Annotated in this window: 51 protein-coding genes (1 of these 51 running past the window's edge); 27 read left to right on the forward strand and 24 right to left on the reverse strand. The window is 47.2% G+C overall.

The features are described from left to right. Positions 1 to 181: 181 nt before the first annotated feature. The 9 genes from grpE (at position 182) to QT992_RS13525 (ending at position 9,284) form a co-directional block, all read left to right on the forward strand. A complete protein-coding gene (grpE, locus tag QT992_RS13485; RefSeq protein ID WP_333315511.1) occupies positions 182 to 976 on the forward strand; it encodes a nucleotide exchange factor GrpE in 795 nt (264 codons plus the stop codon). A 293-nt stretch (positions 977 to 1,269) separates the two neighbouring features. Next, positions 1,270 to 3,483 carry a molecular chaperone DnaK gene (dnaK, locus tag QT992_RS13490; protein ID WP_333341621.1) on the forward strand — a complete coding sequence of 738 codons (2,214 nt, stop codon included), beginning with the start codon at positions 1,270 to 1,272 and terminating at the stop codon, positions 3,481 to 3,483. 131 nt (positions 3,484 to 3,614) lie between these two features. Beyond that, entirely contained in the window at positions 3,615 to 4,742 is a 1,128-nt protein-coding gene (gene dnaJ / locus QT992_RS13495; RefSeq protein WP_333315507.1) for a molecular chaperone DnaJ, read from the forward strand. Positions 4,743 to 4,893: 151 nt separating this feature from the next. Next, entirely contained in the window at positions 4,894 to 5,184 is a 291-nt protein-coding gene (locus QT992_RS13500) for a sulfurtransferase TusA family protein (RefSeq protein WP_333315506.1), read from the forward strand. Next, on the forward strand, positions 5,181 to 6,431 hold the full coding sequence (gene rsgA / locus QT992_RS13505; RefSeq protein WP_333341623.1) for a ribosome small subunit-dependent GTPase A: 1,251 nt from the start codon (positions 5,181 to 5,183) through the stop codon (positions 6,429 to 6,431). Before QT992_RS13500 ends, rsgA begins: the two co-directional genes overlap by 4 nt. Positions 6,432 to 6,672: 241 nt before the next feature. Continuing rightward, on the forward strand, positions 6,673 to 7,458 hold the full coding sequence (locus tag QT992_RS13510) for a MotA/TolQ/ExbB proton channel family protein (RefSeq protein ID WP_333315503.1): 786 nt from the start codon (positions 6,673 to 6,675) through the stop codon (positions 7,456 to 7,458). A 15-nt stretch (positions 7,459 to 7,473) separates the two neighbouring features. Continuing rightward, positions 7,474 to 8,199: a biopolymer transporter ExbD gene (locus QT992_RS13515; protein WP_333315501.1), complete on the forward strand. Its 726-nt coding sequence runs from the start codon at positions 7,474 to 7,476 to the stop codon at positions 8,197 to 8,199. A gap of 646 nt (positions 8,200 to 8,845) precedes the next feature. Beyond that, on the forward strand, positions 8,846 to 9,043 hold the full coding sequence (locus QT992_RS13520; RefSeq protein ID WP_006635253.1) for an NblA/ycf18 family protein: 198 nt from the start codon (positions 8,846 to 8,848) through the stop codon (positions 9,041 to 9,043). Then, positions 9,036 to 9,284 (forward strand): hypothetical protein, encoded by a 249-nt coding sequence (locus QT992_RS13525; RefSeq protein ID WP_333341626.1) that lies wholly within the window; start codon positions 9,036 to 9,038, stop codon positions 9,282 to 9,284. The genes QT992_RS13520 and QT992_RS13525 overlap by 8 nt, the downstream gene beginning before the upstream one ends. Positions 9,285 to 9,475: 191 nt before the next feature. On the opposite strand, the gene QT992_RS13530 is transcribed toward QT992_RS13525, so the two are convergent. The 6 genes from QT992_RS13530 to QT992_RS13555 form a co-directional block, all read right to left on the reverse strand. Next, a complete protein-coding gene (locus QT992_RS13530; RefSeq protein ID WP_242722026.1) occupies positions 9,476 to 9,925 on the reverse strand; it encodes a hypothetical protein in 450 nt (149 codons plus the stop codon). An 80-nt stretch (positions 9,926 to 10,005) separates the two neighbouring features. Continuing rightward, entirely contained in the window at positions 10,006 to 11,208 is a 1,203-nt protein-coding gene (locus QT992_RS13535) for an anhydro-N-acetylmuramic acid kinase (protein WP_333315497.1), read from the reverse strand. 91 nt (positions 11,209 to 11,299) lie between these two features. Next, positions 11,300 to 12,031, reverse strand: a complete 732-nt coding sequence (locus QT992_RS13540; RefSeq protein WP_333056054.1) for a PP2C family serine/threonine-protein phosphatase — start codon at positions 12,029 to 12,031, stop codon at positions 11,300 to 11,302. Between the two features lie 415 nt (positions 12,032 to 12,446). Continuing rightward, a complete protein-coding gene (locus tag QT992_RS13545) occupies positions 12,447 to 14,213 on the reverse strand; it encodes an AarF/ABC1/UbiB kinase family protein (protein ID WP_333248853.1) in 1,767 nt (588 codons plus the stop codon). Positions 14,214 to 14,324: 111 nt separating this feature from the next. Then, on the reverse strand, positions 14,325 to 14,657 hold the full coding sequence (locus QT992_RS13550) for a DUF6825 family protein (protein ID WP_190660406.1): 333 nt from the start codon (positions 14,655 to 14,657) through the stop codon (positions 14,325 to 14,327). 886 nt (positions 14,658 to 15,543) lie between these two features. Further along, a complete protein-coding gene (locus QT992_RS13555) occupies positions 15,544 to 17,112 on the reverse strand; it encodes a protein kinase domain-containing protein (RefSeq protein WP_333341628.1) in 1,569 nt (522 codons plus the stop codon). 787 nt (positions 17,113 to 17,899) lie between these two features. Between QT992_RS13555 and QT992_RS13560 the strand changes: the two genes are divergently transcribed. The 3 genes from QT992_RS13560 to QT992_RS13570 all read left to right on the forward strand — a co-directional run bounded on the left by QT992_RS13560 (position 17,900) and on the right by QT992_RS13570 (position 22,040). After that, positions 17,900 to 18,514: a hypothetical protein gene (locus QT992_RS13560; RefSeq protein WP_015176201.1), complete on the forward strand. Its 615-nt coding sequence runs from the start codon at positions 17,900 to 17,902 to the stop codon at positions 18,512 to 18,514. A 491-nt stretch (positions 18,515 to 19,005) separates the two neighbouring features. Next, a complete protein-coding gene (locus QT992_RS13565) occupies positions 19,006 to 20,664 on the forward strand; it encodes an ABC transporter substrate-binding protein (protein ID WP_333341630.1) in 1,659 nt (552 codons plus the stop codon). Between the two features lie 365 nt (positions 20,665 to 21,029). Continuing rightward, complete coding sequence (locus QT992_RS13570) at positions 21,030 to 22,040, forward strand: ABC transporter permease (protein ID WP_333315491.1); 1,011 nt, start codon at positions 21,030 to 21,032, stop codon at positions 22,038 to 22,040. Between the two features lie 11 nt (positions 22,041 to 22,051). Here the strand turns inward: QT992_RS13570 and QT992_RS13575 are convergent, their stop codons facing one another. Continuing rightward, positions 22,052 to 22,462 carry a hypothetical protein gene (locus tag QT992_RS13575; protein WP_333315490.1) on the reverse strand — a complete coding sequence of 137 codons (411 nt, stop codon included), beginning with the start codon at positions 22,460 to 22,462 and terminating at the stop codon, positions 22,052 to 22,054. Positions 22,463 to 22,978: 516 nt separating this feature from the next. On the opposite strand from QT992_RS13575, the gene QT992_RS13580 reads away from it, so the two are divergent. From QT992_RS13580 to QT992_RS13600, 5 genes are all read left to right on the forward strand, one after another. Further along, positions 22,979 to 24,865: an efflux RND transporter periplasmic adaptor subunit gene (locus tag QT992_RS13580; RefSeq protein WP_333377097.1), complete on the forward strand. Its 1,887-nt coding sequence runs from the start codon at positions 22,979 to 22,981 to the stop codon at positions 24,863 to 24,865. A 195-nt stretch (positions 24,866 to 25,060) separates the two neighbouring features. Then, positions 25,061 to 26,278 (forward strand): ABC transporter permease, encoded by a 1,218-nt coding sequence (locus tag QT992_RS13585; RefSeq protein ID WP_333377099.1) that lies wholly within the window; start codon positions 25,061 to 25,063, stop codon positions 26,276 to 26,278. Between the two features lie 103 nt (positions 26,279 to 26,381). Beyond that, a complete protein-coding gene (locus tag QT992_RS13590; RefSeq protein ID WP_333377101.1) occupies positions 26,382 to 27,602 on the forward strand; it encodes an ABC transporter permease in 1,221 nt (406 codons plus the stop codon). 328 nt (positions 27,603 to 27,930) lie between these two features. Beyond that, complete coding sequence (locus tag QT992_RS13595) at positions 27,931 to 29,664, forward strand: chemotaxis protein CheB (protein WP_333377103.1); 1,734 nt, start codon at positions 27,931 to 27,933, stop codon at positions 29,662 to 29,664. Positions 29,665 to 29,980: 316 nt separating this feature from the next. Beyond that, positions 29,981 to 31,180 carry a transposase gene (locus tag QT992_RS13600; protein ID WP_333342811.1) on the forward strand — a complete coding sequence of 400 codons (1,200 nt, stop codon included), beginning with the start codon at positions 29,981 to 29,983 and terminating at the stop codon, positions 31,178 to 31,180. Positions 31,181 to 31,324: 144 nt separating this feature from the next. Here QT992_RS13600 and QT992_RS13605 read toward each other — a convergent pair whose 3' ends face one another. Further along, entirely contained in the window at positions 31,325 to 34,318 is a 2,994-nt protein-coding gene (locus QT992_RS13605) for a glycerol-3-phosphate acyltransferase (RefSeq protein WP_333377104.1), read from the reverse strand. 211 nt (positions 34,319 to 34,529) lie between these two features. Here QT992_RS13605 and psb35 point away from each other — a divergent pair, with 211 nt between their 5' ends. Then, positions 34,530 to 34,742, forward strand: a complete 213-nt coding sequence (psb35, locus tag QT992_RS13610; RefSeq protein ID WP_333315515.1) for a photosystem II assembly protein Psb35 — start codon at positions 34,530 to 34,532, stop codon at positions 34,740 to 34,742. A 460-nt stretch (positions 34,743 to 35,202) separates the two neighbouring features. On the opposite strand, the gene QT992_RS13615 is transcribed toward psb35, so the two are convergent. Together QT992_RS13615 and QT992_RS13620 are read right to left on the reverse strand one after the other, a co-directional pair. Next, complete coding sequence (locus QT992_RS13615; protein WP_333315483.1) at positions 35,203 to 35,787, reverse strand: DUF6658 family protein; 585 nt, start codon at positions 35,785 to 35,787, stop codon at positions 35,203 to 35,205. Positions 35,788 to 36,287: 500 nt separating this feature from the next. Continuing rightward, the gene (locus tag QT992_RS13620) at positions 36,288 to 37,025 is read right to left on the reverse strand and encodes a DUF2993 domain-containing protein (RefSeq protein ID WP_333315481.1); all 738 of its coding nucleotides are present in this window, start codon (positions 37,023 to 37,025) and stop codon (positions 36,288 to 36,290) included. Positions 37,026 to 37,791: 766 nt separating this feature from the next. Between QT992_RS13620 and QT992_RS13625 the strand changes: the two genes are divergently transcribed. The 3 genes from QT992_RS13625 to QT992_RS13635 all read left to right on the forward strand — a co-directional run bounded on the left by QT992_RS13625 (position 37,792) and on the right by QT992_RS13635 (position 40,933). Continuing rightward, the gene (locus tag QT992_RS13625) at positions 37,792 to 39,201 is read left to right on the forward strand and encodes an HD domain-containing phosphohydrolase (RefSeq protein ID WP_333338525.1); all 1,410 of its coding nucleotides are present in this window, start codon (positions 37,792 to 37,794) and stop codon (positions 39,199 to 39,201) included. 255 nt (positions 39,202 to 39,456) lie between these two features. After that, a complete protein-coding gene (locus QT992_RS13630; protein ID WP_333315478.1) occupies positions 39,457 to 40,050 on the forward strand; it encodes a pentapeptide repeat-containing protein in 594 nt (197 codons plus the stop codon). Between the two features lie 127 nt (positions 40,051 to 40,177). Next, positions 40,178 to 40,933, forward strand: coding sequence for a DUF2993 domain-containing protein (locus tag QT992_RS13635; RefSeq protein WP_333035730.1), 756 nt, complete (start codon positions 40,178 to 40,180; stop codon positions 40,931 to 40,933). Between the two features lie 183 nt (positions 40,934 to 41,116). On the opposite strand, the gene QT992_RS13640 is transcribed toward QT992_RS13635, so the two are convergent. Then, a complete protein-coding gene (locus QT992_RS13640) occupies positions 41,117 to 41,338 on the reverse strand; it encodes a hypothetical protein (RefSeq protein WP_333338530.1) in 222 nt (73 codons plus the stop codon). Positions 41,339 to 41,599: 261 nt separating this feature from the next. Between QT992_RS13640 and QT992_RS13645 the strand changes: the two genes are divergently transcribed. Continuing rightward, a complete protein-coding gene (locus QT992_RS13645) occupies positions 41,600 to 41,890 on the forward strand; it encodes a DUF1816 domain-containing protein (RefSeq protein WP_333109629.1) in 291 nt (96 codons plus the stop codon). On the opposite strand, the gene QT992_RS13650 is transcribed toward QT992_RS13645, so the two are convergent. After that, positions 41,887 to 42,054, reverse strand: a complete 168-nt coding sequence (locus tag QT992_RS13650; protein WP_333315476.1) for a hypothetical protein — start codon at positions 42,052 to 42,054, stop codon at positions 41,887 to 41,889. The genes QT992_RS13645 and QT992_RS13650 overlap by 4 nt on opposite strands. A gap of 205 nt (positions 42,055 to 42,259) precedes the next feature. Between QT992_RS13650 and QT992_RS13655 the strand changes: the two genes are divergently transcribed. Further along, the gene (locus QT992_RS13655; RefSeq protein ID WP_333315474.1) at positions 42,260 to 42,535 is read left to right on the forward strand and encodes a DUF1816 domain-containing protein; all 276 of its coding nucleotides are present in this window, start codon (positions 42,260 to 42,262) and stop codon (positions 42,533 to 42,535) included. A gap of 163 nt (positions 42,536 to 42,698) precedes the next feature. On the opposite strand, the gene QT992_RS13660 is transcribed toward QT992_RS13655, so the two are convergent. Continuing rightward, positions 42,699 to 43,709: a J domain-containing protein gene (locus QT992_RS13660; RefSeq protein WP_333315473.1), complete on the reverse strand. Its 1,011-nt coding sequence runs from the start codon at positions 43,707 to 43,709 to the stop codon at positions 42,699 to 42,701. 891 nt (positions 43,710 to 44,600) lie between these two features. Between QT992_RS13660 and QT992_RS13665 the strand changes: the two genes are divergently transcribed. Then, the gene (locus QT992_RS13665) at positions 44,601 to 44,807 is read left to right on the forward strand and encodes a hypothetical protein (protein WP_333338533.1); all 207 of its coding nucleotides are present in this window, start codon (positions 44,601 to 44,603) and stop codon (positions 44,805 to 44,807) included. Between the two features lie 224 nt (positions 44,808 to 45,031). On the opposite strand, the gene QT992_RS13670 is transcribed toward QT992_RS13665, so the two are convergent. Further along, positions 45,032 to 46,321, reverse strand: a complete 1,290-nt coding sequence (locus QT992_RS13670; protein ID WP_333315471.1) for a glucose-1-phosphate adenylyltransferase — start codon at positions 46,319 to 46,321, stop codon at positions 45,032 to 45,034. A gap of 762 nt (positions 46,322 to 47,083) precedes the next feature. Here QT992_RS13670 and QT992_RS13675 point away from each other — a divergent pair. Beyond that, a complete protein-coding gene (locus tag QT992_RS13675) occupies positions 47,084 to 48,550 on the forward strand; it encodes a glycoside hydrolase family 13 protein (protein ID WP_333315469.1) in 1,467 nt (488 codons plus the stop codon). A 189-nt stretch (positions 48,551 to 48,739) separates the two neighbouring features. On the opposite strand, the gene QT992_RS13680 is transcribed toward QT992_RS13675, so the two are convergent. After that, the gene (locus tag QT992_RS13680) at positions 48,740 to 49,153 is read right to left on the reverse strand and encodes a fasciclin domain-containing protein (RefSeq protein WP_333315467.1); all 414 of its coding nucleotides are present in this window, start codon (positions 49,151 to 49,153) and stop codon (positions 48,740 to 48,742) included. 165 nt (positions 49,154 to 49,318) lie between these two features. After that, entirely contained in the window at positions 49,319 to 49,744 is a 426-nt protein-coding gene (locus QT992_RS13685; protein WP_333377129.1) for a DUF2358 domain-containing protein, read from the reverse strand. Between the two features lie 58 nt (positions 49,745 to 49,802). Here QT992_RS13685 and QT992_RS13690 point away from each other — a divergent pair, with 58 nt between their 5' ends. Next, positions 49,803 to 50,381, forward strand: coding sequence for a hypothetical protein (locus QT992_RS13690; protein WP_333377106.1), 579 nt, complete (start codon positions 49,803 to 49,805; stop codon positions 50,379 to 50,381). A 34-nt stretch (positions 50,382 to 50,415) separates the two neighbouring features. Here QT992_RS13690 and QT992_RS13695 read toward each other — a convergent pair whose 3' ends face one another. Then, positions 50,416 to 50,811 (reverse strand): VOC family protein, encoded by a 396-nt coding sequence (locus QT992_RS13695; protein ID WP_333377108.1) that lies wholly within the window; start codon positions 50,809 to 50,811, stop codon positions 50,416 to 50,418. A 53-nt stretch (positions 50,812 to 50,864) separates the two neighbouring features. Then, positions 50,865 to 52,097, reverse strand: coding sequence for a histidinol-phosphate transaminase (locus tag QT992_RS13700; protein WP_333377111.1), 1,233 nt, complete (start codon positions 52,095 to 52,097; stop codon positions 50,865 to 50,867). Positions 52,098 to 52,279: 182 nt separating this feature from the next. Between QT992_RS13700 and QT992_RS13705 the strand changes: the two genes are divergently transcribed. After that, complete coding sequence (locus QT992_RS13705) at positions 52,280 to 52,585, forward strand: WGxxGxxG family protein (protein WP_333338546.1); 306 nt, start codon at positions 52,280 to 52,282, stop codon at positions 52,583 to 52,585. 154 nt (positions 52,586 to 52,739) lie between these two features. Here the strand turns inward: QT992_RS13705 and QT992_RS13710 are convergent, their stop codons facing one another. The 6 genes from QT992_RS13710 to QT992_RS13735 form a co-directional block, all read right to left on the reverse strand. Continuing rightward, positions 52,740 to 53,447 (reverse strand): ROK family protein, encoded by a 708-nt coding sequence (locus tag QT992_RS13710; RefSeq protein ID WP_333377113.1) that lies wholly within the window; start codon positions 53,445 to 53,447, stop codon positions 52,740 to 52,742. Positions 53,448 to 53,479: 32 nt separating this feature from the next. Continuing rightward, positions 53,480 to 54,169 carry a YqiA/YcfP family alpha/beta fold hydrolase gene (locus tag QT992_RS13715; protein ID WP_333377115.1) on the reverse strand — a complete coding sequence of 230 codons (690 nt, stop codon included), beginning with the start codon at positions 54,167 to 54,169 and terminating at the stop codon, positions 53,480 to 53,482. Positions 54,170 to 54,463: 294 nt separating this feature from the next. After that, positions 54,464 to 54,949 (reverse strand): Spy/CpxP family protein refolding chaperone, encoded by a 486-nt coding sequence (locus QT992_RS13720; RefSeq protein ID WP_333315456.1) that lies wholly within the window; start codon positions 54,947 to 54,949, stop codon positions 54,464 to 54,466. Between the two features lie 19 nt (positions 54,950 to 54,968). After that, a complete protein-coding gene (locus QT992_RS13725; RefSeq protein WP_333315454.1) occupies positions 54,969 to 55,415 on the reverse strand; it encodes a hypothetical protein in 447 nt (148 codons plus the stop codon). Further along, the gene (locus tag QT992_RS13730; protein WP_333315452.1) at positions 55,412 to 56,125 is read right to left on the reverse strand and encodes a sigma-70 family RNA polymerase sigma factor; all 714 of its coding nucleotides are present in this window, start codon (positions 56,123 to 56,125) and stop codon (positions 55,412 to 55,414) included. Before QT992_RS13730 ends, QT992_RS13725 begins: the two co-directional genes overlap by 4 nt. A gap of 550 nt (positions 56,126 to 56,675) precedes the next feature. After that, positions 56,676 to 57,671: the 3' end of a transglutaminase domain-containing protein gene (locus QT992_RS13735; RefSeq protein ID WP_333377118.1), read on the reverse strand. Its footprint extends 1,050 nt past the window's final position; the window shows 996 of its 2,046 coding nt (coding positions 1,051–2,046); the start codon falls outside the window, past its right edge; the stop codon is at positions 56,676 to 56,678.

Here is a 57,671-nt window from a genome sequence, read left to right on the forward strand (position 1 = left end):
TTTGAGCGTATAGAGGTGCTTTGATAACGCCTCCCGTGAGTTTTCGGATTCATTCAAGAATCCCCGTGGCTTCAGCCCTGGGGAGTATCAAATTGTGCCATACACAGTCAATTCGAGTCGTATAGATTTACCGGGTTAACTGTATCTGCTAGAATTGATAGGGTTCTGTCGCGCAGCTTTTATGATTGACGAGGAAAAACAGCAAGATCAAGATCCTAACTCAACTGGGGAAACCACCCCAGAGGGTTCGCCAATGGCAAGCGAAAATCCGGCGGCATCAGGAAACTCGAACGAATCGGCGGATTGGGAACTCGAACTTGCTCGAGCTTATCAAAGTGCTCAGGGCGATCGCACCCCAGCAAACGCATCGGGGCCTACCGTCACCGGCAGTTCAACCAACAGTCCGACTGCAGACGCGGCGGAGCCTTGGAAGAAGGAACTGGCCCAGGCCAACGATGAAAAAGAGGCTTTAAAAACTCAGTTGCAAGCCGCATCCGCTCAACTAGAAGAACTGAAAAATCAAAATCTCCGCCTAGCAGCAGATTTTGAAAACTTCCGCAGGCGTACCCAAAAGGAAAAAGAAGAGCTAGATTTACAGGCAAGGTGTCTCACGATTAAACCCCTGTTGCCGGTAATTGACAATTTCGAGCGCGCTCGATCGCACATCAAGCCGCAAACCGATGGCGAAATGAACATTCACAAAAGCTACCAAAGCGTTTACAAGCAAATGGTAGATAGCCTCAAGCAAATCGGGGTTTCTCCGATGCGCCCCGAAGGCGAACAGTTTGACCCCAACTTCCACGAAGCTCTGCTGAGCGAGCCAACTGACGAACACGAGGAAGGAACAATTATCCAAGAACTAGAACGCGGCTACATTCTGGGCGATCGCGTCTTGCGGCACGCCAAAGTGAAAGTTGCAGCGGCTGGGCTATCTGTGGTAGCCTCAGATGAAAATCCCGATAGTTCGGAAGGTTAATCGGGATACAAGCTACTGCATTCCTCAAAGTCACTGACCCCCGAATAGAATTCGGGGGTTCCGAGGTGGCCGACTCACCAACTTGTGAATTAAAGATGACTAAAAGCAGGTCAGCGCTTGATCCAAAAATTCTGAAAAATGTTTTTATCAGTCTTTGATATTGCTTGAGGACATCAAGTTTATTTCCTACAAATCTAGTCTGGGAATGCTTGTTTAAACAAGCTGAGTCGTTTTTCCTCTCCCAACCTGTAGTTGGAGATTTCCAAACATCCCACAAAGTTTTATGAGGCGCTATGGGAAAAATTATTGGAATTGACTTAGGCACAACTAACAGTTGCGTAGCTGTGTTAGAGGGCGGTAAACCCGTCGTGATCGCCAATTCCGAGGGCGGCCGCACAACTCCTAGTATAGTAGGATTCGGCAAGGCGGGCGATCGCTTAGTAGGTCAACTAGCCAAGCGGCAAGCTGTAACTAATGCTGTAAATACTGTCTACAGTATCAAACGATTTATCGGACGGCGGTGGGACGACACGGAAGAAGAACGAGCGCGGACTCCCTATACCTGCATAAAAGGCAAAGACGATACCGTTAACGTCCAAATTCGGAACAAGGTTCACACTCCCCAAGAAATCTCGGCAATGGTACTCCAAAAGCTCAAGCAAGATGCTGAAGCTTATTTGGGACAAACTGTTACCCAAGCCGTGATTACAGTACCCGCCTACTTCACAGACGCCCAACGGCAAGCTACTAAAGACGCCGGTACGATCGCGGGTCTAGAAGTCCTGCGGATCGTCAACGAACCGACGGCGGCCGCCCTTTCCTACGGGCTGGACAAGCAAAATATAGAACAGAAAATCTTGGTCTTTGACCTGGGCGGCGGTACTTTCGACGTTTCGATCCTGCAACTGGGAGACGGAATTTTTGAAGTCAACGCTACCTCCGGTAACAACCATCTCGGAGGAGATGACTTTGACGACTGCATTGTCCAGTGGCTGGTAGAAGCTTTCCGCACTCAAGAAGGCAGTGACCTCTCACAAGACAAAATGGCCTTGCAGCGCCTCCGAGAAGCTGCGGAAAAAGCGAAAATCGAACTCTCCAACCGGGAATCCACCTCAATCAATTTGCCCTTCATCTCTTCTGACGAGAAAGGGCCGAAGCATTTGGAAATGGAACTCTCCAAAGCTCAGTTTGAAAAACTGGTGGCTCATTTGGTGCAAGCGACGATCGATCCGGTGACTCAAGCCCTCAAAGACGCAAGTTTGACCCCCAAAGACATAGACAGAATTATTTTAGTGGGAGGCTCAACCCGGATTCCGGCAGTTCAAAAGGCAATTAGCAAGTATTTTGGGGGCGTTTCTCCCGATAAATCCGTCAATCCCGACGAAGCTGTAGCGGTAGGCGCGGCAATTCAAGCCGGGGTGTTGGGTGGTGAAGTCAAAGACTTGCTGCTGCTCGATGTCACGCCGCTCTCCCTGGGGCTCGAAACCTTGGGCGGGGTGTTCACCAAAGTAATCGAGCGCAATACAACTATTCCCACCAGCCGATCGCAAATGTACAGCACGGCGGCAGACGGGCAAACTTCGGTAGAAATTCACGTACTCCAAGGCGAGCGAGCATTGGTTAAAGACAATAAAAGTCTCGGCAAATTCCTGCTCAAAGGCATTCCCCCAGCTCCCCGCGGCGTACCTCAAATCGAAGTTACCTTTGAAATCGATGCCAACGGGATTCTCAAAGTGGCTGCTGAAGACAAAGGAACCGGAAAAGAACAAAGCATCCAAATTTCCAATACAGGGGGATTGAGCGAAACCGAAGTCGAGCGGATGCGACAAGAAGCCGAACTTTACGCCGACGAGGACATCAAGCGCGCTCTACTCGTCGAACTCAAAAATCAAGCTGACTCCCTCGTCTATAATTGTGGTGTAACTTTAAAAACCAACGCGCAACTGCTGAGCGACGAGCTCAAGGCCGAAGCGGAAACAGCCGCAGCAGCCTTGCGGGCAGCGATGAGTAACCCCGACATTACAATCGAGGAACTCACGCCCGCAATCGAATCTTTCAAGCAACTGCTATACTCGCTGGGGACAGCAGTCTACGACCAAGCCCGCAGCGGGGTAGCCCCGTCAGGATCTGTTGTTGAAAGCGAGATGATGTCAGAAGTAGAATCATCAGAACCAGAAGAGGTTCAAGCGGACGACGACAGCATTTTGCTGAAAGAAGAGCTGCAGGTGGCGCCCCAAGCTCCGCCGGCACCAAAGCCGGAACCAAAGCCGGCACCAAAGCCGGCACCAAAGCCGGAACCAAAGCTGGAATCCAAGCCGGAATCCAAGCCGGAGCGACAGTCAAAACGACAGTCAAATCCACAGTCAAATCCACAGTCAAATCCACAGTCAAATCCACAGTCAAATCCACAGTCAAGTCCACAGTCAAGTCCACAGTCAAGTCCACAGTCAAAACAAAAACAGAAGGTTCCCGAACCAGAAGTTGATGATATGAATCCTTTCCTTTAAAACAGAAAAGCTAAAAATTAAAAGTTAAAAATTAACAATGAGAATTTTTGATTTTTAATCTGTAATTTCAGGAAAGGTAGACCGTTTTTTTTCGTACACTTTTTGTTATTTACCTCCAGGCAAGCAGCTCTATGGCCGGTGATTACTATGAAATATTAGGCGTTTCTCGCAGCGCAGACAAAGAAGAAATTAAGCGTGCTTACCGCCGCCTAGCTCGCAAGTACCATCCAGATGTCAACAAAGAATCCGGTGCCGAGGAGCGGTTTAAAGAAATTAACCGCGCCTACGAGGTACTCTCAGAACCAGAAACCCGCGCCCGTTTCGATCGTTTCGGCGAAGCAGGGGTCAGCGGTGCAGGCGCGCCGGGGTTCCAAGACTTTGGTGACAGCTTTGCCGATATTTTTGAAAGCTTCTTTCAGGGTTTTCAGGGAGGTGTCGGTCAACAACAGCAAGGTCGCAGGCGCAGCGGGCCGGTGCGCGGAGACGATTTGCGACTCGATTTGCGGCTGGATTTTCGGGAAGCAGTGTTTGGTGGGGAAAAAGAACTCCGCATCAAGCATCTAGAAACCTGCGAAACTTGCACGGGGACTGGCGCGAAACCGGGAACCCGACCCCAAACCTGCTCGACTTGTACCGGTAGCGGTCAAGTCCGACGCGCTACCCGCACTCCTTTCGGCAGCTTTACTCAAGTTTCAGTTTGCCCCACTTGCAACGGCACCGGGCAAGTGATTGAGGATAAGTGCGAAACTTGCGGCGGCCGGGGCCAGAAAGAAGTGATGAAAAAGCTGAAAATCACAATTCCGGCTGGGGTTGACAACGGTACTCGCTTGCGGGTTTCCAATGAAGGGGATGCCGGCAAACTGGGCGGGCCGCCCGGAGATCTTTACGTGTTCTTGGCGGTGAATGAAGACCCGCTATTTAAGCGCGACGGCACTAACGTTAGCTCGGAAGTTAAGATTAGTTATTTGCAAGCAATTTTAGGGTGCCGGTTGGAAGTGGAAACCGTAGACGGGCCTACGGAATTGTTGATTCCTAGCGGAACTCAGGCAAATACGGTTTTGACTTTGGAGAAAAAAGGGGTGCCTCGGTTGGGAAATCCAGTCAGTCGCGGCGATCATTTGATTACGGTGTCTATTGACATTCCGACTAAGGTGACGGCTGAGGAACGGGATTTGCTGATGCAGCTTGCTAAGCTGAAGGGCGATCGTACTGGTAAAGGCGGCTTGGAAGGGTTTCTGGGTAATTTGTTTCAGAAATAAGGAAAAAGTGAGCGCAATTGCGCTCATTTTTTCCATAAATAATAATCTGTGTCCAATTGGACACAAAATTTCCATAAATAATAATCTGTGTCCAATTGGAGGGAATTTGATTGCTTCTTCCTTCTAGCTTCTTCCTTCTTGCTTCAGCTATATGAATTCAACATCGAAAATTGAAAATCCCAAATCCCCAGATGCCAAAATCGATCTGCGGGGTACTCCGTGTCCTCTCAATTTTGTCCGCACTAAACTGCGCTTGGAGCAAATGGCACCGGGCTCAGTTTTGGAAGTGTGGCTGGATGCTGGGGAGCCGATCGAACAAGTGCCCGATAGTCTCAAAATGGAAGGCTACCAGATTCTCGAAACGCAATTTGTCGCGGATGAGCCGGAGTCGGGCTTTTTTTCAATGAAAGTGCAGCGCCCCGAACACCAGGAAGCAGGATGAGCCTGAATTCGCCCTCGATCGTGGGTACTGTAATTGCTGTTCAGGCTAACTTCTACCAAGTGAGGTTAGATCCCGAAGTCTCCATTGACGGGGAAAATGCCCCCCTTGCTGATTCTCCGATTCTCCTGTGTACTCGCCGCACTCGACTGAAAAAAATTGGCCAACAGGTGATGGTGGGCGATCGGGTGGTGGTAGACGAACCGGACTGGACTGACCGCCGGGGAGCAATTTCTGAAGTCTTCCCGCGCCAAACAGAACTCAACCGCCCACCTGTAGCTAATGCCGATCGCATTCTCCTTGTTTTTGCCCTTGCTGAACCAGACTTAGATCCCGCGTCATTAACTCGGTTTTTAGTCAAGGCCGAATCTACAGGTTTAGAAGTTAGTTTGTGCCTGAATAAATGCGATTTGGTCACGCCCCAGGAGTTGGAACAGTGGCGCGATCGGCTTTCAGGCTGGGGCTACGAACCAATGTTTATTAGCGTCCGCAGCGGGGCAGTAGTCCAGGAAGCTACGAAAGAAACTCAAAAAGAAGTTTTTGCCCAAGAAATAGCTTCCCATGACTTAAATGAGAAAATAGAGGGATGTAGCGTGACTTTTGAGGAGAATCCCCTGGTTGCAAAATCGGTCGATCCGTTACATCCGTTAAATCCCGTACATAGCCCGTTGCCGAACTTCCTTCTGCAGCACTTGCAAGGGAAAATAACGGTAATTTGTGGCCCTTCTGGGGTTGGCAAGTCCAGCTTGATCAACCAACTGATTCCAGCCCTGAATCTGCGAGTGAACGCTGTTTCCGGCAAACTCGGCCGCGGCCGCCATACGACTCGCCACGTAGAACTATTTGAACTTCCCGGCGGCGGACTTTTGGCCGATACTCCGGGCTTTAATCAGCCGGCTCTCGAATGCGATCCGTCCGAGTTAGCTGAATATTTCCCAGAAGCGCGCCAGAGGCTGGCTGTGGGTAGCTGCCAGTTTAGCGACTGTTCGCACCGAGACGAGCCTAACTGTGTGGTGCGGGGCGGTTGGGAGCGCTATGAGTATTACTTGCAGTTTCTCGAAGAGGCGATCGTCCGCCAGCAACAAGAGCAAAACTCTAGTAGCGCCGAATCGAGTTTGAAGCAGCAAACCAAGTCGGATGGTACGCAGCATTACGAACCGAAGCTGCAAACTAAAAAATATCGCCGCTCTTCCCGCCGCCTTCAACACCAATCGCTGCAAGATATGTGTCAAGATTTAGACGAGTTGTGAGGAAGTCGCCGCCCATCGCCCGTAGGTACTAGACAACAGTACCAAGACTTACCCAGAAACCGGGTTTGCTCGACGAAAATACTTCGTTGTACCCCGATGCCCATTTCCCAAAATCGGCTTTCTTTAGTGGCGAGTGCGTAAGTCCTGAGTACATTAATAGCTAAAATTAAATGGCCTTAGATTTGTTAAAAAAAGTAGAACAGAAGCAAAAGTTAGCGGGTACTGCAGGAGCAAAAATATTGTGAATATTCAAGAACTGTTTCAAAAAGGCGGCCCCGCCATGTGGCCCCTGTTGCTGTTATCGATTCTATCTTTGAGTACCATTATCGAGCGCTTGTGGTTTTGGGCGAGCCTCCTGAGCAAAGAAAAGCAGATAGTGAACCGCATTCTGGAAGCGGCTCGCAGCGATTGGGGGGCGGCTAACGAGATTGCCAGACAAGCTAACCGACAGCCGATCGGGCGATTTCTTTCTGCACCCCTGCGGCTCTACAATCCCGAACCAGATTTATTTCGACTCGCACTCGAAGCTGCAGCCGATGAAGAGTTGGCTTCGATGCGTCGCGGTGACAAAATCTTAGAAGCTACGATCGCTCTAGCCCCGTTGCTGGGCTTGCTGGGAACAGTTTTGGGCTTGATTAACTCGCTCAGTTCCATCCGTCTGGGCGACATCGGCACGGCGGCAACAACTGGCGTAACTTTGGGGATTAGCGAGGCGCTGATCACGACTGCTACTGGGATGGTAGTAGCAATTTTTACCTTGGTGTTTTATCGGATATTTCAAGCTTTTTTGTTCAACCAGGCAAAAATATTTCGCAAAGCTGGAAATGAACTGGAATTGCTTTACAGACAATACTGGCCTGCTGCTAATGCTAAGGGTCGAGTGTCCGGTGCAGAATACAGCAATTCTTCTTTTGGTGCAGATGGTTTGAACAGGCGTTCTCTCAATTCTCAAGAATCGGGAGAACGGAATCGGGAGCCGAAATTGAAAGGTTCCGATCCGGCTGAAGATTCACCTTCTAATAATTAAAACTCCTGAGAACTGATGAAGATTAATCTAGATACTCCTGCTGAAGAGGCTCGGATTGAACTGGTGCCTTTAATTGACGTGATCTTTTGCATTCTGACGTTTTTTCTCCTGGCGGCTTTGCAATTGACTCGGCAGCAAGCCATTAATGTCGATTTGCCTAAAGCGAAGACTGGACAAACGCAGATGCGAGAGATGCTGATTGTCAGCATTGACGATTTCGGGCAAACTTATATCGACCAATTGCCTGTTAATTTCCAACAGCTCGATCGAGTTTTAAAGAGTTTCCAAAGCCAAAATCCTACGGGGTTGATGGTGCTGTACGCTCCTCAAAATGCGAGATATGCCAAAGTTGTGGAGGTTTTAGACAAATTGAGAGAGGTAGGGGGCGATAGAGTTGCCCTGGCAACTCTTCCTAGTTCGGCTCCCTCCCCATTGCCCAATACCTCGCTTCCCAATTCTGGCATTCCTGCGGCACCTGCGATCGGCAATTCCGGTCAACCCCTGCCGTCTCCTGTGCCTCCACAGCAGCAACAGTTCAATCCCAATCAGTTTCAATCCCCTCTCCCGGCTCCACAGCAGCAGTTCAATCCCAATCAGTTTCAATCCCCTCTCCCCGCTCCACAGCAGCCTAGTAACTTTGGGGCAAATCAGGGCATTCCTCCTGTTTCGCCTGCACCCGCTGCTCCCAATTTCCGACCCGGAATCGCCAATCCACCGCAGGATGGCGGGCCCTCGAATTAGTTAGGAAGAAGGAAGAAGGTTCGGCAACGGATTGTCTAACGGATGTAACGGATGTAACGGATGTCAGTCCGATGGAAGTCGGAAGAAGGGAGAAGGAAGAAGGGGGAACTGAGAAATAGAAATTTTCCCAATCTCCTCATCTCCCGCTCTCCCGCTCTTGGGCTCTCCTCATCTCCCCCTCTCCTCATCTCCTCATCTTTCAATCTCCCCCTTTCCCCATCTCCCCCTCTCCCCATCTCCCCCTCTCCCGCTATCCCCCTCTCCTCATCTCCCCCTCTCCTCATCTCCCGCTCTTCTCCTCTCCCCTTCTCCCCCTCGCCGAGAGAAGCTCCACCCGATTTGGTATAAACGGCTTCAATTCTTTTGGTTCGTACTGAGCCTTTTTTCTCTTGACAAGTAGATACACTTGTATGTGCCTGCAGAAGGAACTTTTGCAGACATCTCGCCATCTCTATCGCTAAGTAAGTTATTTCCTAAGAGAGATGGTAATTTTGTCAAATTATTGTTACCTTTTGTAATATAGACTAAAGCCAGATGGGCCATCGGGCATCCCGAAACCAACTGTCGATCGCTGAAACAACTTACAAATCTGGTTAATCCAGGTGTTCAGTTTTAAGTCACCTTTACTTACAGAGGAGTCAAAGTCATGAGCCAACCAGCAGAATTGTCTTTGGAACAGCAATTTAGCCTGTGTTCCTTCAAAACACAGGTAAGTGACATGAGCCGCGAACAAGCTCAGGAGTTTTTGGTCAAGCTTTACGAGCAAATGATGCTACGAGAAACCATGTACCGCCATTTTCTGAAACACCACTGGGGTTTAGAACCTAACCCAGGCGTTGAGTAACCAAGAGTCGCAGTCGGCGACCTCCGTCTCTTACTCTGTTCCCTCAGGCGGAAAGGAGTTGGGGGTGATGGGGCGTCACTCGAAGGCAGAAGGTAGAAGGCATCTGTACAGACGTGAGGAAAATTTGACAATTCCTTTGTGGATTTCACTGAATGTGGAAGTCGAGGTCAGCAGTTTGTCGATCGACACCACCGGAGATCGCAAAGATAATTTATCGCGCCGCGCCTCGAAAATTGGATAACTCTTAATAATAAGTGTTAATTTTTTAACCCATTAAAATTTTTAACTATTTAATATATTTGTCCTTAGTTGCAGCGGATGAGGTTTGACAGCAATGGCGCTAGTCGGACATCTGAGCGCGACCTCCGACTAGCACAACCTTCAGTTTTCACATCAAACCCTAGAACTCGCAAATGTGGACTCTAGAAACAGTTATTCGCCCTGACGTTCGAGAGTTGCTTCCATTGTACTCGTCAAGTAATGACCAGACATGATGCCGCTAGATTGGTAGTAGCGGTTGTCATCAACCCGGTGAAGGGTATCAAAACCCGTCCGCCGCTGGCGTTCGTCTCCCAATACCCAATAACGCTGGACGATCGACTGGGGAGCAATCCAACCTTCGCCCTCGACGCGGGCGAGTTCGCTGTGTTGGAGTACAAAAGTATACTGCCGTTCATCGCTGTTGAGGTGTCCTCGGTACTGCAAAATAATCTCTTCGCGATCGCCTCCAGGAAATACGAGCTTGGTGACCATACTGAACCAATCTGTTCGGTTCCAGCTCACTAAAGTTTTGCCTTTAACCGTAATTGGCACGCCATTGCGCTCAATCCAGCTTCCTTCGAGCGTCCATTGGCCAGATTCCATTAAAAACGTGTGAGCCACAGTGCTGTTCCTATGCTTTTCCTGCTGGCTACAATGCTGGTGCAACAACGCACAGCCGTTGTCCCTCAGACTCTATGCTATCACGCCCAACTGTGCCAACAAGAGTTAATTTCTCCTAAAAGTACCGATGTCCGGGCACCAGTCACTTGAGGCAGATTGCCGGGAATGCCCCGAACCCGCCATGCGGCTAAAACCGCGAAAGCGATCGCCTCTTTAAAATCTACATTCAAGCCTGCCTCCGAAGTAGTCAACACTTGCACTGGATGCAATTGAGATTGCAATCGGCGTTTTAAGTAGAGATTGTGGCTGCCGCCCCCGCATAGTAAAACTCGATCGGGCATAGCCGGTAAAAAAGTTTGGTAACTGTGAACGATCGAGGCAACAGTCAGTTCTGTCAGAGTAGCCAGCACGTCAGCAGGACTGAGGTTGTAACCTTCGGCCTCGACCAAACACCTGTCAAAATAGTCTACACCAAATAGCTCTCGCCCCGTTGATTTCGGCGGTGCTTGGCGGAAGAACTCTGAGGCGAGCCAATCCTCGACTAAAGCTTGACAGGGAGTGCCCGATGCCGCCCAAGCTCCACCTTCGTCGATCGTCTTAGTGCCGCCTGAGAAGTGCTGTACTGCCAAATCTAACAGGGAATTCGCCGGGCCTGTATCCCACCCCGATATGCCCTCCCCAAGACTGAAAATCTCAGACTCGTCATTTTTCCCCCTTTTTCCCCTTGCCGGAAGATAGGTAACATTGCCAATTCCGCCGAGATTTTGGATGCAGAGGCTGAGGTTGGGTTCCGCCAGCAGGCAGGCATCAACTATTGACACTAAGGGTGCTCCTTGACCCCCTGCAGCAATGTCTGCCGATCGAAAGTTACTCACAGTAGTAATTCCCGTCAATTCCGCAATTAGCGGGCCCCGTCCGAGTTGCAAGCTGTAGCCCATTAACGCACCGGCGCTGTCTTTCTGGGCTTTCCCAGCAGGTCGGTGGTAGACGGTTTGACCGTGAGAGCCGATTAATTCGGCTTTATCATATTTTGCTTGAATTGTCAAGGCCGCCGTGGCAAATTCTTGGGCGATGGCATCATCTAATTGGGCTAGTTCAGCCATTGACAAAGCTGAACCACTGCAAACCGAGAGAATTTGCGATCGCAAATTAGCAGGATAAGAAAAAGTCTTGCCGGCCACCAATTGCACTTTCAAGTCTGTTTGGGAACCGACCACATCCACCAAAGCAGCATCAATGCCATCCACCGACGTGCCGCTGATCAAACCGATAACGCGGGTCATTCAATTTTAGATTTTAGATTTTAGATTTTAGATTGTTCACTTTTTCGATTTTTCGATTTTAGATGGTCGGGTGCGATCGGGCGATCGAATATTATTTGAGGTCGATCGTCACGATCACCACAGTAATATTATCGCGTCCACCTTTATCCTTAGCTGCTTGAATTAAAGCATTTGCAGCGCCCTCGCAGGCGCGAATCGACTTCAGAGGCGAAGCTATCAAAGGATCGGAAAGTTCTTCAGTCAAGCCATCGCTGCAGAGCAGCAAGCGATCCCCAGGCTGCACGTCCACCGGCAAAATATCTATCTCCCGCAAATCATCGCGGCCCAAACACTGGGACAAAACGTGACGCCAAGGATGACTGCGAGCTTGGTCAGGAGTTAGGGCCTTTCTTTTCACAGCCTGAGCCACCCAAGTCTGGTCTTCAGTAATCTGTTCCAAGCGAGATCCGTGCAGTCGGTACAAGCGAGAGTCCCCGATATTAGCGCACCAGGGTCGGCCCTCATCCCTAAACATGAGAACCACAGCCGTAGTCCCCATATCAGCACGCTCAGGGTGGTCGAGCTGATCCGTCAAAATTGCTTGATTGGCAATTAAAAAAGCCTTTTCCAACAACAGCGGAGAATCCTCTGGCCCTTCCCAATGTTCGAGCAAATAAGATTGAATCGCCTGAGTCGCAATCCGGCTGGCTTCTTGACCTCCGGCGTGTCCTCCCATTCCGTCGGCCACTATGAAAAATCGCCCGTCAGAGTCTATGTAGTACGAATCCTGATTTACGGAACGAACTAGCCCTGTGTCTGTCTTACCTGCGAAAGAGCGTTTCATAGATTGGGTGATTGGACTCATCGAACTTGAAAGCTTGATTTAATGGGGTGCAATTTTTTATGCCAAAACTTAAATCCCGAACAAACTTGAAATTCTGCCGCCCGCGATCGCGAGTTTTGGAAAAATTGCAGTTCCTTGACCTCATATTGTAGATCGATATGATGGTAATCCCGTCTTAAAATTTCGGTAAACCCAGTAAATTAAGCAGCCCCTGCAAAAAAAACAGGATTTCTACCCAAAATCAGAGGTTTAGCTGGCGAAAAACTTAGGCAGCAACCGGGTTTTTCGCCTCAAAGCGCGTAAGTGTTGTAAATTTGAGCAATCTGTGGTCTGCCAGCCAAAACTTAACATTCGATGTCAAATTTGGGCTGGCGAGAAATCTCAAACCTGAAATTTCAAATCCTAAATTGCCCCATTATGACATCCTGTCTAAACGATCGATCCGCTTGAACAAACGCATAAGAGCAAACCCTGCACCCGCAGCCAGCACGGCAACAGCGACAGCCGGCCAGACCTGATTGCTGACAAACAAGATTGTCGCCGACAAAGTAAAAGCACTCATCAGCAAAGCATAATTCGTGCCCATTTGAGCGCTGCTCATCCGGCGGAGCAAGCGTTCAGTTTCGGCCGAACGGACGCGAATCCGCAAATCTCCCTGTTCGAGTTTATCAATAGTCTCCTCAATCCGGCGGGGCAAACCCAAAGCACTCGAACTCACCTGAGCCGCCTGACGGCCGATTTCGTTAAAAATGCTGCTACTTGTATCATGGCCATTTCCATTAGTCATAAGCTGCATGGCAAAAGGTTGTGCCACCTCCATAAAGTTGAACTCGGGATCTAAACCTCTGCCCACCCCTTCGATGGTGGAAAAAGCTCGCATTACAAAAGTAAAAGTAGCTGGGAAGCGAAAAGGTTGATTGTAGGCAATATCGTAAAGGTCGTCGGTAATCGCGCTCACAGACTGATTTTCAAAAGGCTTGTCCATGAAGTTATCCAGCATATACTGGATGCTGCGGCGCACCGGACTCATATCACCCGTAGGCACCAAAGCTCCCAAATTGATCAGAGAATCCATAATCCGCTGTCCATCCTTGGAAGCAATGCCGTAGAGCGTCTCCATCAGTCCTTCGCGGACGTTGGACTGGATTTGCCCCATCATGCCAAAATCGTAGAAAATCAGACAACCGTCAGCACTAACAGCGATGTTGCCGGGGTGTGGGTCAGCGTGGAAAAAGCCGTCGTTGAGCAACTGGCGCAAATAAGCTTTTGCGCCCAACTGAGCGATTAATTTACGATCGATACCGGCCGCTTCCAAAGCTTCGTAGTGGCTGATTTTAATCCCTGGCAGGTATTCCAAAGTCAGCACTCGCGGAGCCGCGTACCGCCAATAAACCCTCGGCACCCGCACCCAGTCACAGTTGCTAAAATTGCGGCGAAAAGTATCAGCATTGCGGCCTTCATGGAGATAGTCTATTTCCAGCCAGAGAATGCGACAGCATTCCTCATAAATCCCCATCCAATCGCGGCCGCGGCCCCACTTAGGATGGTTTTGAAAGTAGCGGGCAATTCCCTTAAGAATTTGCAAATCGATCTCGAACAGTTTCCGCAGTCCAGGTCGCTGCACCTTGACCACCACTTCCGGGCCCGAATGCAGTTGAGCTTTGTGTACCTGACCCAGACTGGCAGCGGCCAGGGGCACTGGATCAAAGCTGCGGTAGAGTTCTTGAACTGTCTTGCCCAAGTCTTGCTCAACAATTACCTCTAACTGCTCGTAGCTGAAAGCAGGCACTTTATCTTGCAGCTTAGAAAGTTCCTCGACAAACTCTGCGGGAAACAAATCGGCGCGGGTAGAAAATAATTGGCCGACTTTAATGAAAGTGGGGCCCAAATCCAAGAGTGTTTCTCGAACCCAGATAGCTTGAAAGCGGCGTCTGGCAACTTTCTTTTCTTCAGTCACGCCTCCCCAGTAGCTCCAATTTTTGCTGTCGAGCCAGAGGGAAGCCAGCCAGAGCAAGACAAAGGCCCAAATGTCGAAGAAGCGCCGCTTCCGGGAGTATTTTTCGCGATTCCAGCGATAAGCTTTACTTTTGTAGGATTTACTAGCAGTTTTTTGCTCATCGGCTTCGCCAGTGTGCTTGGGGGAGCGCTGGCGATTAACAGAGTCATCAAGGAGAGCAGACACTTGGGTTCCCAAATTGCTTATTTTATGTTGTTGCTTTGATTGAAAGTAGGAGCGCAGGAGCGCAAAGCAATGCGCTCACGTTGTAAATAATAGTTGTGGTCGAGTCGATCGCTAGGGCAAACTGCTGCGGTAACGCTGCAATTCCGATCGCACCAGAGCCACTTCGGCGCGCAGCTCGTCAATAGTCGCTTGCAAATCAGCGGGATGGATGTCTTGAATAGTTGTGGTGCTTGCAGTGCCAGTTCTGGTCTGCATCGCCTCATCCGAAGCTCGATTTGCCCGTTCCACAACTCGATCGGTGAACTGCCGCAGGCGTTCTCTTTGTTCTGCGTCAAATTTGCCGAGTTCAGAGAAAGCGTTGGTGGCCGCGCTTTCTAATTGCTCGTACAGTGCTTCGGCAAGTGCTCTGCCTACAAAAAAAGCATGAACTGGGGGTTTACTCATAAAAAATATTCGGTAAGTGGGAAACTCAGAGTCTTTAGACCTGAGAGGAAAACGACTCGGCGGTTTCAACCGCCTTGAATCCCCTTTCGGGGTTAGAGGGGTATGGTTGCCCCTCCAATGGAGATACAGTTGTCTCCTTCCTCCCTTGCGGGGTAATGTTCGCCTCGACCTGGTTATAAAGGCTTGTTAGACCTGCAACACTGTTTCAGTGACTTTAAAACTGTTTAATTGCAGATGACAGAGCGGAAAACTGGCGTCGCACTCAAGGAGTGTCGTGACCTGAATAACGCCTCCTCAAAAGAGGGGTCTGGTCAGAACAGCTTGTAATTTCTTACAAGCTCAGTGGCTTTAGCCCTGAGTTCCTGACAAAAAGTCTCTGTGCGCTTCCGCAACAAATTATAACTTGCTTGTCCCCAATGATGCTTGCTCCCAAAGGAAGGAATTTTGGGGGAATTGACACTCGCACCCCGAGTGTCGAGGATGGGATTGTTGAGAGTTAGAACAGTCTAACGCGCCACAGCTTAGCCCAAAAGCCTCGCTTAGACTGGCTCAAATTCGAGGTTGGGGTTGCTTTGTACCAAAATGTTTGCAGCTTGGCAGTATTAATACGCGACATCACACCACCTTAGCGCCGCGCACATATTCTAACATAATTTAAATCAAAATAGAAAACATTCCTGCATTTTTTTGCGGGCATTTGGATTGCAGAGGGAATAGGAAATATTCGATAAACTCAGACGGCGACTGGTGGGATTTTCAGATTCGACGGAAGTTTTTGGAAGATAGTCGTTGGCTAGGTAGGGCCTTATTATCTCAACTACTGAGCGGATATTTGCTGACTCATAAAACCAAGTATTTGTCGCACTTTTAACCAACAAAAACCATACTAATTTGTCGCAGGTTCGGGAAAAGGCATCGTGGGATCTGCCACAGGGGGTGGTGAATCAGGTGCGATCGAACTATCTGAATTGTTGCCACTGCTGCTTGGTATCGCAGGCTCAGGCGATCGCTCGATCGGCGACGCTATTACTGGCGACGGGGAGTCCGAGGGCGGCAGGGTTTCAGCGCTAGCACTCTCAGGGGCAGGGGAGGCGGGTGCGGCGGGCGGTTCTGCAGGCAGGGGCGCAACTTCCGGTACCGGTGCGGCTTCTGGTTGGGGCTCTGGCTCGATTTGGGCTTGAGGCTCTGGAATGGGGGACTCAGAAGGCTCCTCTGCGGGTTCGGGCGTCGGGGAGGACTCCGGTTCCGCTTCGGGCTCTGGGGCGGGAGTTTCCAGGTTTGGGGACTCAGAGGGTTCGGCGCTAGTTTCTGAGGGCTCGATCTGTTCGGGAATGTTGCTGGTGTCTAAGGGGGGTTTGGGACGCTTGTTGAGTTCGATCGGGTAGAGAGGGGTGCTTTCGACAGACGGCTGTCCGAACATCGGCTCTGATAAATCGCGGGATTTGAGCAAATCTTCGAGAGATGGGAAGGATTCAATTTTGGGACTATTACTGAGACTGGTGCTGTTGTAGTGCGATGCTAGGTCAAAACCCATCCAGCCTGCAATTGCAGCCGTTACGACAAACGCCAGAAAAGTCAACTGCGGCGGGGGAGGTGCGGGCAATCTTAGACTTTGCTTGCCTTTTCTTTTTACTGATACTCGCTCTGTTTCTTGCAGCATGGTGAGCCAATTTTCGACTGTCTGAGGGCGGTTGTGGGGGTCGATTTCGAGTCCCTGAAGGATGGCTCGCTCGATTCCCGGGCTGATGTTGGGCTGAAATTGCCGCAACTCAGTCAAGGGAATGCGATCGCGCAGGGGTGCTGCTACGGGCGCCACGCCGGAGAGTAAGTAGTAGAGGGTGGCTGCGATCGCGTAGATGTCAGTGGCCGGTGTACATTTACCGTCATAGAGGTATTGTTCGATCGGCGCGTACCCAGGGGAGAGCAAGTTAGTGTGGGTTTGTTTGGTGCCGGCGGTAAAGCCGCGCGCAATTCCGAAATCTATTAACATTACTACGTGAGAATCGGCTCGCCGGATAATATTTTCTGGCTTGATATCTCCGTGCAGCAATCCGCTGTGGTGAACTGTACTTACGGCTGAGGCTATTTGCCGAATATAGTGCAGGGCCTGGGCTTCTGGCAGCGGCCGATCGGTTTCAACTATTTGGGCGAGAGTTTGACCCGGAATGTAGTCCATTGCAATAAAAGACTGTCCGGCTTCTTCAAAAAAGTCGATTACTTTGACTATGTTGGAATGCTGACACCGCGACAGGCGTTGGGCTTCGGCAATAAACTGCTGCTGAAATTGGGCAGATTCTGGGTGTTGGCGCAGACTTTCGTTGAGGGTTTTGAGTACGACGGTTTGGTTTAAATGGGTGTGGATAGCTCGGTAAGTGATGCCGAACCCTCCTATCCCTAAAGTCGCGTTAATTTTGTATTTGCCCTGTTGCAGGACTGTTGCTGGCGCTAAGTTCATCTTCAGTTGATGCCGTTTCCCAAACTATGCTACCGCCTTTGGGTTATTTCGCAGAGTTAGGGGTGAGGTTCGATCGATCGGCGCCCTAGTTTGAGCTTTAGCTCTGCTATATCTTTAATCTTGGCATCCCCACGTCATTTTATCTGTAAAAGGTATTGTGAAACTTAACCCTCCGGCTTTCCCATAATAAAAATCCCGCTCTTGTGGAACGGGAAAGCCATCAGGGTGCATCTATAATATGTGACTCTAACTTATGGGGGGTACAACCCCTCATTGCTTTAACAAGTCTTTAAAATTAGCCGATTTTTGTAAAGATTTAGGTTTGAGGTTGACTTAGGCTCAATCTTATGATTTAGAAGATTGCCGCATGGCGATCTTGAGCTTGGAGAATTGACAGCAATTCTTGCAATCTGGCTGCGATCACTTCAGTTGAGGCGAACTCCCAGAGTCACACCTTACAGACCAGATTACCTTTTTGGCTCAGATGAAGTTCAGGCGAGCGGCATAAAATGAGAAAGAGGCATCGTATCGGGCTTAATCTTGAGACTGCAAATGGCTCAAACCTTGTAAATAAAAAGGCTGTAAGCATTCTCCCGATATTGGTAGCCCATAGCCATAAATGCTTCAATCGCTGTTCGCGTTACACAGCAAGGCCTGGAGGCAAGCTCAAGTTCTCCGAAGGGGGGAACTTGAGCTTAAGTTGTCACAAATGGGGTCTTCCTAGTAACGAGAAGCGATCGATTAGCAATTAGCAGCAATTAGTAATTACTTATTCTTTGGTTTGAAAATGTCTGTTAAACAATCACATTACGAGACTTTACTAGCAGAGTACAGCGAATCTTCTGCCGCGATCGCCCTGCTGAAAAAATATCGGGTTTACATGGAAATGATTCCGAGTATCCGCCGCGCCCATGAGAGTTTAATCACAATTCCTTTGCCAATTGCGCGCTTGCGGGACGGGGTTTCTTATGCGGGAAGCAGCGGCACTAGCATATCGCCCGGACAGGCAGTCTGTTTGCCCTGCGATTTGGCGATTTTGATGTGCGATCCTGAATGGAAAGTTAAAATTGGAGTGGAAATTTTGATTTTCATTCATCGTCCGGGCGAAGAGTTTTCTGAGTTGCTCGGCCGCTGGCGGCAGTCTCAAGTTTGGCTGGATAAAGGTTACGAATGGGTGATGCCGCACCGCTACAGACATATTTACAGCGATGAAGCTGAGGCTGTTCATCCGCTATTTGTTTTGTTTGAGGAAACGCCGGAACTGATTCAACGGGGTTTGATGGCGGCTGGTTTGCCGTTTGTGGTGGAAAGTTTCGAGTCTGGGAGTGAGGAAGTAGAGGAGGAAGAGTTTCTGGGTAGCGGGGAACTGGGAAGTATTGGTGAAGAGAGTTTTGATTTGTAGGGTGGGTGCGATCGCCTATAGCCATCGTATTGCTTGAAGTAAAGTAGATTTTTTTTACAAACCGCAGAGGGCGCAGAGGGCGCAGAGAAAGAGAAAAGAGAGAAATATTGATGTTTTTGAATCCCGAATCGGGTTGTTATATGCAGATATTCAAAAATATTTTGGGTGTGGAAAGGAATGTTTATGCTCTCCCTAGATTCAGGGAGTAACTCTAAAATCTACAATCTAAAATCGAATGACCCATCTAGCTGGGCCGGAAATGTTAGCTCTCATGCTGGCTGCGTCGCCTAATGTAAAGGTGTGGCTTGATATTTTTACCTCCAGCATGATATCATCAGGCTGCTCTATTTGGTTTGTTAATTTAGATGGGTTGTTAATAGAGAATTTACTACATGAACCGCAGAGAACGCAGAGACCACAGAGGGGAGAGAAAGAGCAAATTAGAATTTATTGATATGAGTATAATTTTATATTAAACCGGAGCTATTGAAATGAGATTGTTAAAACCCTGGCGTTTAGTTTTATTAAGTATAGTTTTTGGGATGGCTGTAATTTTATCAAATTGCGGCACTCCTTCAAACACGGTTAGCAATAATTCTCCAACGGGGCCAACTCCTGCGGCGGTTCCGGCTGGGGCTTTAGTGTACGGTGCGGGTGGGCCGCCGATAAATCTGGAACCGGGAAATATTACTGATGGCAATTCGGTGATTGTTATCGACCAAATTTACAATCGCTTGACTGATTTCAAACCGGGAACTGTGGAACTTGAGCCGAGTCTCGCTACTGAATGGTCAAGTTCTAAAGATGGTAAAACTTGGACTTTTAAGTTGCGTTCCGGGGTAAAGTTTCACGACGGTACGGATTTTGACGCGGAAGCTGTTAAGTTTAATGTGGATCGCTGGTGGGATGCGAAAAATCCTAACGGTTTTCGAGAAGCGGGCAAGAATTATCCGATTTGGAAAAATTTATTTGGCGGTTTTAAGGGAGAAAAAGATTCTTTAGTAAAAGATGTGGCAGTTGTTGATAAGTCTACAATTAAATTTGTTTTGAATCGACCTTTTGCGGCTTTTCCCTCGGCGATAGGTTCCGCTTATTTCGGGATTGCGAGTCCGGCGGCGGTGAAAAAAGCGGGTGCTAAGTACGGCACTCCGGGGTCGCTGGCGGTGGGTACGGGGCCTTTTGTGTTTCAGGAATGGCGATCGGGCGATCGCATTGTTTTGGAGAAAAATCCGAATTATTGGAAAACTGGCACGCCAAAAGTCAATCAATTGGTAGTTCGTTTTGTTGATGATCCGGCGGCGAGACTGGCTCAGTTGCGTTCGGGACAACTTGATTTTACTGTGGATTTAACGCCGGATCAACTGCAAGAAGTTCAAGGAGATCCTAATTTAGAAGCTGTTGTGCGACCTTCTTTTAATGTCGGTTATTTAGCCTTAAATCCGAGTTACGCACCTTTGTCAAAACCAGAAGTCAGGCGGGCGATCGCCCAAACGATTAACAAGCCAGCAATAGTCAAAGCTTTCTGGGGAGAACTCGGAAAACATGATTCGCAATTTATCCCGCCTGCGCTGAATTGGGCGGCGTCCGATCGAGTTAAAGATTATGAATTTAACCCGCAGCAAGCTAAAGCAATGCTCGCGAAAGCCGGTTATCCGAACGGTTTTGATTTGGATTTGTGGTATATGCCCGTCAGTCGTCCCTATTTTCCCACGCCGAAGCCGATCGCTGAGGCTTTTGCGGCGGATTTGAGCGCGATCGGGATTCGGGTAAAATTGCTGACAAAGGATTGGTCTGCTTATTTAGCCGATCGGCTCAAACCTCCCGGCTTTCAAGCTTTTATGTTGGGTTGGACAGGAGATTATGGCGATCCCGACAATTTTTATTATCCTCACTTCGGGCCGGGTTCGACGGCGGATTTGGGAAATTGGAAAAATCCGAAAGTTCTGGAACTTTTGGATCGGGGGAGGGCGAGTGGCGATAAAGCAGCTAGGGCGAAAATTTATGCGGAAGTTAGCGAGATTTTGCATGGGGAAGCTGTGCGTTTGCCGATCGTACATTCGCAGCCGCTTTTAGGGAAACGCAAGAATATTCAAGGTTGGATTCCGAGTCCTTTGGGGTCTGAGTCTTTTGAGGATGTTAGTAAGTCTTGAAAACGGCGGGTTTTACCTGCATATATTGGTGTAGGGGCGGGTTTTACGAGAAATATATGAAATAATTTAGTAGATTCATAAACCCGCCCTCTTCTCTTCGCGGTTCCCTAAGAAAAGGCGGGTTTATCCATATCCTTCGTTACTACAAATATTTTTCGTAAAATCCGGCTGTACCAACCATATAGGAGCGCGAATTAAATAACTTACAATTTTAATTGTTATTGTGGGATGGGCGTCCCGCCCGTCCCAAAAGGACGGGCGGGACGCCCATCCCACTTTCAAGAGTGGAAGTTATTTAATTCTCATTCCATAACAATATGTAAAAATGCAGCAAAATCCGAGCCAATAGCATCTCTCTTAAAAAAATGATTAATTACATTATTAAACGTTTGCTAGGACTATTACCAGTCCTTTTCGGAATCACTCTGCTAGTATTTATATTTTTGCATTTGATACCAGGAGACCCAGCTACAGTGCTTTTGGGAGAACGGGGAACTCCCGAACAGGTAGAAATTTTGAGAGCAAAATTAGGTCTAAATCAGCCTTTGCCTTTGCAATATTTGGCATTTTTATGGAGTTTGCTGCGCTTGGATTTGGGAAATAGTATTATTAGCGGTATTCCGATAATTGATGAAATTACAAGTCGCTGGCCTGCTACTTTTGAACTGTCTGTGGTGGCGATGTTGGTGGCACTTGTTATCGGAATTCCGGCGGGAATTTTGGCTGCTGTTAGGAAAAATAGCTGGCTGGACAATCTCGCGATGAGTGGTTCGTTAATTGGGGTATCTTTACCAGTGTATTGGTTGGGATTGATGTTGATTTATTTGTTTGCTGTTTATCTGAAATGGCTGCCTCCTAGCGGGCGGATTAGTGTAGATTTGGGGTTGGGTTTTAAGTCGATTACGGGTGTTTATGTTTTGGATTCTTTGATGAGATGGGATTTGGCGGCTTTGCGGGATGCGATCGCCCATTTAATCCTGCCAGCTTTGACTTTAGGAACTATTCCTCTGGCTATTATAGCTCGCATCACTCGTTCTGCGATGCTGGAAGTGCTTTCTCAAGATTACATCCGCACTGCGAGGGCGAAGGGATTGCCGGAATATTGGGTGATTTTGAAACACGCTTTGAAAAATGCGTTTTTGCCGATCGTCACAACTATAGGTTTGCAGTTCGGCACTCTTTTAGGCGGCGCTATTCTGACTGAAACGATTTTTTCGTGGCCGGGAATTGGTTCTTGGATTTATACGGGTATTCTGACGCGGGATTACCCAATTGTCCAAGGAGGAGTAATTTTTGTGGCTGTAACTTTTGTACTGATTAATCTGGCGGTTGATATTTCCTATGCTTTTTTCGATCCGAGAATTCAGTACCGTTAATGAAAAGGAAATCAGACACGAAATGCTTGTTTGACATCCGGCCGCAGCAGGTAGTAAATGCTAGCCGCTGCAAAAGCCAGAGTTAAAAAATTGACTGCTGTACCGCCGCTGCCAAACATTTTGAAAATTTGCGCGAGGGTGGCGATGATATGGACAATTAACGTTCCCGTCCAAGCCCAATTTTTGAGTTGAAACAAACCCCAAGTTAAGAGTAAGGAGAGGAGACCTAAAATAAAACTGATTCCCGCAAAAATGGCAATGAAGCCGCCGATTACAGTGCCCACTTTTGCCCCGCCGACAGCCGCACCGATGCCGCCAAAAATGCCGGCAAAAAGTAAGATGAACAAGCCGTCAAGCAGACTGAAGACGCCGCTAATTAGCTGCAAAATTGCCAAAACTGTAACGCTTTGAGGACGATTCATTGTTTTGATTTTCCATTTTTAACGGATTTGAAAAATATTTTAACCTGTTGTGGGCACAGGGCTGATATGGATTCAGGGTTTACGCACCGCTACCCGTGAAACCGGGTTTATGAGAATAAGTGTGTCCATACTGTGTCGTTGCGAGATTCGCACTGGCAGATCCCGCAGCGATGGGCTCGCGAGTCCGCAATGACCGAGTTTAGTCGATCGCCCGCTGCCAGATCCGCCTTTGTTGCTGCTGAGGATCGCGCTTCTCGATCCCATCAATGATATTATTTATTAAAATATATTTTTATTTGCCCGCAGCCGGGAGCCATTTTGTTTAGATCCACCTCTTTTGGCTGAAAAAACTTAACATTATTTAATAAATTGCAAAGATTAGCTATAATTGTTTACAGGTGCGGGTTGGGGAACTTTTTTGAAATCACCCGATCGGATGAGTCTGAAAGACGATGCCAAGCATCAGCAAAAATTTTACCTTTAAGGTAATCCTGAGATTAAATTAGGTGAGTCGGTATGATCGTTAGCCCTAAAAAGGAAACTGCTCAGGTCAAGGTGGAAGATACTCAGACTGTAGATACCAATCAGACTGTAGACACCAAGGCCGCAGAGACCAAAATTGCAGATAAAAAAACCGCCCAAAAGCAGTCTCCGAAGAAACCCGCGCGCAAACCGCAGCGGTGGGCGATTGGGTTGGTTGCAGCCGGGTTGCTAGCTGTACCGACCACTATATATATAGCAAAAAGTCGATCGCAGCCGAAAGTAGATGCGATCGCCACTATGACAGTGCCCGTGGAAGCGCAAAACCTCACGGTGCGGATCACGTCGAGCGGCACGGTGCAGCCCGTACAGCGCGTGAATCTCAGCCCCAAAGGCTCCGGCCGGATCGCAGAATTATTTGTCGAACAGGGCGATAAAGTGGAAGCAGGACAGATTATTGCCCGCATGGAAAGCCGCGACGTAGAAGCTCAACTAGCTCAAGCTAAAGCCCGCGAAGCCAGCGTGCGAGCAAAACTCGCCAAAATCGAAGCAGGAAATCGATCGGAAGACATCGCCAGCGCCAGAGCGCGCTTAGAGCAAGCCGAAGCCAGTCTGGCGCAAGCCCAAGCCGGCAGCCGCGTAGAAGAAGTTGCAGGAGCCAGAGCCCGCTTGCAGCAAACTCAAGCAGGGTTGCAGCGACTGCGAGCCGGCAGCCGCGTTGAAGAAGTCAGCCAAGGGCGAGCTCGTTTAGCCCAAGCTCAAGCTCGTTTAGCAGATGCTCAAACCGGCAGTGTCAGACAAGAAATTGCCCAAGCACAAACGCAAATTGACTCGAGTAAAGCCCAAGCTGAACTAACCGCTCAACGGGTGGAACGCAATCGGCCGCTAGTGGAAGAAGGTGCTCTGGCTAAAGATAAACTCGATGAATTAATTAAAGAAAATCGCACTGCCCAAGCTAAATTAATAGAATCTCAAAAACGCCTGCAACAACTGCAAGAAAGTCGGGAGTCGCAAATTAAGCAACTGCAAGCTGCTGTGCAAGTCGAGCAGCAAGCATTGAACCAATTGCAAAACGGCACGCGATCGGAAGAAATTGCCAAAGGCGAAGCAGAAGTTGCCGAAGCTAGAAGCAAATTAGCGCAGCTAGAAAACGGCAACCGTCCAGAAGAAATCGCCAAAGCCGAAGCAGCAGTTGCTGAAGCCAAAAGTCAATTGGCCGCACAAGAAAACGGTTCTCGCCCGGAAGAAATAGCTCAAGCTCAAGCTGAATTAGCCGAAGCTCAAGCTCAAGTCCGCTTTCAAGAAGTGCAGTTAGAAGATACGAAAGTTCGCGCTCCTTTTGCTGGAATTATTACCCAAAGATACGCCATCCAAGGAGCTTTTGTAACTCCCGCAACTTCGGCATCGGAAGCTACTTCGGCAACTTCGACATCGATTGTCGCTCTAGCTAGAGATGTGGAAGTTTTGGCGAAAGTCCCGGAGGCAGATATTAGTCAAATTAAACCTGGTCAAGTCGTTGAAATAGTGGCTGACGCTTATCCAGATAAAGTGTTTAAAGGCCGCGTTAAGTTAATTGCACCGGAAGCTGTTAAGGAACGAGATGTAACGCTATTTCAAGTGCGAGTTGCCATTGATACGGGCAAGGATTTCTTGCAATCGGGGATGAATGTAGATTTGAGATTTGTTGGTGAAAAGTTGAGCAATGCTTTAGTTGTGCCGACGGTGGCAATTGTGACTAATAAAGGTCAAACGGGTGTGCTGGTTCCTGATGAGAAACAACAGCCGAAGTTTAAGCCTGTTACGGTTGGATCGACTATTGGCAACAAGATTCAGATTTTAGAGGGTGCAAAAGTGGGCGATCGCGTTTTTACCGAACTTCCTCAAGGTAAAAAGCTGGAGGATATTATCAAGAATCAGAAATAGGGCATAGGGCATAGGGCATAGGGCATGGGGCATTATTTATCTCGATCGCCCTACAAGAGGGCGGGCACGGGGGCACCGCCCCTACAAGGGGAGGAAAACAAGAGTTTTGTAGGGGTAGTGCCCCCGTGCCTACCCGCCTTATCAATTACCAATCCCCTAATCTAAAATCTAAAATCTAAAATCTAAAATCGAATTATGGATATTGTTGAAAGCGTCAAAATGGCTGTCACAACTTTGATGGCAAACAAGCTTCGCAGCACCTTGACGATGTTAGGAATTATCATCGGCAATGCTTCTGTCATTTCGATGATCGGTATCGGCGAAGGAGCTCAAACATTTATCGAGGGACAGGTTAACTCTCTGGGCTCAAACTTGCTATTTATTATTCCCGGCAGTCCTGAAGCCCAAAGCCGCCCGGTGATTCCGCCCCAGACTTTAGTAGTGGAAGATGCAGAGGCGATCGCATCTCAAGTTCCTTCTGTCGAAGAAGTCGCACCAACTCTCAATGATAGTCAACTCGTTACCTACCGCAACAAAAATGTCTCATCTTCCATTGTCGGAACTACCCCAGAATTTCTGACAGTCAGAAGCTTTGATGTTGCTCAAGGTCGATTTTTAAACAAATTAGATTTAGAAAGACAAGAAAATGTGGTGGCTTTAGGATCGGAAGCAGCCGAACAATTGTTTGGTAATACACAGCCAATTGGTCAATATATTCGCATCAAAAACTCGACTTTTCAAGTGATTGGTGTCATGCAGGCGAAAGGCTCAAGTTTTGGCGACAATCAAGATATGAATGTTTATTTGCCGCTGACAACAATGGCAAATCGAATTGTTGGTCGCTCGTCTCCCTACGGTACAAAAGTAACATTTATTTCGGTTTCTATCAAAGATGAAAGTATGATGAAAGCCGCCCAATTTCAAATAGAAAATTTGCTCAGGTTGCGGCACAAAATTACTAAAGAAGATGATTTTACGGTTCGCAACCAGAAAGATTTAATGAATACTTTGGGCAGTATTACTGGTGCTTTGACGTTGATGTTGGCTTTCGTGGCGGCAATTTCGCTGTTTGTCGGCGGCATCGGGATTATGAATATCATGCTGGTTTCTGTTACCGAACGCACGAAGGAAATTGGGCTGAGAAAGGCGATCGGAGCTTCTCAGCAGGATATCCTGATTCAGTTTATGATAGAGTCTGTGATTTTGTCAGCGGCAGGCGGGGCGATCGGCACTGGGTTCGGTATCGGCGGCGTGCTTTTAGTCGCTGCTTTTACTCCCCTGCAAGCTAGCGTTTCCCCAATGGCGATCGCACTTGCAGTCGGTGTTTCCGGTAGTATCGGCTTATTTTTCGGCATCGTACCTGCAAAACAAGCTGCTAAATTAGACCCGATTGTGGCATTGAGAAGTGCTTAATTAGTTTGTTGACTGTTGACTGTTCAGGGTTGACTGTTCACGGTTGACTGTTGGCTGTTGATTGTTATAAAAATAACTCATAACTAATAACTAATAACAAAGTATGAATTTTATTGAAAGCGTCAAAATGGCCGGTCAAACGCTACTAGCCAACAAAACTCGCAGCAGTTTAACGATGATTGGCATGATTGTCGGCAATGCCTCAGTAATTGCCATGATTGGAATTGGAGAAGGAGCTCAAAAATTTGTAGCAGGACAAGTTCAATCCCTGGGTACAAACGTATTAATCGTGAGGCCTGGAGTACCCAACGCTAGGCGAAGTACCATCTCAAGTGCGCCTCAAACACTGATAGTAGAAGATGCTAAGGCGATCGCAACTCAAGTCCCCTCCGTTCAAGGCGTGTCAGCAGAACTTAACAGTTCCGAAATAGTTCGCTACAGCAACAAAAATGTTTCGTCTCTAATTTTCGGCACAATTCCCGAATTTCTAGAAGTCAGAAGCTTTGAAATGGCAAAAGGGCGGTTTTTGACCGAACTTGATGTTAAGCAAAGTAACCAAGTTGTAGTTCTCGGTTCAGAATTGGCCGAGAAACTTTTTGGCAATACAAATCCCTTGGGCGAACAAGTGCGGATCAAAAATGTCAGCGTCAAAGTAATTGGAGTATTGGCGCCCAAAGGCACATCTTTTGGTACGAATTTTGACAATTCCGCGGCTGTGCCGATCACCACAATGGCCAATCGCATAGTCGGGCGCAAATCTCCCTACGGTTTGGCTGTCACGTCGATATTTATTTCGATTAAAGATGAATCGCAAATGGACGCGGCGCAATTTCAGGTGGAAAACCTGCTGAGATTGCGGCACAAAATTACGACTGAAGATGATTTTACTGTCAGAAATCAGAAAGATTTAATGGCAAGAATGGGGGCAATTTCCGGCGCTTTGACTCTGATGTTAACTGCTGTTGCCAGCATTTCCCTATTAGTCGGCGGCATTGGGATTATGAACATTATGCTTGTGTCCGTTAGCGAACGCACTCAGGAAATTGGGCTCAGAAAGGCGATCGGCGCATCCCAACAAGATATTTTGTTTCAATTTATTGTCGAAGCTGTAATTTTATCAGCCGCCGGAGGGATAGTCGGTACTTGCGTAGGTGTCGGTGGTATCTTGCTTGTAGGTAATTTCACGCCCTTGCAAGCTGGAATATCACCCGTGGCGATCGCCCTGGCTGTCAGTGTATCCGGTGCAGTGGGCCTCTTCTTCGGCGTTGTCCCCGCCCGCCAAGCCGCCAAACTCGACCCGATCGCAGCTTTGAGGAGTGCTTAATAAATATTTACTTACCTTTGTTACAAAATACGCTCATTTTATGATATGGGAATATGGGTTATATAAAAATCCAAAAAAACTGTTTTTTTGTAAAGATTTAACAAAGTGGGACTGTTTGAGGAACCTTTTTAAATAGTATTTAGACGTACATTTACAGCGCAAAAGTTCATCAAAAACCTATTAAATGTTAAAGATTAAATAAAGCTTTATTGTGGCGTTTGCTGGCGAACCACAAAGTTTAATAGTATTAAATCTGGGGTAAACAGACTCAAGCATCTACTGACAGTAGGAATCTATGCGCTTTAATCAAAATATCCAATAAATAAACATGGCATCCCTCACCCCTAGTTCTAACTTTGACTATCTCGAAGGAACCACCCAACCAGACATATTTAACGCCTTGGATGGCAACGACATAATTTATGCCAACAGCGGAGACGACTCTCTCCAAGGCGGTGCAGGTAAAGACAAAATCTGCGGCGACCTAGGCAACGATACGATTGTTGGCGGTGCGGACGACGACATCCTCTGGGGAGGCAAAGGCAGCGACCTAATTGGTGGCGATTCCGGCAACGATCTCATCTACGCGGGCGCCGGTAGCGATACCGTGAGCGGCGGCACAGGCGATGATATATTTGCCATTGCTAAAGGCAGCGGTGGCCCAACTGTAGCCACAGCCGACTACATCGCCGACTTCGGCAACGGCAATGACCAAATTCGATTGCTAAACGGTCTCACCTTTGAAGATTTAAACATCCAGCAAGGCACCGGCGCCAACAGCAACAGTACCGTAATTCAAGACAAAATTACGGGCGAGTATTTAGCAGTATTGCCGGGAGTCAACAGCAACACAATCAACCGCGACCAATTCACAAATCAGCTATCGGGAAACCCTGTCATTGAGTGGAACGGAGTCCTGCTGAATGCAGTGCGGACAGCCAGTACCGCGCCTCCCCTCGCCTCCCGCAACATGGCAATGGTTCACGCAGCCATTTACGATGCTGTTAACTCGATAAGCAAAAAATACACCCCTTACCTCGTGGAAATAGACCCACCCGCAGGTACATCAGCAGAAGCTGCCACAGCCGCAGCCGCCCACGGCGTCTTAGTCAAAGTCTACCCAGCGCAAGCAGCCACATTCAACGAAGTATACGCATCGTCTCTAGCTAAAATTCCCGAAGGCAAAGCCAAACAAGACGGGATTGCCCTCGGACAGCAAGTTGCCGACCAAATTATCAGTTCGCGGAGTACAGACGGCATCACGAAAGTAGTGCAGTACACCCCCTCAACCGACCCCGGCAGTTGGGTGCCGACTCCCCCCGCCCTTGCCGCGGCGCTGGGGCCACAGTGGGGCCAAGTTACTCCCTTTGCCATGACTAGCGGTTCTCAGTTCCGCCCGCCCGGCCCGCCCGCCCTTGAGGGCGCTAAGTACGCAGAGGAACTTAACTACGTCAAAGAAATCGGCAAAAGTGACAGCCTCACGCGCACCCCAGACCAAACAATCATCGCCAAATTCTGGGCCAACGGTGCTGGGACGTTTACGCCTCCGGGCCACTGGAACCAAATCGCCGAAGAAACAGCGACTCTCACCGGCCAATCCTTAGAAGATAGCGCCCGCTTGTTCGCCCTGCTGAATATTGCTCTGGCCGATGCAGCTATTAGCTGCTGGGATGCCAAGTACCAGTACAATTTATGGCGGCCGGTGACAGCTATCCGCCAAGCTGATACGGACAACAATCCCAACACGACAGCCGACCCCCTGTGGACGCCGCTGCTAACTACTCCGCCGTTCCCTGAGTACACGTCGGGCCACAGCACCTTTAGCGGTGCTGCTGATCCTGTTATGAGTTCTGTATTTGGTTCGGATTACGGCTTTGCCGATCGGGGAGACAGAACTGTCAACACCTTGCGAACCTATCAAAACTTCAGCGAAGCGGCCGACGAATCGGGCATGAGTCGCATTTACGGAGGCATTCATTTCATGAGTGCTAACATAGATGGTTTGAGTGCGGGTAGAAATCTGGGTAACTATGTTGTTCAGAATTTCGGCTTAAAAGCCTAGGAAAGTTGGGGCGGGTTTACGAGATTATTGGTTTGAGCTGACATCTTTCACCATTTTCAAGAACGGGCTCTCCGGCCCGTTCCACAAAACTCAATTTTATTGTGGAATGGGCCGGAGAGCCCGTTCCGCAAGATGCCTGTTCCACAAGAAATCAACTCTTTGTGGAACAGGCATCTTGCCCGTTCCGGGTTTACCAAAAAGTTGGGTCTAAAGCCCCGTCCTTCTAGGACGGCTTTAATTTTCTTTCTCATTGTAAATGTTTATTAAATAAACATATCAAGAAAGATGATATCCATAAATGTGGTAAACTAATTGCATGATAGTTTTAGAGTTTAAGTTGAAAGGCAAAGCAGAGCAATATCAAATCATCGACGACATGATTCGCACGTCTCAATTTGTCCGAAACAAGACTCTTAGACATTGGATAGACAATCAAGGGATTAAGTTGGTAGACCTGTACAAACAATGCGCCGTAATGGCGAAAGAATTTGAATGGGCAGGCAAGCTTAATTCTACGGCACGTCAAGCTTCGGCGGAACGTGCCATTTTTGCTATCCAGCGTTTCTTTGCCAATTGTAAAGCAAAGAAGCCAGGAAAAAAAGGATTTCCGCAGTTTAAAAAGCACACTCGCTCCGTTGAGTACAAACAGTCTGGTTGGTCACTTTCTACCGACAAACGATGTTTGACACTTAAAGACGGATTTGCTGCTGGCAAGTTCAAGTTAATTGGTAGTCGGGATTTGCATTTCTATGCGCCCGATGAGATTAAGCGAATCAGAATTGTGCGTCGTGCCGACGGATATTATGCCCAGTTCTGCATTAATGTGGAGCGGAAAGAGGAACTGGTTTCTACTGGCAAGTCTATTGGATTAGACGTGGGATTAAACCATTTTTATACTGATAGCGACGGCGATACAGTTCCCAATCCTCGGTATCTCAGAAAAAGCGAAAAAGCTTTAAAGAGAGCGCAGAAACGAGTTTCTCGGAAAAAGAAAGGCTCTAAAAGCCAAAAGAAAGCGATCAATAAGTTGGGAAGAAAACACCTGAAGGTGAGTCGGCAGCGTAAAGACTTCGCTATTAAGACAGCGTTGTGCGCGGTAAAATCTAACGATTTTGTAGCCTACGAAGACCTTCAGGTGCGGAACATGGTTAAAAACCACAAACTTGCTAAATCAATTAGCGATGCAGCGTGGTCACAATTTGCTCAGTGGTTGGAGTATTTTGGAAAAGTGTACGGCAAAACAGTTATTGCTGTTTCGCCACAATACACATCTCAAAATTGTTCAAATTGTGGCAATTTAGTCAAAAAAACCCTATCAACTCGAACCCATATTTGTAGTTGCGGAACGATACTTGATCGCGACCACAATGCCGCAAGAAATATTTTAGCAAAGGGTTTGAAGCAGACAGGAATTAGTTTAAATACGGTGGGGCACACCGGAATTCACGCTGGGGGACAGACCGATCTCTACTCACTGGTGGTGACATCAACGAGCAAATCGACTGGACGATCCTAGAATCCCCTCGCCTTCAGGCAGGGGAGTGTCAAGAGATTGCTGAGATGTTGCACCATTTTAAATAATCTTTTTAGGAACAGGCTTTCCGGCCTGTTCCACAAGAAATCAACTCTTTGTGGAACAGGCCGGAAAGCCTGTTCCTAATTATTCGAGCAATTCTACAGTGCCGAGATACCCGTCTACTCGCACTTTTTGACCGTCTCGCAGGCGAGTTGTGGCTTCAGCAATATTCATAACTGCGGGAATTTTGTACTCGCGAGCGATTATTGCTCCGTGAGATAATTGGCCGCCAACTTCGGCGATAATTGCTGTTGCTCCTAATAGCAGCGGTGCCCAACCTGCATCGGTGTAAGGAACTACTGCGATCGCATTTTCTCCTAAATCTGTGCTCGCGGTGCGGCAAATCTTGACAAAGCCTTCGACACGACCAATACTTGCTGGAATTCCCTGGATGATATTAGTTTCTGATGTTGCGGAGTCGATCGCCCTTGTCTGAGAATTCGGCAGCAAATTCCCGTAGACTACAGGGGGAATCGGGCGATCGCGATCGGCTACCAGGCGATCGCGCCTTTGGCTAATTGTATCCTGAAAAGAAACACTCGCGCCGCTGCGAATCCACTGCTGAATTTCCCCAAATTCCAGATAAAAAATATCCCCACTTTCCTGAAACACCTGCATTGCCAATCCGCAAGCTTCAATCTCCAAAAAAGTCCAGCGCAGGTGAGCCAACAACCGCGCGTAAATTTCGCTAATTTCGTTTTTGACAAGCGCTCTTTCTTGACATTTCTCTAATCGCCACTTCTGCGAAAAACTCAATTTTATTTCCCGCTTTTCAGCTAAATTAGTTTCAGCTTTTTGAGCCATATTTATTAGCAACTTTTGATAAATTTCCGGTTGTTCTCGCCAAGTAGGAACAGCAATATCCGTTCCCACCTCGCTCAAATATCCGTAAATATCAAGCCACTTTTCAAAATCTGCTTGTAAAGCCGGAGTTTCCGCAAATGTCTGTGCTATATCTGCGACTGAAACAGTTTCGTCAGGCTGCGAAACAGCAGCTTGTCGCAATTTATGAGCCAACTGCTGTAAAGCTCGCACCGAAGCAATTTCAGGAGCGCTGTCATTAGCCAGCCAGTCATCATTAACTCGAAAAATTGCCTTGCGAATAGCCAGCCCGATCGGCCCTAATATATTGTAGTAAGTAATCGGTTTCAGCCACTCCTGAATTTGCTCCGCTCTCTCCAACAATTCCGTTAAATATTGATAATCTGGCATTGGGAATTGGGCATTGGGCATTAATATTCCTTTTGACTCATCCTCAATAATTAATCCGTGTATCCGTGTCAAAATCCGTGTCGTGCCTTCCTTCTCCAAACTTTGCAGTGCCGGGAGGAAAATAGAAGTACGATCGCCCTTAAATTCTGCATTGAGCGCCCTCTCTCGCTGCACCAGACGCCACAAACCAGGCAAACTCGGCAAAATCTTCCCCAAAGGCGGTTTGCCCATTTTTTGCCCTCTCAGCAAAAATTCCAAACCCTGCTCCGGCAATCCCATCATCCGAAAAATTTCGCCCAACAAAGTCGCATTAAAATAGGCGTGAGAGCCCAGCAAAGTTGCCGTTTCGTTAAAGTTTAAGCCGATCGCGCGATCGCCCAAAACCACCTTGAATATTTCTCCCCAAACCCCGCAAGTCAGCGGCCGATTAATCGACCAAGTTAGCGGGCGAATTGCACCGGGAATCACTTCCGCTGCAATAGTGCGCGTCCAAAAAGGCTGCAAATTAGTAATTGGGCGACTTTGCAAAATCCAAACTTTTTCCCCGTCCCAACTCCACTCAATATCTTGCGGGATTCCGTGAAAAAATGCTTCTATCGCTTGGGCTTGTTTCACCAATTCTGCTAAAATCGATTCAGCAATAATTGAATTACTTTTAAGTTCAGTTAATTTTTTTTCTAATAATTCAGGTTTACTAAAATCAATTTCTAAATGAAGCGGAGTAACTTGTCCGCCGACAACAGATTCTGCTCCTCCCGGTAAAGCTTCTATAATTACCTGGGAACCGCCATCTAAAGGATTGCGACTGAACATCACTCCCGCAAATTCGCTGTCAATATAAGGCTGAATTAATACAGCCATTTGGGTATCGGGGAGTTGTCGCTGGCGGCGGTAAGCCACAGCTTCCGAAGTCCAATAAGACTGGCGGGAGCGATTAATGCCGTCGAGTAATTCTGCTTCAGTGAAAACAGGGCCAATAGTTTGATATTGTCCGGCGGCAGAACTCGTATCGCCATCTTCTCCTGCTGCAGAAGAACGGACAATAATTCGATTTTGGATTTTGGATTTTAGATTTTGAATGAAAGCATTGGGAATTGACAATTCATCACTATTTCCTCGATGCCCGATGCCCGATGCCCGATGCCCGATGCCCGCTTCTTGTGATAATATCCAACCAGCAGGTACGTTAAATCCGGCTCGTTTGAGTTGAGACAATTTAGCAGCTTTATCGCCGCAGATTGCAGCATCTAACGAGTCATCTAGAGAAAACAATTGATCGGATTTAGATAAAGCCATATCATCACCCTGACTGAAATTAATTGCTGCTAACAACAAAGCTAATCCTGCGGCTGCTAAAAATTCGGGCATTGATTGTCGCCACACCCAAACCCAGATAGGGGTACACAGACACCCGCAACGGGAAGCAAAGAGTCTCGCCCGATCGCCCTTACCCCACCACCGCTGTGCCAAACCCCACACCAGCAGCCCCCAAATGCCCGATGATACAGCCACCGGCGGCGAAAATACCAAAAAACCCCAAACAGCATTGGTCACGCCTCCACCTCTGGCGATCGCATATCTGCCCGCAACTAGAGGAATTAACAGGGCAAGTGCGATCGCAGGTGCATCCGGGAAGCAAAATCGCCCCGCCAAAACCGGCAGAATACCCCTGGCAATTTCCGCCAACACCGCAGCAATTCCCGCTAATTTCCCCCCGTGAATGAAAGCAGCCGACACGCCAACATTCCCCGTGCCCAGCGCCCTCAAATCTCGGCGTGTAAAGACTCGCACCGCCCATCCCGTTAGCGGTAAAGCACCCAGGCTGAAACTCGCAGCCCACAGCAATGCTATTGTCCCCAACGGCATAAAATCTGCTCTCCTATTTTCAAGCTCTAAACATTATGACGGCAATTCTGTCAATTTTTCTGTCTTCCGATATATCAACCACACGGCATTAGCACTTAAGATAATGTAAAAGTAGAGTAGATAAGGATTTAGCCTAATGATGGATATCAGCTTGACCACTCCCATAGCAGTTGTTGTTGCACCCATCAAGCAAGTAATGATTGAGCTGCTGATGCAGCAGCCAGTGCCGGAATCAAGTGTCAGCTTGAACGCTCCAATAGCAGTTCTTGTTGCTGGCTTTATTGCCGCAACTACGATCGGCTCGATCGCCTGGTACAACTCCAAGCGCCCGCCCGGTTGGGAATCCAAAGAACGCCCTGATTTTGTACCGCAAGTTGATAAAGACGATTTGATTGCTGATGTTTCTGACTCCAAAGGTAAATAAAACAAAGTTTCTTTAGAGGAATAAAAGCAGGACTTGTGCATTAATGAGAAAACTCGGTCATTGCCAGTTGTCATTGCTAGCCGGAGATCGGCAATTTCAATGGTTCACCTTTTCATTTTTGGCGCAAGTCCTATAAATTTCAAATCCCCTATTTAAAATCTAAAATATCGCCAAGGTGCGCCATAAGCACCATACATATACAGGACTTACGAAAAAAGTAAGTAGTTTTACACGATACATATAACGTAAGGTGCGCCATAAGTACCCTACATATACAGGACTTACGAAAAAAGTAATTTTACAGGATTAATATAGGGTAAGGTGCGCGGGGCGCACCTACAGATTCTGCGTCCCAGACTGATATAGAATAGAAGTTCTGCGTAAGTCTTGTATGGAATTGTGTAGGGGCAATTCTGAAAAAGCCCCTACAAATCGGCGATACCGCGCAAGTTCTGCTAGCTTATTTTTGCAGGGGATTAAGTTTGGTAACGGAACTTTCCTTGGCATCTTCAGCGCTATCTTTGAGGAAACCAGAAGCATCCTTAAATGCGGCGCCTACTCTCTCTAAAATATTGGCATCGGGATCGCTGCGATCGAATACGGGTTGAGCCTTAGCCGGCTGTCCGTCTGGCGCTTCTAACAGAGTTTTATCTCCGCCGAGTTCGAGGTCAAACTTGTCAGTTTCCATCGGTGCAGAACCCGGATAAAGCAGCTTTGAGGAATTAGATTCACCGGTAGTCGAGGCCAGGAGACGATCGCCCACGATCGACAAATCAGCCCGATTGTTTTCTGCTTTAGCAGGCGATTGATTGACTTTAGGGTCAGTAGACATTTGATAATTCGTATATCCATCACCACCGGCCTTGTGAGGGTTATTCATTCCTCCCATTTGGACGGGAGGATTCTCAGGCCGAGCACCTCGAGAATCGCCCGCATTGCAAGCGGTGCTGGTAAACAGCAGCACACCTGCCATCAATACAGTCAAAAATTGAGTCAAAAATTGACCGATACGCAGTCTTTTAAAAAAAGCAGTTACTGTGTTCACAAAATTTTTCCGATTCTTTACTACTACTTGTCAAGAGTAAAAATAAACTCCCCATACCTGCCTCTAACGGCGGTAATATTTTGCCACTAATTGCTATCTATTTTTTTCTAACTTTAGAGGGATTTAAAAAGTGCGATCGCCTTCGAGAGATTATTTTTGGTAGGACTAACAGCCCAGTATCTAGAAACCCGCTAAAAAAGCTGGGTTTCTAGAGAAAGTTCGGTTGAGAAAATCGCGTACCCGACGGAGAAGAAAAGGGCGGAGGTAGTTTCAAAGCGCAGTCTTCGGGTGCGTGCGTTCCAATAATTGCTCGATGACAAAAGCTTTGCTGTTTTTGACCGCGCCCAAAAACGGATACTTGCGAACGAATCCTGTCGTGGAGTTATAAAAATTTTAGACTATTGTTCAACCTCCCAGATTCATCTGTGGAGTAAACCTCACATCTAAAATCTTCAATCCACTCACGCACCCTACCAGCTACTCACCTCTGAACCCTACTGCTACTCTGGGAATTTTTCGACTTTCGCTTCAGCTTGCAAAGTCAGCACACCAGCTTCCACATTTAGCTGCTGAATTCGCAGGGACATTCCCTCAATTTCAAAATTTCGCAAGTTTAAAACCTCACCAGCTTTGTCCGCCAAAGCTGCTGTTAACTCAGGCGAAAATTCCTTGTTTTCGGGATACTCGACATCCTGAAGAGAAATTGCCCAACCGCCCCCTGCGATCTGAGGTTTTGATGTAAAATAAATTTTTTCAGTAGAGGCAGTTTCCTGCACCAATACCTCAGCATTTAAAGTGATTTTTCCAGCTAGCAATTGGCACTCAATAGTTTTAACGTCTATTGTCTGCTGTTGTCCCTCAACAGTAACTTTTAAGTTTTTCAGTTTCCTGCTGATGTATTCGGAATTAAAAGCGCGGTTGATATCGCTTTCTGTTAAAACAGCGCGTGCCGCACCGAAGGCAGGCCCGTTCAGTTCAATTTTGCCAAACATAGCGGTCAGGGGATTGACAGCAATATCCTTTATGTGAATTTGCAAATCTTCCACGCGCAAATCTTGTTGCATTACCAACCCTGTACCCTCAACCGCAACGGCCTCTACTGATCCCTGGGCTAGCTGGATCGGATCGGTGTTAACTGTGACAGACAAAGTTTCGGATTCGTCTAATTTGCTAGCAATAGCAATCTCGGCTACTTTGTCGATCGCCTGTTCCCCTAAACTTCTATTTTGTTGAAGCACGCTCAGAATTCCTAATAATATTGTTTTCCAAATAGTAGTTAATACCTAAGTCATTTACCCTCTTCCTCTCGGCTGGTTTCTCGTCTGCAAAAAACTCAGCCAAAGACAGAGGGTTTCCCGAAAAGGGCTAAAATTAATCAGGTACTGTTCGGCGCACTCTACATTGACAATCAAGCATCCAGCATACCCGCCACGTGATTCATCCGTCCAGAAATAAAAAACCTGTATCCGATGAAACTTGCCGAACGTATTTATCTCGCGCAAGTCAATGCTTCAATTCTTTAATCTTTAATCTAAAATCTCAAATCTAAAATCGATTGAATCCGTTGCGAAGCGGTGAAAAATCAAAAACTCGGATTTTTGCCAAAAGTCTTTTCGAGAAGTTCGATCGCCCGCTACAATAAGTAAGAGCAGGCACCGCTTTTTGCAGTCAGGAACCTCAGCCCTGACGGCATGAGGCTTGTAAGAGATTCTTGCGAGCCGTCCTGACGGGCCGTATACTTTCGAGGTCTACGTTTTTTGAGTCACGACACCCGCTTGATGCGAAGCTAGTCCCCTGCTCTGTCATTTGCAGTTAAACAGTTTTAAGGTCACGCTCAACAGTGCTGCAAGTTTAACAAGCTCTCAAAACAAAGGCGCGTGCTAACTTTACCCGTAAGGGAGTTTTGGAGAAGACCACATCTCCACGGAGGGGCAACCATACCCATCCACCCCAATCCAATGTAAAGCCGTCCTAGAAGGACGGGGTTTCAGGCTCATTTTTCTGATGAATTCAGAATCAACTCTCGCCAGACTACAAGCTACACTTCCCGACGGAAAACTGCCTTCTAGCTACGGGGTATACTTCAAAAACACCCTCGTAGCCCTGTGTCACGCCCTAGAAGACCACATTTTGCAAACCAGTGGCGGGGACAATATCGAACTCCAACCCCTAGTTTTGGTGATGTTTCAGCAGGGAAAATGGTATTTACAGGAAGCCGATCGCTACCTAGATATTGCTAATGCCTCTCGGCGCGTTGTCATCGGTGCAGTAGCCGACAGCGGTTTTGCTAGCCACAAAACCGGTCAATTAGAAAATGTATCTTTAATAAATCTCGATGAGAATGACCCCATAATCCAAGAATGGAATTTAATCATCCTCGCCCCTACATACAAAGCAATGGTGCTTTGCCGCGAACTTTCAGACCAGGAATATTTGCCCGATGGCAAGCCGGAAGTAGATATAGAACGAAAGTTCTACGGTTTGTGGTCGTTTGACCAGTCTTTGGTGTCGGCTGCTGCAGAAATTTTTATAGAACAAACACGACATTACAACTCTCCCCTGGCCGACAGTTTGCTGGAAATGCACCACGAAATCCTGGCTACCATTGGCCCGCCCTTGGCAGACATTAGTGGCGTGGTATCGCGGATAGTCACTTACCTGCAAAGTTCTCAGCAGCAAATGGTGGCAATTAACCGCCAAACCCGCGAGTTGTGGGAATTGGAAGGTCAAGCTTTGCGCTTCAGCCGCAATTTGAACGCTAACAAACTTCAAGCTTTTCTGCGGATGGCCCAGCGCGTGGACGAACGCGATACCTCAAATCCTACAGCGTCTTTGCAGGTGGCGGCTTTGTCGGAAACTTTGGGTCAAATGCTGGATTTGCCGGCTTTGCAGTTGCGGAGGCTGCGGCTGGCTGGATTGCTATTTCGAGTCGGCTTAGTTTCGGCCCCGAATGAGGTGTTCGATCGCACCCCCGATCAATTAGACCCAGCAACTTTCTCGTTTTGGCGCGATCGCAGTTTCATCGGTTCCCAACTGCTGCAAGCAATGCCGGAACTAGCACCCGTAGCGGAAATTGTCAAGCATAAACTCGAATATTGGGACGGCAGCGGCAGGCCAGAGGGTTTGCGAGCCGAAGCGATACCGATTGCTTCGCGGATTTTGGGGTTGGTCGCTTATTTTCAAGAACTGACTCAACCGCGTGGCGATCGTCCGGCTTTGAGTTTGAGCGAAGCTTTGGAAGAGTGCCGCGAACTGTCGGGCACTCGCTTCGATCCGGCTTTGCTGGAAACTCTCAGCAACGTCGTCAGACTGACAGAAATGGGTTTGATGGAGTTACCAACTCGCCCGAGCCAACTGCCTAACGTGTGGTTGGAGGAGGGCGATCGAACGACCTCGGCCGCTCCGGCATTATAAAATAACTGGATTGGTAATGGGCGATCGGTAATTGGTAATTGGGAACTTGTACAGAGCTTGTGCTGAGCGCAGCCGAAGTGCCTAGCCGAATTATTGGGTATTTAAAACTCAGCACAAAATCTTTTCCAACACTACAAAAAATCAGCCTGTGCTTGCTAAGCGCACCCTACCACTGGGACTTGTAGGCCCTGCCTGTCTGTGCGCTAATGACTAATGACCAATGACTAATGACTAATGACTAATGACTAAAAACTAATGACTAATGACCTCGAAGCCATACGCAAAGGCAAAATTTTGATGTTGGTCGGCACTGATTTAGCCGGCAAAGACTTAGCGGGAGCGGATCTCGCGGGTGCTAACTTGTCTCAAGCCAACTTGAGTGGAGCTAATCTCGCCGGCGCTAACTTGCAGCGAGCCGTATTGCGAGCCAACCTCCGCGGCGCTGACTTGAGCGGCGCCAACTTGCGAGGCGCAGATTTTCGCAATGCCGATTTGCGGGGCGCTTCCTTCGCTAACGCTTTAGTCCGCGACGCAAGTTTTGGGGGTGCTTTTTTGACGGCGGCATCCATCGGCAATTTGGATTTGAGCGGTGTCGATTTGCGCGGTGCCGATTTGCGGGGCGCTGCTTTGGCTAGGGCAATTTTGCTTGGTGCCGATTTGAGCCATGCTAATTTGTCCGGCGCTGATTTGTCGGGAGCGGACTTGGAAGAAGCGATCCTGAATGGAGCCGTACTGCGGGGCGCTAACCTGACGGGGGCTAATTTGCTTTGCGCCATGATGGAAAAAACCCTTTGGGATGGAGCTTTGCTCGATCGCGCCTGTCTCCAAGGCACCCCCCTGAGCCCTTAAATTTCAAGAATGTTGTTTTGAAGACAGACAAAAAACAAGATCTGCTTATGAGGTGAATAAGCACAAGCAATTTTTACATTTCTTAATATAGGGTTATAATGGCGACTGTAGATGAGCAAACGAATAAATGGTAGCAGCTTTGTTTAGCGGTACATCCTTTCAAGGTCAAAGTGGCGATCGCCTTGTTAGTAAAGTAGCAGGAGCTGCGATCGCAGCCTTATTCAAGCGTTCAGAAAAGGCCGAGGCCAACATCCGAGTCGAACCAGTAGCCAAACTCTTGCAGGGAAGCATCGACGGTTTCGACTTCGTTGGCAAAGGTATGTTGATGTACAACGGCCTTCGCATAGAAGTGATGGAACTCTACCTGCAAGCACTCTCCATTGATTTTGGAGCGATTTTTGCAGGTCAAGTGAAATTACGGCAGCCTACCCAGGCAAATATGCGAGTAGTCTTAAGTCGATCGGATTTAACCACCTCATTCAATACACCTTTTGTAGTTGAAAAACTCCAGAAGCTGAAGTACCAAGAGCAATCTCTGCACTTTCAAAACACTGAAGTCAGCTTCGGAACCGACAAATCAATTCGGCTTCAGTCCGAAATTACCGTAGGCGATGCCAGCGAACCGGTCAAAATAGATATTACTGCTCAATTGCAAGTAGAAGACAGACGGAAAATCCAATTTGTCAGCGTTACTTACGGCGGTGACGAGCAAGCAGTAGACTTGGGTCAAGCTATAATTGCCCACGTAAATAACTTGCTAGACTTAGACAAATTTGCCTTAGAAGGCACTCAACTGCGAGTAGACCGCTGCCGAGTTCAGAACGACGAGCTGGTTTTCTACGGTTGGGCGGGTATCGAACAGTTCCCCAAAGGTAAGCGGTAAACCTCAGCCTGCTGAGCTGGCCAAATCCGATTTGTTTGAGAAATTTTATAGCTTAACAGCAAAACCCGCGTAGGCGGGTTTTGCTATTTTAGCGACAGTTTTTAAGCTGTGGCCCTGCTAGCGTAAGGTCGCGCTATAGTCTCGATCGCAAAAATTGGGTACACCCAAACCTGTGTGGCCAAGCTATATGTCACTGTCAGCTATACGCGAAGCAGTCGCCAAGACTATATAGCCTTTCTCACAAAAATTGGATACACCCAAACCTGTGTTGCCAAGGTTATTAAGTTTGATTTCATACCTCATCTGCCCAAGAAATTCTATATATTCCGGCGTATTTCCCGAAGTAAGGTGTCGCCCATTTAATCGATCGACTACTGCGTACTTAAACTCTTGTGGGGTAGCCACTCCTAGCCCACCATCAAGCTTAAATTTAAAGGCAAAATAGTTGATTCACTGGGATTCTATTCTCGCCTCAAAATCAGCACTCAGGTTGATGCGATCGCACAAATTACTTTGATAAACTTAGACATTCCTAAACGCAGAAACCGGGTTTGAGGGACGAAAGTCTCTGCTAAAGGGCGATCGCCAGGAGTTGAACAACCCGGTTGATGAGAGTCGCGAGGGCGTAAGTCCTGTGAGAAAATAAATAACCCCAAAAGAGGAAAAATGCTCGGAATTTATTTATTTTGTATCTACGTCGCAGTATTGTCCGTGTTTGCTGGCTCCAGCCCCCGCAGCCCTGAGAAATGGTGGGTAGAAATCGTCACAGATTTGCCCCGCTGTACCTACTATTTTGGCCCCTTCGACACCGACAAAGAAGCCTCCAGCAATATTCCGGGCTACATCGAAGACCTGGAAAGCGAGAAAGCGAAAAGAGTTAGCATCCGCATCAAACGGTGTCAGCCTTCGGAACTCACGATTTGCGACAGTGAATTCTCCGAGAGTATCGCGGCTTAAGAATTTTGATAGTCCAGACTCCAGAAACCGGGTTTTTTGACTAAAATACTCCATCTATCGCGAGGGGTATCTGTTAAATAACCCGGTTTCTGAGCGTCAAGATTGCCTAAGTTTTGTGTTCGTTTTTCATTAACTGAAGCCTCAACAATAATATTAAGCATCATCTTGTCCTAGTCCTTACCGTGCGGACTTTGTATTTGTAGGGGTGGCTTAAAAGTCGGCTTCTTCTCCACCAAAATGCAGATTTGATCCACCATTAACTGCCAAAATTTATCGGGATCAAATCAGCACTGAGGATGAGCCGATCGCTCTCGTTGCGTTGATAAATTGAGAACAGTAAAAACTACTTAAGTGTTCTCCGAGGTAAATATGTTTGAAATCTCTATGTTGGGTATGTTTTTCACGGCTTTTTGGGTGCTAGCTCAACCTGCTAGCAGCACTCGACGCGACGGATGGTGGGTAGAAGTGGATACAGATTCGCCAAAGGGTACTTATTACTTTGGGCCCTATGACAGCAGACAGGAAGCTTCGGACAACTCGAACAACTACATCCGAGACTTGGAGAACAAAGGATCTAAAAAAATTAGCATCAACATCAAACAAGGTAGTCAACCTACTCAGCTAAGAGCTAGTGAAGAGTCTTGAGAAGGTGGGAAAGTGCAAATTACGGGCGAATAAAATTTGAGTTGTTAACAGGGTTTTTTTTAAAATGACATCGCGCTTGCATACTGTAGGGACACAACAATGCTGTGTCCCTGGCGAATATTGAAGAAATGGTATTATTTGCCCCCGATAAATGCACGTTTTTTCAAAGCACCATCTGATTGAGATTACTGCGAGGATTAAAAGTGCGATTTGCTTTGATTTTTTCATAGCATTCGCGTTCTACACTGCTAATTTCTTTCGGCGGCACGATCGCAATTTTTACCAACAAATCAGTCCGCTCGTCTTTCTTGGGTTTCGGCCATCCTTTGCCGCGCAACCGCAAAGACTGACCCGAACGAATCCCGGCGGGAAATTTCACAGTGATCGTACCTTCTGGCGCCGGCACTTCAATTGAAGCTCCCAACACCGCTTCGTCTGGAGTTATCGGGACTTCGCAGACCAAATTCTCTCCCTCAAACTGGAAGAAAGCGTGAGGCAACACTTCTAATTTTAGGTACAAATCTCCCTGTTGCTTCGTGTAGGGGTCAACTTGACCTTTGCCTTTTATCCGAATTTTACTGCCGGTTTTCACTCCTGCTGGAATCGAAACTTCCCCCGTGGCCACTCGCTTGGAAGTGCCCCGAAATGCTTCCCCCAGAGTCAGGGAAATGGCGACCTCGGTGTCGAGAGAGCTTCCTGCGCTGCGGTTTTCGTACCCCGCGAAATCTTCAAATCCGCCAAACCCGGTGGGCCCGCCGCTGGTGTTGCGGTAGTTGCTGTAATTCCACTTGGCGTTGCGGGCACTACCCGGACTACTACCTGCGCGACCTAGCAAGGCATTGATAAATTCGTCAAAACTGCCGTACTCGCTGAAGTCAACCCCGCCAAAGTCTACATTCGTACTGCCTCCGCCCGGCCATCCGCTTGGAGTTGTGGCAGCTTGCTTCCAGTATTGACCGTATTGGTCGTATTTTTTGCGTTTTTCAGGGTCGGAGAGCACTTCGTAAGCTTCGTTTACTTCTTTAAAACGAGCTTCGGCTTCTTTGTTGCCGGGGTTCATGTCCGGGTGATATTTGCGGGCTAGTTTGCGGAAAGTTTTTTTAATTTCGTCAGAAGTGGCAGTTTTGTTGAGTCCCAAAATAGCGTAATAGTCTTTAAAATCTGTTGCAGCCATTAAGCAATCCCCTCTTTATTAGTTGTTATTTGTTAGTTGTTAGTTGTTAGAAAGAATAAATCCCAAATTAGCGGCAGGATGGCGCATTAGTATAATGCCTGGAGCCAAAGTGCCTGCGGCATCTCATTCAAATTATAGGTTATCAAAGGTTTGGACTCGATCGAGTTCGGTTGTTGCTGGGCGTTCGATCGCAATTTCCGCACTCTGCTGCTGTTTAAGATTTTATAGCATTCGGCTCTCTCGTGCACAAGGGAGCCGGAGCAGTCGGCTGTAGAAATGATTTTGGCATTCGACAGCAAAAACAATGCTTTCCTCAATTAAGGAACGTCCTTACCCTATAGGCCGTTGCTATAGCTGTGAGCTTTGAGACGGTGAAACTCCTGCGGCGAAAACTTTTGGGGAGTTATGAGGCTTAGGGCTTTCGGGAGGCGGCAGCCCGATTGAGGTGAGGGGGGGAAAGCTGCTGCTGTGGCGGGCGCGAGCCCAGGAGGGTTGACTTGCGCGGACGATCGATCTTTTTTGCTCTTTTTTTCCGGGTCGCGGTGCGATGGCTACGCCCCGGCTTACGCCTACGAACTTCTCGATATGAGCTTTATCACCCAATCCAAATCTTAGCAGGTTTTCATCAGCAAGTTCTGCCAAATCGGGTTTCTGAATTGTGACTATATAATACTCTAAATTGCGCCGTTATTCCACAAAATTTCTCGATATTTTTTATTCTCCCCAGACCAGTGCTATAAAATTTTATTTTTACAACCTCTGAATAGATTTTAATCAAACTAATATAACATAATTTCTCCCCTGTCTGTTAGCTACATCACACACTTTTATAAAACATTAAGATAGGATAGTAGAGCGATAAGCTTTTAACGCTACGAGGGTGCGAACATTATGAATTATTTGCTAAGTTGGCCTTGCGGCTGCTGCGACGATTGGAAAGATAGTTCCGAGAGTGCTGTGGTACTCAGAAACGGGCAGCGTATTTGTCAGTCGTGCTACCAGCGCAAATACAAGAATCAAAAGCTATTCGCCAGACGCAGGCGAGCGGACATATCTGTATCGCGGCAGACAGTAACAGAGACTGTCGCTTATTCATAATGCGCGAGCCTTGGAATAAAGCCAAGTATTTCGACAACCTCGCATCAGCGGTGGGAATTAATAATCAACCAAAAAAAAGAATGAATTTTGTCATCAGTCATCAGTCATCGGTCATTGGTGATCTGTCACTAATTTCATTATTTATCATCAGTCACTTGAAAAGCAGGTAACAGATTTTAACTTAAAAAACTAATGACTGACGACTAATGACTAATGACTAATAACTAAATGATAGTTCCATCAGGAATCGTGGCATTTTTCAGAACTACGATAATGCCGCTGCGGATGTAAAAACCTTGGTTTTCGCGGTTGGCTTCTTCCACTCGGTCTTTATTAATTATTTGAACATTGCGGCCGATGCGGGCATTTTTATCCACAATCGCGCGGCGAATTGTAGTATCTGCACCGATACCGAGGGCGACGCCGCCGCTGTCCAAACTCGAATGCCGTTCGGCGTCGGGTTCGTAGAAGTCAGCACCCATTACCAGGGTGTCTTGAATCGTACATCCAGCTTCAATGCGCGATCGAACTCCCAACACAGAATGGTCGATCCGGCACTGTTTGAGAATGCAGCCTTCAGCAATAATCGATTCAGTTACGTGAGTATCTAAAAGCTTAGTCGGCGGCAAGAAACGCGGGCGAGTATAAATCGGCGCATTTTCATCGTAGAAACTGAAAGGCGGCTGAGGCTGTTTTGTCAGAGCCAAGTTAGCATCGTAAAAAGCCTCAATGGTTCCGATATCTTCCCAGTAATCGTCAAACAAATAAGCTTGAACGTTGTGGTCTTTTGCATTATTCGGAATAATCTCTTTACCAAAATCAGTTTGGTTGGGAGATTCCTTCAGGAGTTTAATCAGAACTTCTTTTTTGAAGACGTAAATCCCCATCGAAGCAATGTAAGGACTTTCCTGAGCCTGCTGCGCTGTCAGTCCCAGTTTAGTAGTATCGACCTGCATTTGTTTGAGGGCATCGCCTTTTGGCTTTTCGCTGAAAGAAACAATGCGGCCGTTGTCGTCTATTTTCATCAAACCAAAATCCGACGCCCGCTTCTCGTCCATAGGCAAAACTGAGAGGGTGATATCGGCATTGGTTTCGCGGTGTCTCTGCACAAACTTCTGGTAGTCCATGCGGTAGAGGTGATCGCCCGAAAGAATTAAGTATTCGTCAACGTCCCACTCTTCTAGCAGCCAGAGATATTGGCGAACTGCGTCGGCTGTCCCTTGAAACCAGTTGGGGTTTTCCTGAGTTTGCTGGGCGGCGAGCACCTCGGCAAATCCCTCGGTGAAGCCGGAAAACTGGTAGGTGCGAGCGATGTGACGGTTGAGGGAGGCCGAGTTGAATTGGGTGAGGACGTAGATTTTGACTATTTCCGAGTTGATGCAGTTGCTGAGAGGAATATCGATGAGGCGATATTTGCCTGCGAGGGGAACTGCGGGTTTGGCTCGCAATTTGGTTAGGGGGTAAAGGCGGGTGCCTACACCGCCACCGAGGATGATGGCTAAAACTTTTTTCAAGGAACTTTCTCCCTAGGGTCGATTAACTCTCCAAGTACAGTGTCGGATGGTGAGGGCTTCTTGACAAGGGGGGGGAGCAAGGAAGTTTTGAGTTTTGAGTTATGAGTTGAGTCGCTTACCCACAAACCGGGTTGTTTAATCCAAATACTTCTTCAAACCCTCAATAAGAGTTAAAAAACCCGGTTTATGAGAGTTGGAGTGTGTGCGGGACTGGAGTTAGGAGTTTTGAGTTGTGAGTTAAAATACCCATCAATCCATAATGGATATTTAAAAAAGTTTTGAGTTGTGAGTTAAAATACCCTTCAATAAATAAAGGCAGTTTAAGGAAAGAATAAGGTTCGGGGTTTGGGCTGTTAATAACAAGTTTTTTGGGTAAATCCCCCGTTTTCACCATTTCTCGATCGAGGCTCATGGCGCTGTTGGTGTTTTTCAAGGCAGGTCGAGCGCACCGCCACGCCCGCTGACTCTCTGTATGGGATCAAAGTGCGATCGGGTTCTGCTTGAATTTGAGCCGGTTTTTTTTGCTGGCGTTCCTGTTATCAGAGTTTGTGCGACTCCACAGGACTCAGGAAGCACCGCCCGTCGGGACGATAAATTTCTAGGTAGAGTCAGTTTTCAATCTTAGATTGACTGCAAATTTGTGTAATTTTTTACAATTTGTCGATCGACAAAATGGGATCAAATGTCTATTCTCTACCAAAAGCTAGATCCGCAACAAACATCTGCTACTGTAGCCTAACCCCTAAAAGCTAGAAAAAGTGTATGCAAATTCAAACGCCGGACTGGGTTAAACACGCGGTATTCTACCAAATATTCCCCGATCGCTTCGCCAAAAGCAAACAGCCTCGCAAACGCCTGCTGCAAAACTTCATGTGGGAAGAATGGCACGCAATCCCCACCCTGCAAGGCTACAAAGGCGGCGACTTGTGGGGGGTAATGGAACAGCTAGACTACTTGCAAGACTTAGGCATTAACGCAATTTATTTCACCCCCATATTTCAGTCGGCCTGCAATCACCGCTACCACACCCACGACTACTATCAAGTCGATCCGATGTTGGGTGGCAATCCGGCTTTTAAAGAGCTTCTAGACGCCGCTCACGATCGCAACATCAAAATTGTCCTAGACGGCGTATTCAACCACGCTAGCCGCGGCTTTTTCTTCTTTCACGACATCCTCGAAAACGGCCCCCATTCTCCTTGGGTGGATTGGTTTAAAATTGAAGGCTGGCCGCTATCTGCCTACGACGGCAATTTTCCTGCTAACTATGCCGGTTGGGATGGGAATCGAGCACTTCCTGAATTCAATCACGATAATCCAGAAGTGCGAGAATATATCATGGAAATCGCCGAATATTGGATTAAATTCGGCATCGATGGCTGGCGGCTGGACGTTCCTTTTGAAATTAAAACCCCGGGATTTTGGCAGGAATTTCGAGAACGAGTTAAAGCAATTAATCCCGAAGCTTACATTGTCGGCGAAGTTTGGGAAGATGCGAGAGAATGGCTCGATGGCAGTCAATTTGACGGCGTGATGAATTATCTTTTTGCTGCCCCAACTATTGCTTTTGCAGCGGGTGACAGAGTAGATTTAGCACAAATTGAAGGCCGTTCTTACCATCCCTATCCGCCGCTGTTTGCTAAAGAGTACGGCGACAAAATTCAGCACGTTTTGGAACTCTACCCGTGGCCGATACAGCTAACTCAACTTAATTTGTTGGCCAGTCACGATACAGCTAGGTTGCTGTCAATTGCTGGGGGCGATAAAGCTAGCGTCGAACTCGCTACTTTGCTGCTGTTAACTTTTCCGGGAGCTCCCAGCATTTACTACGGCGATGAAGTTGGTTTACCCGGTGCTCTAGACCCCGATTCCCGCCGCGGTTTTCCCTTAGAAGCTCACTGGGAACTTGATGTTTTAGATTATCACAAGCAGTTGATAGCTTTGCGGCACAAATACGCTGCCCTCCGCACTGGTTCGTACCAAATTCTGTTTGCTGAAGGAACGGTTTACGTTTTTGCCCGAATTTTGGGGGATGAGGAAATAGTTGTGGCTGTCAATGTCGCGACCGAAGAAGCTAAGATTAGCTTTGAGGCAGCTAATTTGAAATCTCCTCACGAGAAATTGCTGTTCGGTAAAGGCGAGTTTGTTTGGAAAGGTGACGGGGAAACTCGCCTTTTAGAATTGATGCTGCCGGCGCGATCGGGATTGATTTTAGGTTCGGATAATTAGTTCAGCAATTACGCAAGTGTCACGAGCCAATAGACTTGTAGGGTGCGTCAGACCGAGTTATGGACGCACGATCGAGGGTTTGGGCCCTGACGCACCTTACTAATTGTGACACTTGCGTAAGTTCTCTAGTTTAAAATGTAATGTGCGCCCATAAGCACCCTACTAAATTTAGAGATGCCGCAAGTTTGATTATGCTGCAACCAATGCTGGTATTAGCACCGCATCAATGATATGAATGACGCCATTGTCGGCAAGAATATCTGAAGTGATAACTTTAGCCTCATTCACTTTAATGCCGTCAGAAGTATCAATTCCTACCACAGAACCTTCCACTGTTTCAGCAGAACTTAACTCAAGCAAATTCTCAGTTAGTACCTCGCCAAACAGAACGTGATAGGTCAGAATTTTCTTGAGCTTGGGTATGTCTTCCAGCCAAGAGGTAATAGTGTTCGTAGGAATTTTGGCAAATGCCTCATCAGTTGGTGCTAAGACGGTGTAGGGGCCCGGACTTTGCAATAAATCTAACAAACCAGCCGCTTCAATAACAGTCACGAGGGTTTTGAAAGAGCCGGCATTGGTGGCAGTCTGGACAATATCAGCCATGATGTTTTTCAGGAGTGCAAATAGCAGAAAATGAATCAGAGGCGACAATCATTTTAGCAATTTACAAATAGCAGAAAATGAATCGGAGGGATGATGATTATTTTAGCCATTATAAGTTAATTCGGTTGTCGGCCCTGATGGCGAGGCGCGATCGACCTTTTTGGCTTATACTTGGGTCGCCTCCTCTCCCTTGCGGAAAAACTGCTTTAAAATCTCTCCGGGCTCTCTGTCCCAAGTGTCGATATGTTCGTAAATTAAACCGTCTTTATCCAGTTGATAAGTAGAGTAGCCGTTAAAAAAAATCCGAGCTTTCCAAGGAACCCGCAGTGTCCCGCGAACAGTCCAATTTGCCACAATAGTATCAGGGGCTGTCTGACCTACGTCGTGCAGGTCGAAGTAAATCTCGTTAAAGAATAGCTGCCCGTGAAATCGCAGAGTCCAAAAGATAATGCGATAGTTGATTTTTCCTTTAAATTTGTTAACAGGGTCTTGAAAATAAACATCTTTTGTGTAGATGTCGTAGGAGATGTCTTTCTCAAAAAGCGTCGGGAGATCCGCTTTCAGGGTGTCTACTGCTTGTTCTACCTGCATTTGATATTCGATCGCGCTCAAACTACCACCTTGTGACAGTATTAATTTATAACTTTAAATGAATAATCTCGATCGGCAGCGGGAGGAGAAAAAAATTGATACTTCAACCAGCTCTAATCTTACCTCTAATTATATTGTCCGCCTCGGCCTTTCTGCTGACCCGGACTTGCGAAATCGAAACCTTGGCACAGATTTGACAGAACACCCCCACTCCTCTGACATTCTCGCAGAAATCAACAGCGGCAAGCTGTTGATGGTAGATAGCCGTCGCCGGAACGGCCTAATTTTGATTAAACGTTTCCACGCGGAGTTTGCCGGGCCTGGGGCTGCCGTTGGGGGCGCTTTTGATGTTGATTCTCAGCAGGCGATTCCCGTGGGCGATTTTTGTTTGGTTTGCCCTCACTCTCCCGAAGAAATACAGAAAGCTTTGGGAATTCGGCGGCAGTGGGTGCGGTTAATGGAACAGTTAACGGCAAAGCCGGCAGCTTTGGAACGCGCACAAATGGTTTTAACTCAGTTTGAACAATATTTGGATTCGGAAACGGTGGCACAAATTCCCGATGAAGCTTTGGCACTTTTAGTAGGCGTATTTCCCCAAACCATTCGGGCGGCGCGGCAAGGAAATGATCAGTTATAAATTGGTGTAGATACCTTATGCTGCGATCGCGCTGCTACAAGATCCACTCGGCATTCTGCAAAACGACTCGATAGCCATCTGGGTCTTCAAAGGTCACTCCATCTTTGTCCCAGTAGGGATTGTAGGAGTTTACTGGCTCAAATCCCATTGCTTTCATTCGCTCAACAACCTGCTGCCATTCTTGTTGGTTAGGAAGATAAAAGACGATAAGATTGTCTTGAGTTGGAGCGCCACCTACAATATGTCCCCGTTGATGGATGAATTCAAAGTGGTGGCTTTCTCCTGGCATCCCAACCATTACTCCGTCAAAACCTTCATGGTTTTCAAAACTATCGAGGATTTGCAGCCCTAAACCCTCTGTGTAGAAATGAACAACTCGATCCAGGCAATCCGTTGGACGAGCAACCCGTAAAACCTTTCCTTGAAGCATATATATCTTCTCCAAAGTTATTTTTGTGTTAAGCAGAAACTAGATACCGAATATTATGAGTTGTCAAAAATTTCTCCAATTCGATCGACTGTTCGCTGATTTTCCTCCGGGCTACCCACCGTAATTCGCAAACCTCCTCCAGTATGCCTAATTAAAGTACCTCCCTCTTTTAGCTGCTGCATGATTTGTTGGTGTCCCTGTTCGGCAGATTCGCCCTCACCGGCTTTCAACCGCAGGTAAACGAAGTTAGCCGCACTCGGCCAAACTTGCAATTTTTGATGCTGAGTTAGCGCTGCAATTAATTTGGCTCTTTCTGATAGAGTTTCGGGAATGGTTGCTAGCAATAACTGCCGCTGCGCTAGGGCAAACTCGGCTGCTGTTTGCGAGAAACTGGGAAGGTTGTAGGGGAGACGGATTTTTTCTAAGGTGGCTGTGAGTTCGGGATGGGCGATCGCATATCCGACTCTCATTGATGCTAGTCGAAAGGCTTTGGAAAATGTCCGCAAAATTATCCAATTCGGGTGATGGTGCAATTGGTCTGCTAAAGTATTTTGGCTAAATTCAAAATAAGCTTCGTCAATTACTACTAATATCTCTTCGGGTAAAGTTGACAACCATTCTATTTCATCGATTGTCAAAGCATTGGCGGTGGGGGAATTGGGATGAACGACAAAGACGGCGCGCACGGGGGGATTTTGATTTTGGGCGAGATCCCTTTTAGCAGCCTCGATATCGATTTCAAAATTTTCCTCTTTCCGCTGAACACTCACAACGGGAATGCCGAGGGTTTGGGCGATTATTCCATACATCGAAAAGGTGGGATTCGCAACTAAAATAGAGCCGCTACCGCCTAAACAAGTAGCTATTAAGATGGATCGAATTAGTTCGTCGGAACCGTTGCCCACAGAAATATTGTCGGCTGTAATGGCGGTTTTTGGCAGTGTAACCCCCCCTAGCCCCCCCTTGTTAAGGGGGGGGACAGGAATAGATTCTGCCCCTAGCCCCCCCTTGTTAAGGGCGGGGATTGTGATTGATTCATTGACGTATTGGGCGATCGCCTCTTTGAGGGCGGCGTGGCCTCCGTCGGGATAACGATTTGTCTCAATTAACTGCTGGTAAGTCCAAGCTAGCTTTTTTTTAAATTCTTCTGGCAACTCGTAGGGGCATTCATTGGTATCGAGGCGATCGATCGCACTTTCCGAGTGCGCTGGTTCTCCTGATGTGCCGCCCGGATGGGGAGTGTATGCGGTAAGTTCGGCTAAATCTTTTCGGATAAAGGGAAGCATGGTATAATTTACGACTTTTTATTTTAGATAATTTGCTTAGAAGCATCTGAACTTAGCATAGAGCTTGTTCTATCTCGAAAGCAAGAGGAGAGGGAGATTTAGTTTCTGTCGATCGATTGATGCGTCGGCTGCAGCAAATTGATTATTCTTAGAAAGTAACTGCTAATCTGTGGAAACCAAGTATGAAAGTCAAGCCTTCCGATATATCTAAAAATGCCGCCGCTACCCTCATAGCTTTGAGTTTGGCTGTTCTCCCTTCAGCTATGCCTGCCTCAGCTCAAACTAACTCAGCTCCTGCACAGAACAATACCGAGTCTACCCAGAACAATACTGAGTCTAATGGAGTTGTTCTAGACACAACTCCCCTTCAAGAAAGCAAAGAAGACAACAATCATTGGGGTGCTTTGGGTTTGTTGGGCATCCTCGGTTTGGCGAATCTGTTTCGCAAGGATGAACCCAAACGCTACCGCGATCCGATGGGCGAATAATTGTTTAAACGGTGGTGGCACAAGCCAAAAACCAAATCAACGGACGTGGATTCAGAAACCGGGTTTTTAACTGAAAGAGTGGATTATTGCCTTTAATCCAACCAAAAAATCCGGTTTCTTTGATATTGATGGGCATTTTTGCCACCAAGTTTATTCAATCGCGCCACAAAGCAATCCCGCCCAATAAACCGCTAACATTTGGTACTATTTTAACCTGTGGCGGTAACTCAAAAGCAATCTTTTTAGTATTGCCGCCGCCGATGTAAATGCGATCGCAGTTAAAGAGATTTTGCAGATAGGTGAGCGCTTTTTCCAGACGGCGATTCCATCTTTTGGAACCCACTGTATCTAATGTCGATCGCCCTAATTGCTGTTCGTAAGTTTCCCCTTTGCGAAACGGGTGATGTCCTAATTCTAGATTTGGCACCAAGATACCATCGACAAATAAGGCAGAACCGAAACCGGTACCAAGGGTAATTACTAATTCTACCCCCGTCCCCGCAATTGCTCCCAATCCTTGAATATCGGCATCGTTAGCCACTCGCACAGGTTTTCCCAAGCGATCTTTGAGGGTAGTTTCTAGGTCAAAATCTATCCAAGACGGATCTAAATTCACTGCGGTTTTGATAACGCCTAGACGCACGACACCGGGAAAACCGACGGATACTCGGTCAAATTCCCCTTGTCCACTGGCTAAAGAGGCGATCGCCTCTAGTACGGGTTCCGGTTTCGGTGGTTGAGGCGTTTCTAAACGGCTGCGTTCCGTTTGGGGCTCGCCTTCATTGTCCAAAACCATAACTTTGATGCCGCTTCCGCCAATGTCAACGGCTAAGGTGCGAGTCGATCGATCTTGTTCAGTCATTTGAGTGTTAAGACTTGCAAGTTGGTCAAATTTTAATTTTTGAATTGGCAAAACTTTTGAATCGCTTCCCACATTTCCGCTAGGACATTTCCCAAAGAATGATCGTCTTCTAATTCGATTAATTGCACCCAGGGACGGTTAGCGGCAAAATCTCTGCTAGCTTGAATCGGTATTATTGTATCATGCTTGCCGTGAAGAATTAACGTAGGGACTGACCGAATTAATTTTTGTTCAGGGTATTGAGCCATATCTGCCACAAACTGATAATTCAGCGGCAGATAACCTTGTTCGCCGTAGTGGTAAACGGGCAAATATTTCTCAGACTGCCACTTTTCTAACTGTTGCTGTCCCAACAGCGGCAGCCAGTGGGAGATAAAGTCAAAAGCCGGTGCTAACAAAACTATTTGTTTGACGGACAATTGCCGCTGGGCCAACCAAGCCGCTGTTAGCCCCCCAAAACTAGACCCTATTATTGTAACTCCGCCTAATTCTTTTACCTTTTCTGCCGATTGGGAGGATTGGGTTTGCAGAAATTCTGTTTCTATTTGCTGCAACTGGCGGGTGAGAGTGAGCCCCGAAAAATCGTTTTGATTGAGATCGGGAGTTTTTAGGTCAATTCCTAGGGAAGAAAAGCGATCTAGGAAATATTTTGCCTTAAGGGAATCGGGACTTGAAGCAAATCCGTGTAAATAAATGTAACTCCAATCGTTCTGTAGATTCATCCAGAAATTTTTATGAGACTTCTCAACTAATTATTTTAACTTAAAATGAGTTATTAAATAAAAAAATAAGACCCTAAGTAGATGAACATATTTACTGATTATCCCAAGAGAGAAATCCAGCGCATAGACTTGAAATCCCTTACTTTTTAGACGAATTATCCGAAGATAGAAAGCCATCGCGTAGATTACAGAAAAGCAGCGTTTATCGATGCCTGTATTTATTGATTTCTACCTGCTTACAATGAATCGCAGAGTGCGTAAGCACCCTGCGATTCACTCTACACTAATCGTCAATTACTGCGGTTTTTGACCGTTTTGCATCCGGTTTTTAACAGTTTGTCGGCGCTGCTGCATCAGTTGAGCTAATTGGCTGCGCTGTTCCGCCGTGAGCACTTCTCGCATTGCGAGTGTAATTTCAAATTGCACCTCTTCCAACTGCTGCCTCAATCCGATTATTTGACGGTGTTTGTCGCGTATTTGGCTGGCATTTTCCGTGCCGGACATCATCGTTTCCAATTCTTGTCTGGCTTGGCGGACTGCTTGCATCCGCTGGGAAACTTGGTCTTTGTAGCGATCGCGCACTGCCTGCATTTGCTGCTTTTGGTCTGCGCTTAAATTAAGTTTCTCGAACATCCCACCTTCCCGGCCACCTGGTCGATTGGGACGCTGGTTTTGGGCAATTGTTTCCGGTTCAAGGGGATTAGGAACTGCTATTGCTGCGGCTGTGCTGCCGAGAGTCAGCATTAAAACGGCTAGGGCAGAAATACGACGAATTGACATGAAAATTGCCTCTTTGATATTACTTATTTGTTGGCGGTTCGCTGTCAGCATCAGGGCTGAAAGTCAACCAGCCTGTTTGCGAGCGATCGGTCATATTTTCTTGGGGAGAATCATGGAGGACACCCTCCCAGTTAGTAACTAAAAATGCTTCTAACTTAGCTGTTTCCTCATCTGGCAATTGTGCTGTCTGAAACGGACGGTAGCCAGACCCAAAAAATAGCAGACCAGCAGCAATCGCAGACGACACAGCCCACTTAGAAACAGATGATACTTTTAACCTGTCATTAGACTTAGGTGACGTAGTTACTCGCGTTTTTTCCCGGTGGATTTCATTAACAATGCTCGCCTGATTACTTTCTATTGCTGCTAAAATTTTTAGCTCTAAATCTGGTGCAGCTTCAGGAATATTTGGGCGATGTTGCTTCAAGAAATTTACTAACTCTTGGTCGCTGCTTGGGTTATTCATAGCTCGCTGACACCTTCTTTTTGCAAAAATTGCCGCAGAGAATTTCGGGCATAAAACACGCGAGATTTGACAGTCCCCGCCGGCAGTCCCAAAATTTGGGCTACTTCTTTTTGCGGGATGTCTTCTAAGTCGTGCAGCACCAAAACGCTGCGGTGTTCAAAGCTCAATTGCTCCAGTCCCCGCTGCACTAAATCTTGATAGTGCAACTGCATCAAGTCCGATGTGTTATCTTTGAGAATAACCCGATCCATTGTTTCTTGATTTTTGAGTTTGGAGTCAAAAGAATGCTGTTTAGCAAATGCTTGTCTTTGGTCGGAAGCCACATTCCAAGTGATTCGATAAAGCCAAGTAGAAAAGTTTTCCTGGTGCTTGAGTTTGGGCAATCCTTTCCAGACTCGCAGGAATACTTCTTGTGCTAAATCGTCAAGAAGCGACGGGCCGCAGAGTTGGTAAAGGGTTGACCTGACTTTGTGTTGGTAGCGTTGGTAAAGGTAGCGAAAGCAAGTGCGATCGCCCTTTAAACATTGAGCAACTAAGTCCGAGTCGGAACAGTCATCGATTAAAACATTGGCTGACACAGCTAACACCTGTGAAGTCTCCCCCACCAGTTCGTTATCTGAAGTGTTTAGACAGGGCGATCGCAAAAAAGGTTCAAAGGATTTAAAATTTTTTTTCGACGAGGCGGCAGGTAGGGACATGACAATGCCCATTGGTGTCAACTTAACCTCAAATTTAGTGCGAGTCTTCTGTGTAGCAATTAAGACCCGATCCCCCGGCGCTCCCCGAATCGTTGCGGGGGGACAAGAATCTTCTCTTTCGTCCCCCTTTTTAAGGCTACCGCGTACACACAAGTGGATTATGACTCACATCTTGTACCATTCTCAATTACTTGTTTAGGAACAGGCAAGATGCCTGTTCCACAAGAAAACTCACTCTTTGTGGAACGGGCATCTTGCCCGTTCTTGACAATGCTGCAACATCTGAGTTATGAGCTAGTTTCCACTGTTGCTGTTCGACCAATGTCTTAATCGGAGGGTAAATTAATTGTATAAGTACCCTGATAAGGCTCTTCTCTTAAGTAGGCATAAAGCAATTGTGACTTGTCTAATAACCGACGGTCTTGTACAAGTGATTTAGAAAAGGTATATATAGCGGTTATCAATTAAGTGAGGTTCAATTTGAGATTGAATAAGTTGGTCATTTACGAATCAATTAAAAAATCCTCAATCCCCCACTTTAAAATCTAAATCTGTACATGATCTACCTGAGAAAAGCTATAGTAGACTTACCGCTTTTATTAACCTGAGAGTTTAAGGCGATCGCCTGCCTGCGATATTGCTCGATCCAGGATTGAATTGCCAATTTAAATTCCGCTTTTTGTGCGTCTTGAATTCCTTTTGGATCGAAGCGATCGCAATAATGAATCTCAATCAACAATGCTAACTCTTCGAGACAATATAACTCCGGTTTTTCTTTTTTTAACCTCTCGATCCAATTTTTCAAAGACTCGGAAGGAGGGCGAATCACTCCCGACTCATTTAACGCCTGTTCGATTAAATAAAATTCCGATTTCGGACTCAACGAATCTTTGTTATAAATAGCTTTTAGCCAGCTTTGTTTCTTAGATAAAAGGCGTACATTTTTCTTAAAATTAGGATTACACCTCCAAAAAAATATTAATCCCAGCAGGAGGACTCCCCCGTACTTCAATCCATTGCTACCTGATAAATATCGCAACCCCAGCACAAATTTGTAACTCAATAGCGACCATAAATCAGAGATAAATGCCCCTGGGGGAGCAGCAGCATCCTCCATGCTTTCCCAATCAGAAGGCGTAGGATCAAAAGCTTGCCATTTGCCCGCCATATAAGCCAAAGTCCAAGCATGAGCATGGCGACTTCTGACAATATATTGGTTCTCCAAAGAACTAAATTCGTGAACAGAATATCCAACAGCATAACGGGCTGGAATACCGAGTTTTCTCAGGAGAAGTGTCGCAGCAGTAGCAAAATATTCACAATGTCCAGAGCGAGTGTTCAGTAAAAATGTTGATAGAGGCGTAGCATCATTATCTTGGCCCCTAAGCTTCAGTGAATAAACGAAATTTTTTAGGAAAAACCACTCTATTTTATCTAATATTTGTGGTGGAGACTGGCCTTGAATATCCATTTGGCTGAGGATTTTATTCAGTGCCGCCATTTCTGATTTTGGGATTTGCAGGTCGTCTTCTGTCGGCGGGCTATCTACAGAAAAATT

Origin of the sequence: Microcoleus sp. T3_D1, assembly GCF_036700405.1 — a bacterium.
In the GTDB taxonomy this organism is placed as follows: domain Bacteria; phylum Cyanobacteriota; class Cyanobacteriia; order Cyanobacteriales; family Microcoleaceae; genus Microcoleus.

What these genes read in the sequence shown, in the direction of transcription:
- QT992_RS13635 (WP_333035730.1), top strand. Translation starts at nt 40,178, where the DNA reads ATGGTAGCAGCTTTGTTTAGCGGTACATCCTTTCAAGGTCAAAGTGGC.
- QT992_RS13500 (WP_333315506.1), top strand. Translation starts at nt 4,894, where the DNA reads ATGAATTCAACATCGAAAATTGAAAATCCCAAATCCCCAGATGCCAAA.
- QT992_RS13705 (WP_333338546.1), top strand. Translation starts at nt 52,280, where the DNA reads ATGAAAGTCAAGCCTTCCGATATATCTAAAAATGCCGCCGCTACCCTC.
- QT992_RS13715 (WP_333377115.1), bottom strand. Translation starts at nt 54,169, where the DNA reads ATGAATCTACAGAACGATTGGAGTTACATTTATTTACACGGATTTGCT.
- QT992_RS13550 (WP_190660406.1), bottom strand. Translation starts at nt 14,657, where the DNA reads ATGAGTAAACCCCCAGTTCATGCTTTTTTTGTAGGCAGAGCACTTGCC.
- dnaJ (WP_333315507.1), top strand. Translation starts at nt 3,615, where the DNA reads ATGGCCGGTGATTACTATGAAATATTAGGCGTTTCTCGCAGCGCAGAC.
- QT992_RS13700 (WP_333377111.1), bottom strand. Translation starts at nt 52,097, where the DNA reads ATGCTTCCCTTTATCCGAAAAGATTTAGCCGAACTTACCGCATACACT.
- QT992_RS13650 (WP_333315476.1), bottom strand. Translation starts at nt 42,054, where the DNA reads ATGATGCTTAATATTATTGTTGAGGCTTCAGTTAATGAAAAACGAACA.
- grpE (WP_333315511.1), top strand. Translation starts at nt 182, where the DNA reads ATGATTGACGAGGAAAAACAGCAAGATCAAGATCCTAACTCAACTGGG.
- QT992_RS13575 (WP_333315490.1), bottom strand. Translation starts at nt 22,462, where the DNA reads ATGAATCGTCCTCAAAGCGTTACAGTTTTGGCAATTTTGCAGCTAATT.
- QT992_RS13665 (WP_333338533.1), top strand. Translation starts at nt 44,601, where the DNA reads ATGAATTATTTGCTAAGTTGGCCTTGCGGCTGCTGCGACGATTGGAAA.
- QT992_RS13690 (WP_333377106.1), top strand. Translation starts at nt 49,803, where the DNA reads ATGAATAATCTCGATCGGCAGCGGGAGGAGAAAAAAATTGATACTTCA.
- dnaK (WP_333341621.1), top strand. Translation starts at nt 1,270, where the DNA reads ATGGGAAAAATTATTGGAATTGACTTAGGCACAACTAACAGTTGCGTA.
- QT992_RS13710 (WP_333377113.1), bottom strand. Translation starts at nt 53,447, where the DNA reads ATGACTGAACAAGATCGATCGACTCGCACCTTAGCCGTTGACATTGGC.
- QT992_RS13685 (WP_333377129.1), bottom strand. Translation starts at nt 49,744, where the DNA reads ATGCAGGTAGAACAAGCAGTAGACACCCTGAAAGCGGATCTCCCGACG.
- QT992_RS13720 (WP_333315456.1), bottom strand. Translation starts at nt 54,949, where the DNA reads ATGTCAATTCGTCGTATTTCTGCCCTAGCCGTTTTAATGCTGACTCTC.
- QT992_RS13590 (WP_333377101.1), top strand. Translation starts at nt 26,382, where the DNA reads ATGAATTTTATTGAAAGCGTCAAAATGGCCGGTCAAACGCTACTAGCC.
- QT992_RS13585 (WP_333377099.1), top strand. Translation starts at nt 25,061, where the DNA reads ATGGATATTGTTGAAAGCGTCAAAATGGCTGTCACAACTTTGATGGCA.
- QT992_RS13660 (WP_333315473.1), bottom strand. Translation starts at nt 43,709, where the DNA reads ATGGCTGCAACAGATTTTAAAGACTATTACGCTATTTTGGGACTCAAC.
- QT992_RS13630 (WP_333315478.1), top strand. Translation starts at nt 39,457, where the DNA reads ATGACTAATGACCTCGAAGCCATACGCAAAGGCAAAATTTTGATGTTG.
- QT992_RS13580 (WP_333377097.1), top strand. Translation starts at nt 22,979, where the DNA reads ATGATCGTTAGCCCTAAAAAGGAAACTGCTCAGGTCAAGGTGGAAGAT.
- QT992_RS13600 (WP_333342811.1), top strand. Translation starts at nt 29,981, where the DNA reads ATGATAGTTTTAGAGTTTAAGTTGAAAGGCAAAGCAGAGCAATATCAA.
- QT992_RS13520 (WP_006635253.1), top strand. Translation starts at nt 8,846, where the DNA reads ATGAGCCAACCAGCAGAATTGTCTTTGGAACAGCAATTTAGCCTGTGT.
- QT992_RS13675 (WP_333315469.1), top strand. Translation starts at nt 47,084, where the DNA reads ATGCAAATTCAAACGCCGGACTGGGTTAAACACGCGGTATTCTACCAA.
- QT992_RS13645 (WP_333109629.1), top strand. Translation starts at nt 41,600, where the DNA reads ATGCTCGGAATTTATTTATTTTGTATCTACGTCGCAGTATTGTCCGTG.
- QT992_RS13680 (WP_333315467.1), bottom strand. Translation starts at nt 49,153, where the DNA reads ATGGCTGATATTGTCCAGACTGCCACCAATGCCGGCTCTTTCAAAACC.
- QT992_RS13655 (WP_333315474.1), top strand. Translation starts at nt 42,260, where the DNA reads ATGTTTGAAATCTCTATGTTGGGTATGTTTTTCACGGCTTTTTGGGTG.
- QT992_RS13565 (WP_333341630.1), top strand. Translation starts at nt 19,006, where the DNA reads ATGAGATTGTTAAAACCCTGGCGTTTAGTTTTATTAAGTATAGTTTTT.
- QT992_RS13560 (WP_015176201.1), top strand. Translation starts at nt 17,900, where the DNA reads ATGTCTGTTAAACAATCACATTACGAGACTTTACTAGCAGAGTACAGC.
- QT992_RS13725 (WP_333315454.1), bottom strand. Translation starts at nt 55,415, where the DNA reads ATGAATAACCCAAGCAGCGACCAAGAGTTAGTAAATTTCTTGAAGCAA.
- QT992_RS13555 (WP_333341628.1), bottom strand. Translation starts at nt 17,112, where the DNA reads ATGAACTTAGCGCCAGCAACAGTCCTGCAACAGGGCAAATACAAAATT.
- QT992_RS13595 (WP_333377103.1), top strand. Translation starts at nt 27,931, where the DNA reads ATGGCATCCCTCACCCCTAGTTCTAACTTTGACTATCTCGAAGGAACC.
- psb35 (WP_333315515.1), top strand. Translation starts at nt 34,530, where the DNA reads ATGCAGCAGCCAGTGCCGGAATCAAGTGTCAGCTTGAACGCTCCAATA.
- QT992_RS13540 (WP_333056054.1), bottom strand. Translation starts at nt 12,031, where the DNA reads ATGAAACGCTCTTTCGCAGGTAAGACAGACACAGGGCTAGTTCGTTCC.
- rsgA (WP_333341623.1), top strand. Translation starts at nt 5,181, where the DNA reads ATGAGCCTGAATTCGCCCTCGATCGTGGGTACTGTAATTGCTGTTCAG.
- QT992_RS13625 (WP_333338525.1), top strand. Translation starts at nt 37,792, where the DNA reads ATGAATTCAGAATCAACTCTCGCCAGACTACAAGCTACACTTCCCGAC.
- QT992_RS13605 (WP_333377104.1), bottom strand. Translation starts at nt 34,318, where the DNA reads ATGCCGTTGGGGACAATAGCATTGCTGTGGGCTGCGAGTTTCAGCCTG.
- QT992_RS13730 (WP_333315452.1), bottom strand. Translation starts at nt 56,125, where the DNA reads ATGGGCATTGTCATGTCCCTACCTGCCGCCTCGTCGAAAAAAAATTTT.
- QT992_RS13570 (WP_333315491.1), top strand. Translation starts at nt 21,030, where the DNA reads ATGATTAATTACATTATTAAACGTTTGCTAGGACTATTACCAGTCCTT.
- QT992_RS13515 (WP_333315501.1), top strand. Translation starts at nt 7,474, where the DNA reads ATGAAGATTAATCTAGATACTCCTGCTGAAGAGGCTCGGATTGAACTG.
- QT992_RS13535 (WP_333315497.1), bottom strand. Translation starts at nt 11,208, where the DNA reads ATGACCCGCGTTATCGGTTTGATCAGCGGCACGTCGGTGGATGGCATT.
- QT992_RS13695 (WP_333377108.1), bottom strand. Translation starts at nt 50,811, where the DNA reads ATGCTTCAAGGAAAGGTTTTACGGGTTGCTCGTCCAACGGATTGCCTG.